The sequence below is a fragment of the Rhizobium esperanzae genome, from assembly GCF_014197615.1.
In the GTDB taxonomy this organism is placed as follows: domain Bacteria; phylum Pseudomonadota; class Alphaproteobacteria; order Rhizobiales; family Rhizobiaceae; genus Rhizobium; species Rhizobium esperanzae_A.
In genome coordinates this window covers 1-55,585 of sequence record NZ_JACIFY010000001.1, presented here as the reverse complement: position 1 = coordinate 55,585, position 55,585 = coordinate 1, and the positions used below count along the sequence as shown (strand labels likewise).

The 55,585-nt window shown below is 60.0% G+C and carries 56 protein-coding genes, 5 tRNA genes and 3 pseudogenes (1 of these 64 cut by a window edge); 33 read left to right on the top strand and 31 right to left on the bottom strand.

What is annotated here, in order from left to right:
- A protein-coding gene (locus tag GGD57_RS00315) for an HIT family protein (protein WP_010068625.1) crosses the window boundary here: on the top strand, positions 1–345 show its 3' portion. The gene continues 81 nt to the left of window position 1, outside the view; 345 of the gene's 426 nt are visible here — the last part of the coding sequence; its start codon lies off the left edge, out of view; its stop codon occupies positions 343–345.
- Positions 346–420: 75 nt separating this feature from the next.
- Here the strand turns inward: GGD57_RS00315 and clpA are convergent, their stop codons facing one another.
- From clpA to GGD57_RS00285, 6 genes are all read right to left on the bottom strand, one after another.
- A complete protein-coding gene (gene clpA, locus GGD57_RS00310) occupies positions 421–2,913 on the bottom strand; it encodes an ATP-dependent Clp protease ATP-binding subunit ClpA (RefSeq protein WP_184465801.1) in 2,493 nt (830 codons plus the stop codon).
- A gap of 10 nt (positions 2,914–2,923) precedes the next feature.
- Positions 2,924–3,274 (bottom strand): ATP-dependent Clp protease adapter ClpS, encoded by a 351-nt coding sequence (clpS, locus tag GGD57_RS00305; RefSeq protein WP_037094677.1) that lies wholly within the window; start codon positions 3,272–3,274, stop codon positions 2,924–2,926.
- A gap of 276 nt (positions 3,275–3,550) precedes the next feature.
- A complete protein-coding gene (locus GGD57_RS00300; protein ID WP_085737141.1) occupies positions 3,551–3,922 on the bottom strand; it encodes a phasin family protein in 372 nt (123 codons plus the stop codon).
- Between the two features lie 271 nt (positions 3,923–4,193).
- Complete coding sequence (locus tag GGD57_RS29350) at positions 4,194–4,397, bottom strand: DUF3126 family protein (protein ID WP_085737140.1); 204 nt, start codon at positions 4,395–4,397, stop codon at positions 4,194–4,196.
- A gap of 135 nt (positions 4,398–4,532) precedes the next feature.
- Entirely contained in the window at positions 4,533–5,366 is an 834-nt protein-coding gene (cysE, locus tag GGD57_RS00290; protein ID WP_184465799.1) for a serine O-acetyltransferase, read from the bottom strand.
- Between the two features lie 129 nt (positions 5,367–5,495).
- The gene (locus GGD57_RS00285; RefSeq protein WP_184465797.1) at positions 5,496–6,281 is read right to left on the bottom strand and encodes an alpha/beta fold hydrolase; all 786 of its coding nucleotides are present in this window, start codon (positions 6,279–6,281) and stop codon (positions 5,496–5,498) included.
- Between the two features lie 157 nt (positions 6,282–6,438).
- Here GGD57_RS00285 and GGD57_RS00280 point away from each other — a divergent pair, with 157 nt between their 5' ends.
- Both GGD57_RS00280 and GGD57_RS00275 read left to right on the top strand, forming a co-directional pair.
- Positions 6,439–6,684 carry a zinc-finger domain-containing protein gene (locus tag GGD57_RS00280; protein ID WP_085737137.1) on the top strand — a complete coding sequence of 82 codons (246 nt, stop codon included), beginning with the start codon at positions 6,439–6,441 and terminating at the stop codon, positions 6,682–6,684.
- Between the two features lie 27 nt (positions 6,685–6,711).
- Entirely contained in the window at positions 6,712–7,863 is a 1,152-nt protein-coding gene (locus GGD57_RS00275) for an FAD-dependent monooxygenase (protein ID WP_184465795.1), read from the top strand.
- Positions 7,864–7,893: 30 nt separating this feature from the next.
- On the opposite strand, the gene GGD57_RS00270 is transcribed toward GGD57_RS00275, so the two are convergent.
- Positions 7,894–9,084, bottom strand: coding sequence for a cystathionine beta-lyase (locus tag GGD57_RS00270; RefSeq protein ID WP_184465793.1), 1,191 nt, complete (start codon positions 9,082–9,084; stop codon positions 7,894–7,896).
- Between the two features lie 363 nt (positions 9,085–9,447).
- Here GGD57_RS00270 and GGD57_RS00265 point away from each other — a divergent pair, with 363 nt between their 5' ends.
- From GGD57_RS00265 to GGD57_RS00250, 4 genes are all read left to right on the top strand, one after another.
- Complete coding sequence (locus GGD57_RS00265; RefSeq protein ID WP_085737134.1) at positions 9,448–10,473, top strand: amino acid ABC transporter substrate-binding protein; 1,026 nt, start codon at positions 9,448–9,450, stop codon at positions 10,471–10,473.
- 95 nt (positions 10,474–10,568) lie between these two features.
- Entirely contained in the window at positions 10,569–11,771 is a 1,203-nt protein-coding gene (locus GGD57_RS00260) for an amino acid ABC transporter permease (RefSeq protein ID WP_184465791.1), read from the top strand.
- A gap of 1 nt (position 11,772) precedes the next feature.
- Positions 11,773–12,918 (top strand): amino acid ABC transporter permease, encoded by a 1,146-nt coding sequence (locus GGD57_RS00255; RefSeq protein ID WP_184465789.1) that lies wholly within the window; start codon positions 11,773–11,775, stop codon positions 12,916–12,918.
- Between the two features lie 15 nt (positions 12,919–12,933).
- A complete protein-coding gene (locus tag GGD57_RS00250) occupies positions 12,934–13,707 on the top strand; it encodes an amino acid ABC transporter ATP-binding protein (RefSeq protein ID WP_085737131.1) in 774 nt (257 codons plus the stop codon).
- A 59-nt stretch (positions 13,708–13,766) separates the two neighbouring features.
- Here the strand turns inward: GGD57_RS00250 and GGD57_RS00245 are convergent, their stop codons facing one another.
- On the bottom strand, positions 13,767–14,420 hold the full coding sequence (locus tag GGD57_RS00245) for a hypothetical protein (RefSeq protein ID WP_184465787.1): 654 nt from the start codon (positions 14,418–14,420) through the stop codon (positions 13,767–13,769).
- 498 nt (positions 14,421–14,918) lie between these two features.
- Here GGD57_RS00245 and GGD57_RS00240 point away from each other — a divergent pair, with 498 nt between their 5' ends.
- A complete protein-coding gene (locus tag GGD57_RS00240; RefSeq protein ID WP_184465784.1) occupies positions 14,919–15,353 on the top strand; it encodes a DUF3597 domain-containing protein in 435 nt (144 codons plus the stop codon).
- Between the two features lie 212 nt (positions 15,354–15,565).
- Positions 15,566–15,877 (top strand): hypothetical protein, encoded by a 312-nt coding sequence (locus tag GGD57_RS00235; protein WP_184465782.1) that lies wholly within the window; start codon positions 15,566–15,568, stop codon positions 15,875–15,877.
- Positions 15,878–16,191: 314 nt separating this feature from the next.
- Here the strand turns inward: GGD57_RS00235 and GGD57_RS00230 are convergent, their stop codons facing one another.
- The gene (locus tag GGD57_RS00230; RefSeq protein ID WP_184465780.1) at positions 16,192–16,830 is read right to left on the bottom strand and encodes a shikimate kinase; all 639 of its coding nucleotides are present in this window, start codon (positions 16,828–16,830) and stop codon (positions 16,192–16,194) included.
- A gap of 477 nt (positions 16,831–17,307) precedes the next feature.
- Here GGD57_RS00230 and GGD57_RS00225 point away from each other — a divergent pair, with 477 nt between their 5' ends.
- Positions 17,308–19,332 (top strand): calcium-binding protein, encoded by a 2,025-nt coding sequence (locus GGD57_RS00225; protein WP_184465778.1) that lies wholly within the window; start codon positions 17,308–17,310, stop codon positions 19,330–19,332.
- Positions 19,333–19,562: 230 nt separating this feature from the next.
- Here GGD57_RS00225 and GGD57_RS00220 read toward each other — a convergent pair whose 3' ends face one another.
- The 3 genes from GGD57_RS00220 to GGD57_RS00210 all read right to left on the bottom strand — a co-directional run bounded on the left by GGD57_RS00220 (position 19,563) and on the right by GGD57_RS00210 (position 20,736).
- Positions 19,563–20,138, bottom strand: coding sequence for an AAA family ATPase (locus GGD57_RS00220; RefSeq protein ID WP_184465776.1), 576 nt, complete (start codon positions 20,136–20,138; stop codon positions 19,563–19,565).
- Positions 20,139–20,296: 158 nt separating this feature from the next.
- Positions 20,297–20,373: transfer RNA gene (locus tag GGD57_RS00215), tRNA-Arg, on the bottom strand.
- A 57-nt stretch (positions 20,374–20,430) separates the two neighbouring features.
- Positions 20,431–20,736: an ETC complex I subunit gene (locus GGD57_RS00210; RefSeq protein ID WP_003573430.1), complete on the bottom strand. Its 306-nt coding sequence runs from the start codon at positions 20,734–20,736 to the stop codon at positions 20,431–20,433.
- 598 nt (positions 20,737–21,334) lie between these two features.
- On the opposite strand from GGD57_RS00210, the gene GGD57_RS00205 reads away from it, so the two are divergent.
- Positions 21,335–21,411: transfer RNA gene (locus GGD57_RS00205), tRNA-Pro, on the top strand.
- A gap of 69 nt (positions 21,412–21,480) precedes the next feature.
- Here the strand turns inward: GGD57_RS00205 and GGD57_RS00200 are convergent.
- Positions 21,481–21,972, bottom strand: a complete 492-nt coding sequence (locus GGD57_RS00200) for a DUF192 domain-containing protein (RefSeq protein ID WP_184465774.1) — start codon at positions 21,970–21,972, stop codon at positions 21,481–21,483.
- A gap of 1 nt (position 21,973) precedes the next feature.
- A complete protein-coding gene (locus GGD57_RS00195; protein WP_010067665.1) occupies positions 21,974–22,552 on the bottom strand; it encodes a cold-shock protein in 579 nt (192 codons plus the stop codon).
- Between the two features lie 195 nt (positions 22,553–22,747).
- Here GGD57_RS00195 and gloA point away from each other — a divergent pair, with 195 nt between their 5' ends.
- The 5 genes from gloA to GGD57_RS00170 all read left to right on the top strand — a co-directional run bounded on the left by gloA (position 22,748) and on the right by GGD57_RS00170 (position 25,603).
- The gene (gloA, locus tag GGD57_RS00190; RefSeq protein WP_184465772.1) at positions 22,748–23,188 is read left to right on the top strand and encodes a lactoylglutathione lyase; all 441 of its coding nucleotides are present in this window, start codon (positions 22,748–22,750) and stop codon (positions 23,186–23,188) included.
- Positions 23,189–23,362: 174 nt separating this feature from the next.
- Positions 23,363–24,421 carry a YcbK family protein gene (locus GGD57_RS00185; protein ID WP_432443245.1) on the top strand — a complete coding sequence of 353 codons (1,059 nt, stop codon included), beginning with the start codon at positions 23,363–23,365 and terminating at the stop codon, positions 24,419–24,421.
- Between the two features lie 198 nt (positions 24,422–24,619).
- Positions 24,620–24,694, top strand: a tRNA-Glu gene (locus GGD57_RS00180).
- An 82-nt stretch (positions 24,695–24,776) separates the two neighbouring features.
- Positions 24,777–24,851, top strand: a tRNA-Glu gene (locus tag GGD57_RS00175).
- 677 nt (positions 24,852–25,528) lie between these two features.
- Positions 25,529–25,603: transfer RNA gene (locus GGD57_RS00170), tRNA-Glu, on the top strand.
- 46 nt (positions 25,604–25,649) lie between these two features.
- Here GGD57_RS00170 and recJ read toward each other — a convergent pair.
- The 5 genes from recJ to GGD57_RS00145 all read right to left on the bottom strand — a co-directional run bounded on the left by recJ (position 25,650) and on the right by GGD57_RS00145 (position 31,177).
- Positions 25,650–27,452 carry a single-stranded-DNA-specific exonuclease RecJ gene (gene recJ, locus GGD57_RS00165; RefSeq protein ID WP_184465768.1) on the bottom strand — a complete coding sequence of 601 codons (1,803 nt, stop codon included), beginning with the start codon at positions 27,450–27,452 and terminating at the stop codon, positions 25,650–25,652.
- Between the two features lie 80 nt (positions 27,453–27,532).
- Complete coding sequence (locus tag GGD57_RS00160; protein ID WP_184465766.1) at positions 27,533–27,781, bottom strand: hypothetical protein; 249 nt, start codon at positions 27,779–27,781, stop codon at positions 27,533–27,535.
- Between the two features lie 157 nt (positions 27,782–27,938).
- The gene (locus GGD57_RS00155; protein WP_184465764.1) at positions 27,939–29,264 is read right to left on the bottom strand and encodes a homoserine dehydrogenase; all 1,326 of its coding nucleotides are present in this window, start codon (positions 29,262–29,264) and stop codon (positions 27,939–27,941) included.
- 60 nt (positions 29,265–29,324) lie between these two features.
- Entirely contained in the window at positions 29,325–30,542 is a 1,218-nt protein-coding gene (locus GGD57_RS00150) for an LL-diaminopimelate aminotransferase (protein ID WP_085738927.1), read from the bottom strand.
- A gap of 221 nt (positions 30,543–30,763) precedes the next feature.
- Entirely contained in the window at positions 30,764–31,177 is a 414-nt protein-coding gene (locus tag GGD57_RS00145; protein ID WP_126909630.1) for a hypothetical protein, read from the bottom strand.
- 147 nt (positions 31,178–31,324) lie between these two features.
- Between GGD57_RS00145 and phaC the strand changes: the two genes are divergently transcribed.
- Together phaC and GGD57_RS00135 are read left to right on the top strand one after the other, a co-directional pair.
- Entirely contained in the window at positions 31,325–33,181 is a 1,857-nt protein-coding gene (gene phaC / locus GGD57_RS00140) for a class I poly(R)-hydroxyalkanoic acid synthase (RefSeq protein WP_184465763.1), read from the top strand.
- A gap of 219 nt (positions 33,182–33,400) precedes the next feature.
- Positions 33,401–34,762 carry a DUF2778 domain-containing protein gene (locus GGD57_RS00135; RefSeq protein WP_184465761.1) on the top strand — a complete coding sequence of 454 codons (1,362 nt, stop codon included), beginning with the start codon at positions 33,401–33,403 and terminating at the stop codon, positions 34,760–34,762.
- Between the two features lie 38 nt (positions 34,763–34,800).
- On the opposite strand, the gene GGD57_RS00130 is transcribed toward GGD57_RS00135, so the two are convergent.
- Both GGD57_RS00130 and GGD57_RS00125 read right to left on the bottom strand, forming a co-directional pair.
- A complete protein-coding gene (locus GGD57_RS00130; protein WP_184465759.1) occupies positions 34,801–35,784 on the bottom strand; it encodes a phosphotransferase enzyme family protein in 984 nt (327 codons plus the stop codon).
- 240 nt (positions 35,785–36,024) lie between these two features.
- Positions 36,025–37,182 (bottom strand): pyridoxal phosphate-dependent aminotransferase, encoded by a 1,158-nt coding sequence (locus GGD57_RS00125; protein WP_184465757.1) that lies wholly within the window; start codon positions 37,180–37,182, stop codon positions 36,025–36,027.
- Between GGD57_RS00125 and GGD57_RS00120 the strand changes: the two genes are divergently transcribed.
- The 10 genes from GGD57_RS00120 (at position 37,141) to GGD57_RS00075 (ending at position 45,464) form a co-directional block, all read left to right on the top strand.
- A complete protein-coding gene (locus GGD57_RS00120) occupies positions 37,141–37,287 on the top strand; it encodes a hypothetical protein (protein WP_184466518.1) in 147 nt (48 codons plus the stop codon). The two genes, GGD57_RS00125 and GGD57_RS00120, sit on opposite strands and share 42 nt — an antisense overlap.
- A gap of 99 nt (positions 37,288–37,386) precedes the next feature.
- Complete coding sequence (locus GGD57_RS00115; RefSeq protein ID WP_184465755.1) at positions 37,387–38,145, top strand: DsbA family protein; 759 nt, start codon at positions 37,387–37,389, stop codon at positions 38,143–38,145.
- Positions 38,146–38,306: 161 nt separating this feature from the next.
- On the top strand, positions 38,307–38,744 hold the full coding sequence (gene aroQ / locus GGD57_RS00110; RefSeq protein ID WP_184465753.1) for a type II 3-dehydroquinate dehydratase: 438 nt from the start codon (positions 38,307–38,309) through the stop codon (positions 38,742–38,744).
- A 20-nt stretch (positions 38,745–38,764) separates the two neighbouring features.
- A complete protein-coding gene (gene accB / locus GGD57_RS00105) occupies positions 38,765–39,238 on the top strand; it encodes an acetyl-CoA carboxylase biotin carboxyl carrier protein (RefSeq protein ID WP_184465751.1) in 474 nt (157 codons plus the stop codon).
- Between the two features lie 4 nt (positions 39,239–39,242).
- Positions 39,243–40,598 (top strand): acetyl-CoA carboxylase biotin carboxylase subunit, encoded by a 1,356-nt coding sequence (accC, locus tag GGD57_RS00100; protein ID WP_179869747.1) that lies wholly within the window; start codon positions 39,243–39,245, stop codon positions 40,596–40,598.
- Positions 40,599–40,605: 7 nt separating this feature from the next.
- Complete coding sequence (gene aat / locus GGD57_RS00095) at positions 40,606–41,220, top strand: leucyl/phenylalanyl-tRNA--protein transferase (RefSeq protein ID WP_184465749.1); 615 nt, start codon at positions 40,606–40,608, stop codon at positions 41,218–41,220.
- Between the two features lie 76 nt (positions 41,221–41,296).
- Entirely contained in the window at positions 41,297–42,226 is a 930-nt protein-coding gene (locus GGD57_RS00090; RefSeq protein WP_184465748.1) for a DUF2167 domain-containing protein, read from the top strand.
- A 199-nt stretch (positions 42,227–42,425) separates the two neighbouring features.
- Positions 42,426–43,091, top strand: a complete 666-nt coding sequence (locus GGD57_RS00085) for a GNAT family N-acetyltransferase (protein ID WP_184466484.1) — start codon at positions 42,426–42,428, stop codon at positions 43,089–43,091.
- Between the two features lie 93 nt (positions 43,092–43,184).
- Positions 43,185–44,027 (top strand): isocitrate lyase/phosphoenolpyruvate mutase family protein, encoded by an 843-nt coding sequence (locus GGD57_RS00080; RefSeq protein WP_184465746.1) that lies wholly within the window; start codon positions 43,185–43,187, stop codon positions 44,025–44,027.
- A 306-nt stretch (positions 44,028–44,333) separates the two neighbouring features.
- Positions 44,334–45,464: an RNA ligase gene (locus tag GGD57_RS00075; RefSeq protein ID WP_184465744.1), complete on the top strand. Its 1,131-nt coding sequence runs from the start codon at positions 44,334–44,336 to the stop codon at positions 45,462–45,464.
- 287 nt (positions 45,465–45,751) lie between these two features.
- Here GGD57_RS00075 and GGD57_RS00070 read toward each other — a convergent pair.
- Positions 45,752–46,177, bottom strand: a pseudogene (locus tag GGD57_RS00070) (PLP-dependent aminotransferase family protein); the annotation flags it as partial.
- A 192-nt stretch (positions 46,178–46,369) separates the two neighbouring features.
- Here GGD57_RS00070 and istA point away from each other — a divergent pair.
- A complete protein-coding gene (istA, locus tag GGD57_RS00065) occupies positions 46,370–47,881 on the top strand; it encodes an IS21 family transposase (RefSeq protein WP_184466482.1) in 1,512 nt (503 codons plus the stop codon).
- 14 nt (positions 47,882–47,895) lie between these two features.
- Positions 47,896–48,651, top strand: coding sequence for an IS21-like element helper ATPase IstB (gene istB / locus GGD57_RS00060; protein WP_184465742.1), 756 nt, complete (start codon positions 47,896–47,898; stop codon positions 48,649–48,651).
- A 129-nt stretch (positions 48,652–48,780) separates the two neighbouring features.
- Here istB and GGD57_RS00055 read toward each other — a convergent pair.
- From GGD57_RS00055 to gatB, 6 genes and pseudogenes are all read right to left on the bottom strand, one after another.
- Positions 48,781–49,110 (bottom strand): annotated as a pseudogene (locus tag GGD57_RS00055) (GntR family transcriptional regulator); the annotation flags it as partial.
- Positions 49,111–49,257: 147 nt separating this feature from the next.
- Entirely contained in the window at positions 49,258–49,698 is a 441-nt protein-coding gene (locus GGD57_RS00050) for a DUF2155 domain-containing protein (protein ID WP_184465740.1), read from the bottom strand.
- Between the two features lie 115 nt (positions 49,699–49,813).
- Positions 49,814–50,212, bottom strand: a complete 399-nt coding sequence (locus GGD57_RS00045) for an NADH:ubiquinone oxidoreductase subunit NDUFA12 (protein WP_184465738.1) — start codon at positions 50,210–50,212, stop codon at positions 49,814–49,816.
- 103 nt (positions 50,213–50,315) lie between these two features.
- Positions 50,316–50,786 (bottom strand): GNAT family N-acetyltransferase, encoded by a 471-nt coding sequence (locus GGD57_RS00040; protein WP_184465735.1) that lies wholly within the window; start codon positions 50,784–50,786, stop codon positions 50,316–50,318.
- Between the two features lie 3 nt (positions 50,787–50,789).
- The gene (locus tag GGD57_RS00035) at positions 50,790–51,293 is read right to left on the bottom strand and encodes a GNAT family N-acetyltransferase (RefSeq protein WP_085737105.1); all 504 of its coding nucleotides are present in this window, start codon (positions 51,291–51,293) and stop codon (positions 50,790–50,792) included.
- Positions 51,294–51,296: 3 nt separating this feature from the next.
- Entirely contained in the window at positions 51,297–52,799 is a 1,503-nt protein-coding gene (gene gatB / locus GGD57_RS00030; protein WP_184465733.1) for an Asp-tRNA(Asn)/Glu-tRNA(Gln) amidotransferase subunit GatB, read from the bottom strand.
- Positions 52,800–52,946: 147 nt separating this feature from the next.
- On the opposite strand from gatB, the gene GGD57_RS00025 reads away from it, so the two are divergent.
- Entirely contained in the window at positions 52,947–53,258 is a 312-nt protein-coding gene (locus GGD57_RS00025; RefSeq protein ID WP_184465731.1) for a DUF1294 domain-containing protein, read from the top strand.
- A gap of 4 nt (positions 53,259–53,262) precedes the next feature.
- Here GGD57_RS00025 and GGD57_RS00020 read toward each other — a convergent pair whose 3' ends face one another.
- On the bottom strand, positions 53,263–53,772 hold the full coding sequence (locus GGD57_RS00020) for a GNAT family N-acetyltransferase (protein ID WP_184465729.1): 510 nt from the start codon (positions 53,770–53,772) through the stop codon (positions 53,263–53,265).
- Positions 53,773–54,079: 307 nt separating this feature from the next.
- Between GGD57_RS00020 and GGD57_RS00015 the strand changes: the two genes are divergently transcribed.
- The gene (locus GGD57_RS00015) at positions 54,080–54,337 is read left to right on the top strand and encodes a YjhX family toxin (protein ID WP_184465728.1); all 258 of its coding nucleotides are present in this window, start codon (positions 54,080–54,082) and stop codon (positions 54,335–54,337) included.
- Positions 54,338–54,386: 49 nt separating this feature from the next.
- Here the strand turns inward: GGD57_RS00015 and GGD57_RS00010 are convergent, their stop codons facing one another.
- Positions 54,387–54,662 carry a hypothetical protein gene (locus GGD57_RS00010; protein ID WP_184465726.1) on the bottom strand — a complete coding sequence of 92 codons (276 nt, stop codon included), beginning with the start codon at positions 54,660–54,662 and terminating at the stop codon, positions 54,387–54,389.
- 140 nt (positions 54,663–54,802) lie between these two features.
- On the opposite strand from GGD57_RS00010, the gene GGD57_RS00005 reads away from it, so the two are divergent.
- The gene (locus GGD57_RS00005) at positions 54,803–55,300 is read left to right on the top strand and encodes a sigma-70 family RNA polymerase sigma factor (RefSeq protein ID WP_184465724.1); all 498 of its coding nucleotides are present in this window, start codon (positions 54,803–54,805) and stop codon (positions 55,298–55,300) included.
- Positions 55,301–55,343: 43 nt separating this feature from the next.
- Here the strand turns inward: GGD57_RS00005 and GGD57_RS29005 are convergent.
- Positions 55,344–55,499, bottom strand: a pseudogene (locus GGD57_RS29005) (IS630 family transposase); the annotation flags it as partial.
- Positions 55,500–55,585: the final 86 nt, after the last annotated feature.

Below are 55,585 nucleotides of genomic sequence, written 5' to 3'. Positions count from 1 at the left end.
CAGCATACGGTCGCCTTCATGGATGTGATGCCGCAGGCGCCAGGCCATGTGCTCGTCGTTCCAAAGGCGGCGTCGCGCAATATCCTCGATGCCGATCCGGCCACCCTCACCCATGCGATCTCCGTCGTCCAGAAGGTCGCCAAGGCGGTCAAGGACGTCTTCGACGCCGATGGCGTGTTCATTGCCCAGTTCAACGAACCGGCGGCAGGACAGACGGTCTTTCATCTGCATTTCCACGTCATCCCGCGCCACGAGGGCGCAGCACTCAAGCCGCATTCCGGCAAGATGGAGGACGGCGCCGTGCTTGCCGCCAATGCCGAAAAGATCAGGGCGGCACTGGCGTAAGGTCGACCTGTCCGTTTCAGCCAAAAACCAAAAAGGCCGCGAATGACGCGGCCTTTTTCATTCTGTGACGAAAGCTCACTTCTTGCGCGGAACCTTCGGAACCGTGCTGCCCTTCTTGGGCGCGTCGCGGACTTCAGGCTCGGCCTGCGGCACCGTCTTGGCGCGGGTCTTGGGCGCTGCCTTGGTCTTCAGCTCGCCATCACCCTCTTCGTCGGCTTCGGGATGCACGACTTCGGCTTCCGGCTTCGGCTTGATCGGCGCCGTGTCCGGAATGGCCTTGAGCACGATGCCGGGCTTGCCGTCTTCCTTCGGGCCGACCGTGACGTTGACGACGCCGCCCTTCTTCAGCTTGCCGAAGAGGATTTCGTTGGCCAGCGGCTTCTTGATCGTGTCCTGGATGACGCGGGCAAGCGGGCGGGCGCCCATCTTCTCGTCGTAACCCTTTTCCGAAAGCCAGGCGATCGCATCCTCATGCAGGTCGAAGGTGACGTTCCTTTCGGAAAGCTGCGCCTCAAGCTGCATGATGAACTTCTGCACGACCTTGTGGATGACGGCCGTCGGCAGCGCCGCGAACGGGATGATCGCGTCGAGACGGTTGCGGAACTCCGGCGTGAACAGACGGGTCAGCGCCTCCTCGTCCTCGCCGGTACGCTTGGACGAGCCGAAGCCGATCGCGGCCTTGGCCATTTCGGAGGCGCCCGCATTGGTCGTCATGATCAGGATGACGTTGCGGAAGTCGATCTTCTTGCCGTTATGGTCGGTCAGCGTGCCGTGGTCCATGACCTGCAGCAGGATATTGTAGATATCCGGATGCGCCTTCTCGATTTCGTCGAGCAGGACGACGCAATGCGGGTGCTGGTCGACGCCATCCGTCAGAAGACCGCCCTGGTCGAAACCGACATAGCCGGGAGGCGCTCCGAGCAGACGCGACACCGTATGCCGCTCCATATATTCCGACATGTCGAAGCGCAGAAGCTCGACGCCGAGCGACGATGCCAGCTGCTTTGCCACCTCGGTTTTGCCCACACCGGTCGGGCCGGAGAAGACATAGGCGCCGATCGGCTTGTTCGGCTCGCGAAGGCCGGCGCGCGCCAGCTTGATCGAGGTCGAAAGGGCTTCGATCGCGATGTCCTGGCCGTAGACGACCGAACGCAGTTCCTGCTCGAGATTGGCAAGCACCGCTTCGTCGTCCTTGGAGACGGTCTTCGGCGGAATGCGCGCCATCGTGGCGACCGTTGCCTCGATCTCCTTTTCGGTGATCAGCTTGCGGCGCTTCGACGGCGGCAGCAGCATCTGGGCCGCACCGGTTTCGTCGATCACGTCGATCGCCTTATCGGGCAGCTTGCGGTCGGAGATATAGCGGGCCGAGAGTTCGACGGCCGACTTGATGGCATCGTTCGAATACCTGAGGTGGTGATACTCTTCGAAATAAGGCTTCAGGCCCTTCATGATCTCGATCGCATCATCGATCGACGGCTCGCTGACGTCGATCTTCTGGAAACGACGCACCAGCGCCCGGTCCTTCTCGAAGAACTGGCGGTATTCCTTGTAGGTGGTCGAACCGATGCAACGGATTGCGCCCGATGACAGGGCCGGCTTCAAGAGGTTCGATGCATCCATCGCGCCGCCGGAGGTAGCGCCGGCGCCGATCACGGTATGGATCTCGTCGATGAAGAGCACTGCGCCCGGATATTCTTCCAATTCCTTGACGACCTGCTTCAGACGCTCCTCGAAATCGCCGCGATAGCGCGTGCCGGCGAGAAGCGTGCCCATGTCGAGCGAGAAGATCGTCGCATCTGCCAGCGCTTCGGGAACCTTGCCTTCGACGATGCGCTTGGCAAGGCCTTCGGCGATCGCCGTCTTGCCGACGCCGGGATCGCCGACGTAGAGCGGATTGTTCTTCGAACGGCGGCACAGGATCTGGATGGTTCGGCTCACCTCGGCGTGACGGCCGATCAGCGGGTCGATCTTGCCGCCCTTGGCCTTCTCGTTGAGATTGACGCAATAGGCCTTCAGCGCATCCTGCTGCTTCTTGGGGCCGCCCTCTTCCTCGCCGCCGCGTGCGGTCGGCTTGCTGCTTTCGGCCTCGTCCTCGGCGCCGCGCGGAGGACGCGCTTCCGAAGCACCCGGACGCTTGCCGATGCCGTGGGAAATATAGTTGACGGCGTCGTAGCGGGTCATCTCCTGCTCCTGCAGGAAATAGGCGGCATGGCTTTCGCGCTCGGCGAAGATCGCAACGAGCACGTTGGCGCCGGTCACCTCTTCGCGGCCGGACGACTGCACATGGATGACAGCCCGCTGGATAACCCGCTGGAAGCCGGAAGTCGGCTTCGAATCCTCATCATAACCGGTGATCAGGTTGGACAATTCGTTATCGACATATTCGACGAGCGTCTTGCGCAGAGCGTCGAGATCGACATTGCAGGCCCCCATGACCGCGGCAGCATCGGCATCGTCGATCAGGGCGAGCAGCAGGTGCTCGAGCGTCGCATATTCGTGATGCCGCTCATTGGCAAAGGTCAGTGCCTGATGGAGCGCCTTCTCTAAGCTAGGCGAAAATGTTGGCACGTTCAGATCCTCACTTCTTTTCCATGACGCATTGCAGCGGATGCTGGTGCTGCCGGGCGAAGTCCATCACCTGGCTGACCTTCGTTTCCGCTACCTCGTATGTGAATATTCCGCATTCGCCGACGCCGTGGTTATGGACATGGAGCATGATGCGGGTGGCACTTTCACGATCCTTTTGAAAAAAACGCTCCAGAATATGGATGACGAATTCCATGGGCGTGTAGTCGTCATTCAAAAGCAGCACGCGGTAGAGATTGGGCTTCTTGGTCTTCGGCTTGGTGCGCGTGATGACCGAGGTTCGATTTCCGTTCTCCCCGTTCCTTTCACTATCGTTCTGCATCCGGATCGGCTTTGCGATCATTGTCATTCATTCCTCAAGCAATCCGGCGGAGCATGGGAGGGTGCTTTTCCCGCCGAATATCTGAAACACTAACTTAGTTCATAATAGGCCGATTTTAAGCCCCCTGTCAGTCACTGCAATCAAGAAATGGCCGGCATGCACGGGAAAGACTAAAAAAGTCCCCGGCCGATCCATGCAGACGCTGCGGCGAAAGTGGAAACAAAAAAGACCGGCTACAGATGCGTAGCCGGCCCCGGTATTTCAACATATAGCGCAGGTTGCGCTATTTAAATCAAATCATGCTGCGGCAGGCGTTGCCGGCGGTGCCTGGCGGGTCGCCTTGGTGACGGCAGCAGCGATCGGCGCCTCATAGGGCTTGTAAGCGGACTTGGCGAGATCGGCATACATTTCACCGAGCTTCGTCGTCTCGGAGACCAGGCCTTCGAAATAGGCCTTGACGTAATTGGTCTGCAATTCGAAAGCGGCCTCGAAGCTCTTGACGCCGGCCAGCGTTTCGAAATGCGTCACCGCATCCTGAAAGGATTTCTTCGAATAGTCAGCGGCTTCGGCGGCGATCGCCTGGAATCCCCTGGTCGTGTCGGAATAGGTTTTCAGCGCCGTATCGACGGCTTCCTTGCTCTTCCTGTTTGCATCGTCAAAGTTGAACATGACCGTCCTCCGTTGGGCTGTGGGATGGCGGCAGGGTAGCTGCAACGCACAAATAGTCAAGTAGTCTTGTGCGTCGCAAAACATCCAAAAGTTGTGCTACAACAATAAAACAGTGAATGCGCGCCGGGGCACGTACGTCTTTAACTGATTTTGCTAATATATATCACAAAGCCACAACCGGAAGCTTCAAAAGAAATTTTGTCCGGCGGCAAAAAAATAAAAAAACCGGGCGGAACGTGCCGCCCGGTCGTCTTGAAGCTTTCGAATGCGATCAAAGATCGACGTCGAGGATCGCCATCGAAAAGTTGTAGGAGCGGTCGCCGTCCTCGTCATCGACATAGACGACGCCCAGAAATTCTTCGCCGAGATAGACTTCCGCAGAATCATTCTTGCGCGGACGCGCCTTGACGACGATCTGCGGGTTCAACATGCGTTTGAAATAGGCGTCGAGCTTCTTGATTTCTTCTGGCTTCACTCTGTCATCTCCGTAAACGGTCTTGATTGGCCGCTTCTTGCACAGGAAAAGCAGCGGTGTAAAGGCGGGCCTGCCGCTCGGCAATTTCTATCCCCGCACCGGCCCGCCGACTTTCTATCCTTTTTCAACAGGCGCTCAGATATCGGCGCCGATCACCTGGTCCATGTTGCGCGACGGCTCGGAACAACCGGCTTCGCCGACGACCTTGGCCGGCACGCCGGCGACCGTCTTCTTGGGCGGCACCGCCTTCAAGACGACCGAACCGGCTGCGATGCGCGAGCAGAAGCCGATCTCGATGTTGCCGAGGATCTTGGCGCCGGCACCGATCATGACGCCGCTGCCGATCTTCGGATGGCGGTCAGCGCCCTCCTTGCCGGTGCCGCCGAGTGTGACGCCGTGCAGGATCGAGACGTTGTCGCCGATGACAGCCGTCTCGCCGACGACGAGGCCGGTGGCATGATCGAGGAAGATGCCCTTGCCGATCCGGGCGGCCGGATTGATGTCGGTCTGGAAGACGCTGGAGGAGCGGCTCTGCAGATAGAGCGCGAAATCACGCCGGCCGCGGTTGAGCAGCCAATGGGCCAAGCGATGCGTCTGCAACGCATGAAAGCCCTTGAAATAAAGTACCGCTTCCATGAAGCGCAGGCAGGCGGGATCGCGATCGTAGATCGCCTGGATGTCGACACGCAGGATAGAACTCCATTCCGGCCAATCGAGAAGCATTTCCTCGAAGGTCTGGCGAAGCAGGTTCGCCTGCATGTCGGGATGATCGAGACGTTCGCAGATGCGGTGGATGACGCATTCCTCGAGCGAATGATAGTTGATCACGGTCGAATAGAGAAAGGCGGCGAGAACCGGGTCCTGTTCGGCGGCAAGCCGGGCTTCCTCGCGCAGGCTATCCCAGATGGGATCCATCACCTTCAGCGGATGGCCTGTCTCAAAAGCACGGATGTCAGTCTTTGCGACCATCGCCGCTCTCCTCGTTGCCATCAGGAAGGCCGTTTTCGGAATGCCAATATATAGAGGAAAACGCCAGTAACATAAATGGGTGCCCTCGCTATCGTTTTTTAGGTGAGGTTTTACGACATCACGATGATGTCACTGCCCGGCGATGTTCCCGTAGAAGGCCAGAACCGCCTGCTTGAAAACCCTGTCGCCGACGGCGAGCATATGATCGCGGCCCGGAATATCGAGCGCTTCGGCATTGGGCATCAGCGCCGCCAGTTCCTGCGGCGAGCCGGCAATATCATCCTTGGTACCGACGCCGATCAGTGTCGGCATGTCGAGCCTTCCCATATCCGAGCGGGGCACGAGATCACGCGAGCCGCGGATGCATTGGGCAAGGGCGACGCGGTCGCTTTTCGTCTGCTCGGCAAAGGCGCGGAACATGCGGCCGCGGTCATGCGTCACCGCATCCAACGAGGGAGCCAGCAGCGCATCGGCGATCGGGTCCCAATCGCCGACGCCATCGGTCATGCCGATACCGAGGCCGCCGAGCACCAGCGAGCGGACGCGATGCGGATTGGCAAGGGCGGCAAAGACCGAAATGCGCGCGCCCATGGAATAGCCCATGACATTGGCTTCCGGAATGCCGAGATGATCCAGCAACGCGATCGCATCGCCCGCCATCACCCAGGGACGATAGGCTTCGGCATCATGCGGCTTGTCGCTGGCGCCGTGACCGCGGTTGTCGATGGCGATCACCCGGTAGCCGGCGTCACCCAGCGTCTTCAGCCAGCCCGGATGCACCCAGTTGACGTTTGCCGTCGAGGCAAAACCGTGGATCAACAAGACGGGCACGCCGGAAGGATCGCCTTCGTCGAAAAAGGCGAGTTTCAATCCGTCATGGGCGAAGCTTGAAAATGTGGGCGTATTCAGGTTCATCGGGTCTTCCTTTTGGCGCGACCATAATCGAGCCACCTTTCAGCGTGAAGCCAAAAACTGCGGCTGAAAACTGTGCTTGGCGCGGCGCTTTGGCTCTACACATTTACGGCGAAGGCTTATAAGGTCCGCGCAGATTTCAAAGCATTCGGAGAGCGACATGGCCGGCCACAACATTCCCCACTTCCAGAACGACGGCGGTCACCGCGTTATCGAGGTCGGCGTCAAGGAATTCATGTGCACCGGCGCTTCGGCCCCCTACGACCATCCGCATATCTTCATCGACATGGGCGACGACAACGAGAAGGTCTGCTCCTACTGCTCGACGCTCTATCGCTTCAATTCGGCGCTCAAGCCCAGCCAGACCAATCCGGCCGGCTGCGTTTTCCACGTGAAGGCAGCGTAATCAGCCCAGGTCGGGATCGGACGGACAATGCCGGTCGAACATGCCGCCATCATCGGCGCCGGGATATCAGGGCTGACTGCCGCCCTTTCGCTTTCGCGGCGCGGCATCAGCTCTGAGATTTTCGAGCAGGCGGGTGAACTCACCGCAATCGGCGCCGGATTGCAGGTTTCCCCCAACGCTTCCCGCATCCTTGCCGAACTCGGCATCCTTGAAGAACTCTCGAAGGTTTGGCTCGAGCCGGAGATGATCCGGCTGATATCGGGCAGCTCGCTGCGTCAGCTCGCGGCGGTGCCGGCGGGAAAATTCGCGCGGCAGCGCTGGGGCGCTCCCTACGGCGTCCTGCATCGCACCACATTGCAGAAAGTCCTGCTGGCTGCGGTCGAGGCCGATCCGCTCTGCCGGCTTCATCTCGGCGTGCGGATGGAATCGGCCCTGCCGTCTTTCGAGCGGGCCGCCGATGTCGTCATCGGGGCAGACGGCGTCTGGTCGAAGCTGCGGCCATCCGTCGCCGACAGTCCCTCGCCGCGTTTTTCCGGCAATATCGCCTACCGCTTCACCATTGCCGAAACGGAAGCGCCGGGTTTTCTCGACCGGTTGAGCGTTTCGGCGTTTCTCGGTGGATCGGCGCATCTCGTCTGCTATCCGCTGAAGGAAACCGGTAGTTTCAACATGGTGGCGATCACCGCCGGCAACAGTGCGCCGCAGGCCTGGCAAAGTGAGGCGACGGAAGAGCAGCGCGCCCAGCTCAGAACACGCTTTTCCGGCTGGAACACCGCGATCGTCTCGCTCTTCGAAAACCGGAAGCTGACGTTCTGGCCGCTGTTCGAAACCACCACAGGCGCATGGCAGGATGGCCGCGCGACGGTTCTGATCGGCGACGCCGCACATGCGATGATGCCTTTTGCCGCGCAGGGAGCGGCCATGGCGATCGAAGATGCCTATGAACTCGCTGCGTTTCTGTCGAACCATCCGGCGGCCGAGGCCCTGGCGCTCTTCGAAAAACATCGCGTGCCACGCATTGCGAAGCTTCGCCAGCGCGGCGCCTTCAACCGGTTCGCCTATCATGCCAAGGGGCCAATCCGGATCGGCCGCGATCTGGTGCTCGGGCTCAAGCCGCCACAAAGCCTGGCGGCCGACCTCGACTGGATCTACGGCTACCAGGCTGTGCGCCAGCCATAAGCGCGGCAGGCGCCACCAATCCCGCTGCGATCAAACGGCGCTTGCGGCCGCAAAACCCCGTTCGATATCGGCCTTCAGATCGGCCACGTCCTCGATGCCGATCTGCAGGCGGATAACCGCACCATCCGTCGGCGCCTTGGCGACCTTGCGATCGTTGAGGTAGGCGTGCAGGGCGAGGCTTTCAAAGCCGCCCCAGGAATAGCCGAGACCGAAAATCCTCAGCGCATCGAGGAAGGCATGCGCCTTGGCTCTGGACTTTTCGGGACCATCGGCGGCAAGCACGAAGGAAAAGATGCCGCTGGCGCCCTTGAAATCGCGCTTCCAGAGATGGTGAGAGGGGAAACTCGGCAGCGCCGGATGCAGCACGCGGGCGACGTCCTCCCTGCCCTCCAGCCATTCTGCGATATCGAGCGCGCTTTGATAATGCCGCTCGAGGCGCAGGCCCATGGTGCGCAAACCGCGCAGGATCTGATAGGCGTCATCGGGTGCGCCGCAGATGCCGAGCACCCCATTCGCCTCCTTCAGCCGTTCCCAATGCTCTGCATTGGCCGACACCGTTCCGAGCAGGATATCGGAATGGCCGGACGGGTATTTCGTCGCCGCGTGGATGGAAATGTCGACGCCGTGATCGAGCGGCCTGAAATAGAGCGGCGTCGCCCAGGTATTGTCCATCATGACGATGGCGCCATGGCGGTGCGCCACCGCCGAGATCGCCGGAATATCCTGCATCTCGAAGGTATTGGAGCCGGGAGCCTCGGTATGGACAAGCTTGGTGTTCGGCCGGAACAGCGTCTCGATGCCGGCGCCGATCGCCGGGTCGTAATATTCCACCTCGACGCCGAGGCGCTTCAGCATCGTATCGCAGAAATGGCGGGTCGGACCATAAACCGAATCGACCACCAGCGCATGATCGCCGGCGGCGACGAAACCCAGAAACGGAATGGTGACGGCCGCAAGGCCCGAGGGCACGAGGATCGTGCCGGCCGAGCCTTCCAGGGCATCGATCGCCTCGCAGAGCGCATCGGTCGTCGGGGTGCCGCGCGTTCCATAGGTGTATTTCTGCGAGCGCGTCTCCATCGTCCGCGCATTCGGAAACAACACCGTCGAGGCGTGCACGACCGGCGGATTGACGAAGCCGTGATAATCGAAAGGGTCGTTGCCGATATGGGTCAGGCGGGTATTGATCCCGGCATTCTGCAGCACGCTGTCTTTGTCTTTCATGTCGGAAATAGCCTTTTGGCGAAGGGACGCGAAGGCAGACTTTTGGACGCCCCGCCGTTTCCGGTCAACCCTTGAAGTTCGGTTGCGGATAACGTCCCGGGACGATGAAATTTTCGATTTTCGCGTTATTTTTCCGCGATCGGACGCCTATTTCCTAGCCAATCGCCTTCGAATTCAGCGCAATCTGCCAAAATTCTGAATTTTGCCGCAATTATTGATGGCGACACTTGACCATAGTGACATTTGCGACTGAGATAGGCCCACTCGCGCCGGGAGGTTGTCGAGACACATGGGGGCGGCAGGGTTTTTCCGCCGGCGATCCCCACAAGAAAATATAAGACAACAGAAAAGGTTGGGAAAAAAATGAAGAACAAGCTTCTGTCCGCCGTTCTCGGCGCAGCAGTTTTGGCACTTGGCGCCTCGGCTGCCTCGGCCACCACTCTCGGAGACGTAAAGGCAAAGGGTTTCATTCAGTGCGGCGTCAATACCGGTCTTGCCGGTTTTGCCGCGCCTGACGCTTCCGGCAATTGGGCCGGCTTCGATGTGGATTTCTGCAAGGCTGTCGCTTCGGCTGTCTTCGGCGACCCCACCAAGGTGAAGTTCACCCCCCTCAGCGCCGCCAATCGCTTCCCGGCCCTCCAGTCCGGTGAAATCGACGTGCTCGCCCGCAATACGACCTGGTCGATCAACCGCGACACCGCTCTCGGCCTGAACTTCCGCTTCGTCAACTACTACGACGGCCAGGGCTTCATGGTTCGCAAGAGCCTGAACGTGAAGTCGGCACTGGAACTCTCCGGCGCCTCCGTCTGCGTCCAGTCGGGCACCACCACCGAGCTCAACCTCGCCGACTACTTCAAGGCAAACAACCTTCAGTACAATCCGGTCGTCTTCGAAAAGCTGGATGAGGTCAATGCCGCCTATGATGCCGGCCGCTGCGACGTCTACACCACCGACCAGTCCGGCCTCTATTCGCTGCGCCTGACGCTGAAGAACCCGGACGAACATACGATCCTGCCGGAAATCATCTCCAAGGAACCGCTCGCCCCGGCCGTTCGCCAGGGTGACGACCAGTGGTTCGATATCGTCAGCTGGGTTGGCTATGCCATGATCAATGCTGAAGAATTCGGCATCACTCAGGCGAATGTCGACGACATGAAGAACTCGCCGAACCCTGACATCAAGCGCTTCCTCGGCGTCGAGGCCGATACCAAGATCGGCACCGATCTCGGCCTGACCAACGACTGGGCTTACAATATCGTCAAGAATGTCGGCAATTACGGCGAAGTGTTCGAGCGCAATATCGGCCAGGGCAGCCCGCTCAAGATTGCTCGCGGCCTCAACGCCCTGTGGAACAAGGGCGGCATCCAGTACGCTCCGCCGGTTCGCTGAGCGGCATCACGCATGAAGCCGGAAAGGCGGGCAACCGCCTTTCCCCCTCCAATAAAAAAGCTCCGAAAAGGAGCGTAATGGGGAATTGGCCAAGCATGACGCATCAGGCTGTGGATTCAACACGTGTATCCAAGAGCGGCTGGAGCTTCCAGTCCGCCCTCTACGACCCGACAATTCGGGGCATTTTCTTCCAAATTCTTACCATCGTATTGCTGGTTGCCTTCGTATGGTGGGTGGCACACAACACTGCCGTCAATCTGGCGCGCGCCAACATCGCGTCGGGTTTCGGCTTTCTGAACGGCCGCGCCGGCTTCGAGGTCGGTCAGTCGCTGATCGCCTATTCCAGCGATTCGACCTACGGCCGCGCGCTGCTTGTCGGCTTTCTGAATACGATCCTGATCGCCGTTACCGGCATCATCACCGCCACCATCATCGGCTTCATCATCGGCATTGGCCGCCTGTCGCGGAACTGGCTGATTGCCAAGCTGTGCACGGTTTATGTCGAAGTCTTCCGCAACATCCCGCCGCTGCTTGTGATCTTCTTCTGGTATTCGGGCGTTCTGGCGGTTCTGCCGAATGCGCGCGAGTCGCTGCATCTGCCGCTCGGATCCTATCTGAACAATCGCGGCCTTTCCTTCCCCAAGCCGATTTTCGGTGAGGGTTTCTGGCTCGTCGGCATCGCCCTCGTCATCGCCATCATCGCCGTCTTTGCGACGGCCCGATGGGCGCATCGCCGGCAGGCGGCGACAGGTAAGCCGTTTCACACGATCTGGGCATCGATCGGGCTGCTGATCGGCTTGCCGCTTGCAGCCTTCCTGCTCGCCGGCGCGCCGCTTTCCTTCGATTATCCGATCGCGGGCAAATTCAACCTCACCGGCGGCTCCGTCGTCGGCCCCGAGTTCATGTCGCTCTTTCTGGCGCTGTCCTTCTATACCGCCGCCTTCATCGCCGAGATCGTGCGTGCGGGCATTCGCGGCGTGCCGAAGGGACAGACGGAAGCGGCCGCCGCACTTGGGCTTCATCCCTCGTCGATCACTCGTCTGGTCGTCATTCCGCAGGCCTTCCGCATCATCATTCCACCGCTGAGCAGCCAGTATCTCAATCTGACCAAGAACTCGTCGCTGGCGATCGCCATCGGTTTTGCCGATCTCGTTGCTGTCGGCAGCACGACGCTGAACCAGACCGGTCAGTCCGTCGAGGTGATCCTCATCTGGATGGTCATCTACCTCAGCCTCAGTATCGTGACCTCGCTGTTCATGAACTGGTTCAATGCCAAGATGGCGCTGGTGGAGAGATAAGATGAGCAACAGTTTCGTCAGAACCGCCATACTGGCGCCCGAGCCGCCACCCTCAGGAGAAAAAGGCGCGGTCGCCTGGCTTCGCCGTAACCTGCTTGCGACGCCGAAGGATATGGTGCTTACCATCCTGGCGTTGGTCTTTCTCGCCTGGGCTCTGTTCCACGCGATCGACTGGCTCTTCGTGCAGGCGGTCTGGAGCGGTCCGGACCGCACGTTCTGCGCCACGACGGTTCAGGGCGGCATCCAGCCGGACGGCTGGAGCGGCGCCTGCTGGGCCTTCATCAACGCCAAGTTCGACCAGATCATCTTCGGGAGCTATCCGCTCGATGAGCGCTGGCGGCCGACGCTGGTCGGCATCCTCTTCGTCCTCCTGCTCGTGCCGATGCTCATCCCTTCCGCACCGCGCAAGGGCCTGAACGCCATCCTGCTTTTCATCGTGCTGCCGATCGTTTCCATCGTTCTGCTTCACGGTGGATTTGGCCTCGAAATCGTCGAGACTCCCCGTTGGGGCGGGCTGATGGTGACGCTGGTGCTTTCCTTCGTCGGCATTGCGGTTTCCTTCCCGCTCGGCATCATCCTGGCGCTCGGCAGGCGTTCGCACATGCCGGTTATCCGCACGATCTGCGTCATCTTCATCGAAGTCGTCCGCGGCGTACCGCTGATCACGGTGCTTTTCATGGCGAGCGTCATGCTGCCGCTGTTCCTGCCGGCCGGCTGGACGGTGGACAAGCTGCTGCGCGCAATCGTCGGTGTGTCGATCTTCGCCTCCGCCTATATGGCCGAGGTCATTCGCGGCGGTCTGCAGGCGATCCCGAAGGGGCAATTCGAGGGCGCCGATTCACTCGGCCTCGGCTACTGGCAGAAGATGCGGCTGATCATCCTGCCGCAGGCGATCAAGCTGGTGATCCCCGGTATCGTCAACACCTGCATCGGCATGTTCAAGGATACCTCACTGGTGTCGATCATCAGCATGTACGACCTGCTCGGCATCGTTCGTTTCCTGTTCACCGATCCGAACTGGGCAAGCGCAGTAACGCCGCTGACGGGATTGATTTTCGCCGGCTTCGCCTTCTGGCTTTTCTGCTTCGGCATGTCGCGCTATTCAGCATTCATCGAACGTCACCTCGACACCGGCTACAAAAGATAAAAAGGGGTCCCCCAAATGGCAGAAGCTCAAACAAAAAAGATGGCCGTGTCGGCGACCGAGGTCGCCATTGAGATCATCAACATGAACAAGTGGTACGGTGATTTCCACGTGCTGCGCGACATCAACCTGAAGGTCATGCGCGGCGAGCGCATCGTCATCGCCGGCCCGTCGGGATCCGGCAAGTCGACGATGATCCGCTGCATCAACCGCCTGGAAGAACATCAGAAGGGCAAGATCATCGTCGATGGCACCGAGCTCACCAACGATCTGAAGAAGATCGACGAAGTCAGGCGCGAAGTCGGCATGGTGTTCCAGCATTTCAACCTCTTCCCGCACCTGACGATCCTCGAAAACTGCACGCTGGCGCCGATCTGGGTGCGCAAGATGCCGAAGAAGCAGGCGGAAGAAATCGCCATGCACTTCCTGAAGCGCGTCAAAATCCCGGAACAGGCCAACAAATATCCCGGCCAGCTTTCCGGCGGCCAGCAGCAGCGCGTGGCGATCGCCCGCTCGCTCTGCATGAACCCGAAGATCATGCTGTTCGATGAGCCGACCTCGGCGCTCGATCCTGAAATGATCAAGGAAGTGCTGGACACCATGGTGGGTCTTGCCGAGGAAGGCATGACCATGCTCTGCGTCACGCATGAAATGGGCTTTGCCCGCCAGGTCGCCAACCGCGTCATCTTCATGGACCAGGGCCAGATCGTCGAGCAGAATTCGCCGGCCGAGTTCTTCGACAATCCGCAGCACGAACGCACCAAGCTGTTCCTCAGCCAGATCCTGCATTAAGGAACTGAAAGCGTCTTTAAAGACCCGCCGCGCCTTCCGGTTCGGCGGGTCTTTCACGTTCAGCGGGATGCTGAGGCCTGCAGTAGACTGCAGAGACCGGCAAGACCGGAATCCGAGCCGCCTGAAGCGGAGATATCCGCGCAGCGGACAAGCATCTTGCGCTGCTCATTGACGGGTCTCGCCCGGAAGTTCTCCAGGATACGGGCCTGCGATGCGCTGAGGGCGCCGTCACGTTCGGAGCTGTTGCCGCCGCCTGCCCGATCCGCTCCGCCGATGGCGAGATTGGCATCGGCACCGCTGCTGCGTCTGACCGAGGCCGTGGCGTCGGTATCGAGCCCATCGGAACCGCCGATGCGTGCATTGAGATCGGCATCGACGCCGCGCCTGCCACCGAGCCTGGCATTGGCGTTGGCATCGAGACCATTGTCGCCCCCGACGTCGGCATTGACATCGGCATCGACGCCCCGGCCGGCGTTGGCGCTCGCATCTGCGTTGACGCCGCTCGAACCGCCGACGGAAGCATTGGCATCGGCGCTGATGCCGCTGCCGCCGCCAAGGGATGCCCCGACATCGGCGCTGGCGGCGCTGGCGGCATTGCCGGCATTCACCGATACGCCGACATCGATAGCGCGCGCATCGCTTGCCGGCATGGCAAGCAGGGCGCCGGTGCATGCAAGCACCGTCAAGGATAGTCTTTTGTGATTACACCTCATGTTTTCCTCCGTTCCATTCGCCGGACGCGCTGCCCGGCAGTCGAAAATCGAGGAACGCGCGTGCCTTCGATCGTCTGGATCTCCTGCAACCTGCAGGGCGTCCACGGCAAGGCAACGTGAAGGCATGAGGAATGTTTCGCAATAGGGCACGGCAAGTCGGCTCAGTGGCGTGTAATGATCTTTCACGGTTATTGAAATACGAATAACCAGCCCGACTGCGCCGAAAGCGAACATATCCGGCAGCAACTGGAGCGATGTCCCGAGTATTTCTTCCCAATAACGGCAAAATTTCAGACCTGCCAAGCAAAGCTCAGCTCTCGATACGATTGCCGGCGGTTGATCCATTGAGAGTGCTGTCGCGCAGATCGCCTGTCTGCTTCGAACCGGATTTCCACCCTTAGTTGAGACCGCCAAAAATAGCCCCCTTCCGCCTGGATATATCCGGCAGGAATTCCATGTTTCAGCATGTTCTCATCTGACGGAATTGGAGGTTCAAGAATGGGCATTTTCGACAAGATCAAACATGCAATCTTCGGAGAAGCGAAAGCAGCCGAACCCGTTGCCGCAAGCACGCCAAAGACCGCGCCCGCCCAGGCTCCCGTCTCGCCATCGGCAACGCCCAGTCCCGCCCCTGCGGCCTCCCCCGCTCAGAGCAAGCCGGCGGCAACTGCGGCTTCAGTCGACATCGTACCTATCCTCGATGCGGCCGTGAAAAAGAGCGGCCAGAAACTCGATTGGCGCCACTCGATCGTCGACTTGATGAAAGCCGTCGGGATGGATGCGAGCCTTTCCGAGCGCAAGGAACTTGCCGCCGAGCTCGGCTATAACGGCGACAGCGGCGATTCCGCAAAAATGAATATGTGGCTGCACAAGGCGCTGATGAAGCGGCTTTCGGAAAATGGCGGCAAAGTACCGGCCGATCTGCTGGATTGATCCCTCGCTTCAACAACAACCGATAGCTGCCGCCACTTTGCGGCGGCAGCTACAACCGCCGGCGCTTCGCGATAGTGGCTCACTCACGGAAGCTCGGCAATCCAGGGGCATCCGCCGATCCGGATGCCACCAGTCCCCCTTGCCCACGGGCACTGGAACCAATAACGTCCACTCGATTACTTCGATAATCGATCAGGGGAGAATTAAATCCAATGAGATTGATGGCAGTCGTCGGCGTTGCACTTGGTTTGGGCTGTATTTCGGCCGCGGAATCCCCTTCAAACTATCGATCCTACAATGGCGTTCGGGTCGATACCGACCCGGTCCTTCAGGCTCGTTACGACAAAGCGATCCGCTGGTGCGGGCCGGAAGCAGGCTCCTGGCAACGCGGCTCGCAGGATTCACGCAGCCTGCACTACAATGCGGCGCTGAGAAGTTGCCTCTCCAGACACAACTTCATCGACAGAGGCGTCTACGCCTACCCTATCCCCGAAGTTTACTTCGAGCATTTTCTGGATCGCTGAGAAGGGCCGAACGGCGCCAATCCGCCGTAGACGGTCAAAGTCAAAAAACAGAACCCCCGCCCTATTGGCGGGGCGTATCGATTACGTCTTCGCACATTTACCGATGACGCTCCCCTTTTTCCAGTTCCAGACGAGATCAGCGGTCACGGGCTTTTCCATATCGATAATCTCGGCACATGGTTGCCGTCAGCCAATGCTTTGAACTCTCCCATCGTGACCGCCTTGGCTCCTGCCGGAAGGTCGACCGCATAGGCGTTGGCAGAGCAAGAATGCCGCCGCTCCGACGCTCGAAAGGATCGTTCTCCACGGGGGCGTCATTCAGGTCCCCGCAGCGGCGTCAGGATATCAGGTGCAGACAGGCTATGTGAGCTACGCCCTGATTGCCGGTAGACGGCAGCAGATCGAATGACAACATCTGCGACATCCGCGGGATGCTCCATGGATGCCACCAGCGCGTTTCCCTCCTTGAGATAGATAGGAAAGCGCTCCCTGAATTTTCGATCTTCCGTCGCCTGTTGAAAGCCAAATCCTCGTTTGAGTTGGCGTTCGACAACAACCGCGGTCGCGGCGTCGATATCCAAAGACGGCAGCAAGACGATGCCATAGCCCGTGGAAACCAATCTCCGAGCCTCGTCATAGTCATCGGTGCCTGATTGTGCCGCCAGGAACCCGGATGGCGTGACAAAAATATGCGGCGCCGGATTTGTCATCACCAGATGTTTCGCGAGCGTCAGGTTTTCCGCGCGATAGCGCTCATAGCCGTGGGAAGCAATGAAGGTTCCGATTGTCTCCAGGCGCTCGCAGAACTCCAGATCGAGGTCGACAAGCCCCCAACCGAGCTTTTCTGCGAGTTGACGGCCGAGAGTCGATTTTCCGACGCCGCCCGGTCCCAGAAGAAAAATGGTCTCGCCTGGTCGCCACGGCCGGCGAACCTCAATGTGGGTTTTTGCCATCGACCATGACCTCATTCGCAGCCGTTCCAGACAGCAGAATCACCTGTGAGAAACGACTCACCCTACCGTTTTCCATGTCGATCGGTCCCGATATTTAAGGCGATACCGCCCAAAATTGCTGAATTCAGAAAAAAAATGTCGATTCCGCTCTGGCGGGAGGAATCCAGCCACACCCGTCAGGTTTGTCTAATGTTTTCAATGGGCGCATGTCGCTATAGTTGCAGAAAGAATAATTCGCGGCGTACGAGACATATATATTGTCCTAATTTGGGCGACTCGAATTTCACCAAATATTTCAAAAAGTAACTAATGATCGACTTTGGTATTGTGGCAGCAACATGGCTATGTTTCTCAAGCACTTACTGATTTACTGCTGTTGCGCCATCCGGAATGTCGCCCTATAACCTGCCGCCGTAACCCATGATTAACTATAAATAGTAATCGACAAAGACAACGCTAAGGTTGAGGAACAAGACAATGACGACATACTACGTAGCGACGACTGGCAGCGGCGGTGGTAACGGCAGTGCCTCCTCTCCATTTCGCACGATCAGCGACGCGATGGCGTCGGACCTTAAGCCCGGCGACGAGGTTGTGGTGCGCGCCGGCGTCTATAATGAATCGGTGAACATGTACAAGGATGGTTCCGCCGCCGGCTACATTACCTTGCGGTCGGAGGTACCGGGTGGAGCTGTAATCCACTCAGCATCGGGCGGCGCAAATGGTATCAACATCACTGCCAACTATGTGGCGGTCGAGGGCTTCGAGGTCTACGGGAGCGATTCGCACGGCATTGTCGGTGATGGCGTCCACCATGTGAGGATCGCCGATAACGTTTCCCACGACAACGGTGCGTCCGGCATCGCCTTCGCCGGATCCGACTTCATCACGATCGAAGGGAACGAGACTTACAAAAATGCGAGTTCCGGCTGGTTTTCAGGCATCTCTCTCTACCAGAACCGGAATATCACCGGGGCGCCGGACGATGGCAGCTTCCGCAATATCATCCGGAACAACATCTCGCACGACAACGTCACGAAGACGGGTGCGCACACCGATGGCAACGGCATCATCATCGACGATTTCCAGAGCACGCAGACGAGCGGTCATCCGAACTACACGTTTAAGACCCTGGTCGACAACAACCTCGTCTATGAGAACGGCAGCAAAGGCATCCAGGTTACCTGGAGCGACTCCGTCACGGTGAAAAACAACACCGCCTACCACAACAATCAGGACCTGCTGAACGACGGCACCTGGCGCGGCGAACTCAGCAACGCGCAGTCGAGCAACAACACCTGGATCAACAACATCGCCGTAGCCGACCCGTCGGTGAACAAGAACAACACTGCGATCGATAACACATCGTACGGCGACTATACCAACGCCAACGTCGTCTGGGCCAACAACAACACCTACAACGGCACGGCCGGTCAGGCCTCGGTCAGGACCGACGGCGGCAACGCGATGCCGAGCACGGCGAACGGCAACAAGCTCGGCATCGACCCGAAATTCCTGGGCGCAGCGAGCGACAACTTCCACCTCGGCTCCGGCTCGGCAGCGATCGACGGCGGAACCGCCAAGTACGGCGTCGGTTCGGTAGACCTTGACGGCCACGCTCGCGTCGTTGGAACTGTCGATATGGGCGCCTACGAATCGGGCTCCAGCTCGACCCCGACCACGCCGACGCAACCGACAACGCCGACCACCCCGACGCAGCCGACAACGCCGACGCAACCGACAACGCCAACCGCGCCGACAAAAGAATTCATCGGCACCGACGGCAACGACACCATGCCGCACACCGGTCAGTCCAATGGCGGCAACGAAACCTTCAAGGGTCTCGGCGGTAATGATGTGTTGAAGGGCGGGGCCGGCGCGGACGTGCTAGACGGCGGTAGTGGCAACGATACGGCCAGCTATGCGGGCTCCGCCGCGGTCAACGTCAACCTGACGACTGGGGCCGCATCGGGCGGCCAGGCGGCCGGTGACAAGATCGCCAGCATCGAAAACTTGACTGGCTCAAGCTACAACGACGTACTGACCGGCAATAAAACCAGCAACGTTCTCACTGGCGGGGTTGGCGCGGACAAACTGGACGCCGGCGCCGGCAATGATTTCCTTATTGGTGGTGCCGGGAAGGACATTATGACCGGCGGCATCGGCGCGGACACGTTTATCTTGAAGGCACCGACGGAAACCGGGTCCGGCGTGAACCGCGACGTCATCACCGACTTCCAGCACGGCGTCGATAAGATCGACCTCTCTGCGATCGATGCGAATGGCTCTGCGGCGGGCAATGGAACCTTCCATTTCCAGGCACAGGAAAATGCCTTGTTCGACCACAAGGCTGGCGCGCTCGCCTGGCATTATGAAGACCACGCCGGAACCGCGAGCGATGTTACCGTTATCCAGGCCGACATGAACGGCGACGGCATTCATGACTTCGAGGTTCAGCTGAAGGGCCTCGTCCACCTGGGGGCAGGCGATTTTCTCCTGTAACTGTCCCCCGTTGTGGCGGTCGTCCGATCGCCACAACACGCGGGAAGCAAAAATCGGCTACTTCGGCGCGCGGATGAGGGAACCCCATCCGCGCGCTGCTATTTTTCGACGGGCGTCAGCCGGCCTTTCTGGCCGGCTTTGCGTAAACCGACAGGTTGTCAGAACGCCTCACCTCCCGCCAGCAGGCGTATCGACGATCGTAGCGCGAATAGAATCAGCTCCGACAAATTTCAGGCTGACAGGTTGCCAAGAACCTTCAGAATATGATCCCGGATCGCTGTGGCCGTTTTTTCCGGTGGCACGGAAGTGACGTCGAGGACCAATGTGTTTGGGTGACCTGGATCGAAAACCCCTGCCCTCCGGCTGCGATCCCTCGAGGCTGCCACGTCAGTGGATTTCAACCTTTCGCGCCGCCCGGGGCTCGAAACCCGGCGAGCCAGTTCCTCTTCATCACACAGCAACCGCACCGGCACCAGAACCGCGCCGCAGGCTTCGGCAGCGCCGGCGATCTGCTGAAAGGTACGAAGGCTCCGCTCGTCACCCTCGAGGCCGGCATGCGTGAAAATGAAATTGGCGGACGGCGCATAAGCGGTGATTGCATCAAGGACGGTTTGCCGAACCCGACCTGTGAACCCCCATATTCCCTTTGGAAGCGACGCCGTTCCATCCTCATCCAGCAAGCGTAGGATCGGGTTGTTGATCCAATGGTTGTCGACGATTTTTGCAGAAATCACCGCGCTCAACTCTTTCGCGACGGTCAACTTCCCAACGCCCGGGAAGCCTATGAGCACGATGCGGACACCCATCTCTAGCGACACCTATTCAGTTCTCGATGGTCATCTCGCCCGAAGAGTAAATGAGCGTTCCTGCCGGATGGACGGTTCACGGCCATAGCGTCCCTCTCACGGAAGCCGCTCCAGCCCAGTTGGCGAACGGCATGCCACATGGGTGGACACTTGAAAAATGGCGACCCCTGCAGGAATCGAACCTGCGACAACCTGCTTAGAAGGCAGGTGCTCTATCCAGCTGAGCTAAGGGGCCGTCCGGCGGTCGCGTTCAGGGAGCGCGACCGGATGCGGCAGTTCTGGACGAGAAATCTCAATGCGTCCAGGGCTGTGTACGGGTATAGCGGAAATTATCCGGGTAGGCGACAACCTGACGGACCGGATCCTTGGGCGCGATGACGCGATATTCGATGCCATTGCGCTGGGCATAGGCTTCGGCCAGTTCCTGCGTTTCGAAGGTGAGCTTCACCTGCTGGCGCGTATCGCCGGAAGAGGTGTAGCCCATCATCGGATCGATCTTGCGCGGCGACTCCTGATCGAATTCGAGCACCCAGAGATGGGTTTTGGCCTTGCCGGACTGCATGGCGGTCTTGGCTGGACGATAGATCTTGGCAGACATGACTGCGACGTCTCCGACTATGCGGGCAGCGCCCGCCTTTCAAGGTCTCAATCCCCGTTGCCGGGGCTTTGCTTCGTCGCTGAGATAGCACGAAGAGATGAATTTTGCTTATCCGCGAATCCTTGGCTTTTCAAGAAAAAAGGCGGCGCACGACGCACTGTCGATCGCATCGCGATGACGCGGTGATGCCGCCGAACATGGATACAGCCGGACAGGCGGTTGCGCGATTATTACCGCTTGTCTCATGTTGTGATAACAACCAGATTGCCGCGGCCAGCCCTCGGCACTAGTTTACGGCTCATCTAATTTCAGTGGATTTGCACTCATGATGAGACGTTCGGCGGAGTTCAATGCCATTGTGATAGGCGCTGTCATCACGGCATTCTTCTACGTTGCCATCAGCTACGCCCAATATATCGGCCTGCTCGAACACGGCTGAGGCAGCCTTCTCCTGAGGTCCAGTCGTCCTGCAGGGGCAGACCGGCGGCCCACCTCGATTTTTCGCTATGCGTCCAAATATCAGGCGGGAATCTTCCGCCTGAGCTGGATTTATGGGTTGCGACGGCGAAGTGAACCGTGTATCTCCCCGCCCACGGCACGGAGTGTAGCGCAGTCTGGTAGCGCATCTGGTTTGGGACCAGAGGGTCGGGAGTTCGAATCTCTCCACTCCGACCATTCAATATCCCGATATTCTTGAAGCTTCGGCAACCGCTCACGGCCCGCATTGTCCGGGCATGCGTGCGGTCACTTCGTCTTCTTCTTCGTCGTCGTGGCGCTGACGATCCTGTCGCCCGGTTTGATTCCAAGTTTGGCGACGATGCCGGCACTCAGTTCGACGACGTATTTCACCGGGCTCATCGAATCGATGATGTCGCGCGAATAGGGCGTTGCGTTTTCCTTGATGTGGCGGATCGTGCCGGTATCGTCGGCAAAAAGCATGTCGAGTGGCAGGATGGTGTTTTCCATCCACATGGTGACGCGCCGCGGCTCGTCGAAATCGAAGATCATGCCGGCATCATCGGCCATCACTTTGCGAAACATCAGTCCGTGGGCGCGCTGATCGGGAGTCGAGGCGATCTCGACGGTGAAATGCAGCACCTTGCCCGCGGCGGTCTGGACGAGCAGCGGCTCCTTGTCGAAGCGCATCTGCTCTTCGGCCAGAGCCGGCAGGGCGACCATGAAAAAAAGCGCCAGGATGGCGCTTCTGATCGCATGAAACAGGATTGGGCCGCGCATATCAGTGCGACCGGCTGGCCGGGCTCGGAACATCGGGATGGATCTCCGCGGCCATCAGGCCCTTCTCACCGTCGCCGAAGCGGACGAGCACGACCTGGCCGGGGCGCAGTTCCGTCAAGCCGAACCGGCGGAGCGTTTCCATGTGCACGAAGATGTCTTCGGTGCCCTCGCCGCGCGTCAGGAAGCCGAAGCCCTTGGTACGGTTGAACCACTTGACGAGCGCCCGCTCGAGCCCGCTCGTCGCGGTGACCTGCACATGGGTGCGCACCGGCGGCATCTGCGAGGGATGAACCGCCGTCGACTGGTCCATCGAGAGGATCTTGAAAGCCTGGTAGCCGCGTTCGCGGCGCTGAATGAGGGCGACGATGCGGGTTCCCTCCAGGATCGTCTGGTAACCGTCGCGGCGCAGGCAGGTCACATGCAGGAGAACATCCTGCATGCCATTGTCTGGCACGATGAAGCCGAAACCCTTGGCTACGTCGAACCACTTGACGACGCCGGTGATTTCCACAAGATCGACCGCCTCCGCCGATAGCTCGTCAAGATCGGAGTATTCGTTCGATGAAATCCTATCAGCCATTGTCGCCAGCCCCTCGAATACGCGTCACACTGTTACGGTTAACTGATTCTTGAAATCAAGATTAACATCTTGGTAACGGATAAGCGCAAGTCCTAGTTTTCGGTTATTCCCAGCTGCACATTTTATAAAGATGACTTGCCCGAAGCTGACCTCGCATCGCCGAAAAAAGCTAGCCCCAATAAAGGAGTAAATAGAATGCGTTATCTTCATACAATGGTTCGCGTCAAAGACCTGGACGTCTCGCTCGCCTTTTACACCACCCTGTTCGGGCTGGAGGAGATCCGCCGCCACGAAAACGAGAAGGGCCGATTCACCCTGGTTTTCCTGGCCGCCCGCGACGATCTCGACCGTGCGCGCAGCGAAAAGGCTCCCTGCCTCGAACTTACCTATAACTGGGACACGGAAGATTATAGCGGAGGACGCAATTTCGGCCACCTCGCCTATGAGGTCGACGATATCTACGCAACCTGCCAGCATCTGATGGATAACGGCATCACCATCAACCGGCCGCCGCGCGACGGGAACATGGCCTTCGTGCGCTCGCCCGACGGCATTTCGATCGAAATCCTGCAGAAGGGCAGCCCGCTTCCGGCCGCCGAGCCCTGGGCCTCGATGGGCAATACCGGCGCCTGGTAAGGCTTTTTTCCGCAAGGCTTTTGCGAGGCTTGCGGCTTTTTCGATTTCGGGTCCGGCCGGCGCCTTGGCGCTTGCCGCGATCCGGCCCCGCAGGCAATCTCCCGGTGACTCGAAGCGGAGGATGGCGTTTTTCGCCCCTGTTCCGCATCCACCGGAGACTGTCGCTTGCCCAACATGCAGATGCGGATGCCCGTGACGGGCGCTTTGCTGATCGCCACCTCGGTGCTGGCGCTGTCCGGCTGCGCGTCGGACAAGAAGGCGCTCGATTCCGCTGCCGCCGTTCCGGCGGCCCAAGCCGCTGCCCCTGAGCTTGCCGCGGCTGCACCGGCAAGCCCTGCCCCGCGTTCGGTCTATACGGATCCGCGGCTCGTCAATGTCTCCGGCGCTCAAGCAGCACCTCAGGCCGTGGCGGCGGATCCGAATGCCGCTGTCCCGCCCGCCAATCCGGCAGCATCGGCGCCTGCCAATATCGGCGGGCTCGTCATGCAGTCGACCCGGATCAATGCGCAGGCGATGAGCATCTTTTCCGATCACCAGCCGGGGCCGCAGAACAACAGCACATCCACCGTCATCCAACCGCAGGCCTATGCGCCGGTGGAAGGTGTGGCGCCCGCAAGAAGCAGCGTCTACAGCCAACAGCCCACATCGGCACAGCCGGCGGAGCCTGTGCTGCCGCAGCAATCCTCGCAAAATGGCAGCACACAGCTTGCGCCGGTTCAGACGGCGTCGCTTGCGACCAACAGTATTCCGACTTCGACTGTCAACGCACTCTACAGCGCCCCGAAGCAGAACCTGCTCGGCAGCCTCTCCGGCCTGCTGCAGAAGGCATCCCTGCCCGGCATGACGCGTATTGCGCCGAACGGGCTGCATCTTCAGAACGACAAGGTCGAGGTCGGCTGCTTCAAGCCGGACCTGCTGAACGTGATCAAGACGGTCGAAAACCATTTCGGCCGGCCTGTTATCGTCACGTCAGGCTACCGCGACGAAGAGCATAACCGCCAGGTCGGCGGAGCCGACGAATCGATGCACAAGAGCTGCGAGGCGGCCGACATCCAGATCGACGGCGTCACAAAATGGGATATCGCCGCCTATATCCGCTCGCTGCCGAACCGCGGCGGCGTCGGCACCTATTGCCACACGGATTCGGTCCATCTCGATACCGGCAAAAGCCGTGACTGGAACTGGGGTTGCGGCGGCAAACGTGCGCCGATAACGACCGCAAGAGCCATCTGATCTCGCAAGCACGGATCGGCATAACGTTACGTCAGCTCTACCCCACTGGTTTGCGATAATTCTCGCAAACCGTTGATTCGGCTAACCTAATCCTCCCAAATACACCAGCCGAAATATCTGTCATTTTTTTGCAAAAAATCGAATTTGCCGCTTGCGGCTTTCGAAGGTGCTGACTATAAGGGCGCCACCACGAAGGAAGCGCCCTTCGTCTATCGGTTAGGACACCAGATTTTCATTCTGGGAAGAGGGGTTCGACTCCCCTAGGGCGTGCCACTTCTTCTCTCTCAACTGTCAAAGCAGTTCGTGATCTGCTTGCAGATGTCACAGCGCTTTCCTATTTTAACGAAGTTGGCCTGCGCCCTTCGTCTATCGGTTAGGACGACAGATTCTCATTCTGTAAAGAGGGGTTCGACTCCCCTAGGGCGTACCAAAATATCCCAAAATCATACTCTTAGAGAAAAGCCTCGCTGAAATCATGGATTGCGGTTCAGCGGCGCGGTGGACAAGACACAAACGCATCGGCCGCTCGTCCAAATCGAACGGGACAGAGATCCGGAAGAAGCTGCTTCGAGGGATTCGCTCGAAGCTTGAGCCCTAAGCGGTTTAACGACTGGTGCTGACCCTCAATACGAGACTGTGCCCGGAACCTTACCGATCGCATCTCGTTATATCAGTAGGAAAGCACGGGTGTTCCTCCTGTGCGATCCGTCTTTGTCAAGACTTGCCCCGCCTAGGCGGGGCTTTTTTCCGGCAACGTACGGGAACCGCAGGAGCACAGCAAGGTTAGTCCATTGGATCGCAGGAGAGAGGGCGTATTTCGGATCGCGTATGCCTTTCCACCTGGCGGTCCACCCTATTGCAGAGTTGGGTCGTGCGGGGGAAAGTATTCGGTCTGCTCCCAAGCGACGCTCCGCGCGGCCCGACACCTTCGCCTAGTATGTGATCAGGTCGAAGCCATCCCCAACGCCGCTCCTTCTCCGACTTCCCCTTGCCGCGGCGGCACTGTTTTCCACAGCCGAAAAAAATCGGCGAAAACGATGATTTTTTCGCGTCTTGGCGCTTGCGGCTTTCGAAGGTGCTGACTATAAGGGCGCCACCACGAAGGAAGCGCCCTTCGTCTATCGGTTAGGACACCAGATTTTCATTCTGGGAAGAGGGGTTCGACTCCCCTAGGGCGTGCCACTTCTCTCTCTCAGTTCCATGTATTTCGAGCGCCTGTGCGACCGTGCTATTTTGCCGGCGCTGCATCGCAGACGCGCAGCTGGATGCGGCGCGCACCTTGGTAATGCTCGGCGCCGAGCGAACCTGCGACATGCAGGCTCGCGCCGCGCGAATTGAGCAGCAGGTTGCCGAGCGCCGTATCGGCGGCGCGGAAGGCGATGCCGTCGAGCCGCGATCCATCCATTGCCTCCATCGTCACCTTCACATGCTTCTCGCCGACGAGGCGCGCGTCGCGCACACGATGGGCCGGCACGGCAAAGAGCGGTTGCGAATGGCCGGAGCCATAAGGGCCAGCCGCCTCCAGGCGATCGATGAGTTCGAGCGTAGCGCCGCTGGCGCCGATCGCCCCGTCGATCTTCAAGGTCTCGTTGGCGACGAGGTTCGCCACAGTCTTCGCCGACTTTTCCGTGAAGAAGGTCCTCAGCCTGCCGAGATCGGCGCGCTCGACGGTCAGCCCAGCGGCCATGGCGTGGCCGCCGCCCTTGACGAGCAGCCCCTCGTCGACGGCGGCGCGCACCATCCTGCCCATGTCGAAGCCGTTGATCGAGCGGCCCGAGCCGGTGCCGCGGCCGGAGGCATCGAAGGCGATCGCGAAGGCCGGCCGTTTGAACTTCTCCTTCAGCCGCGCCGCGATCAGCCCGACGATGCCGGGATGCCATTTCTCATGGGCGGTCACGATGACGGAGGCGCCCTCGCCGTCGCCATATTCGGCGAGCGCCTCGGCTTCCGCCTCCTGCAGCATGACGGCCTCCATTGCCTGGCGTTCGCGGTTGAGTTCGTCGAGGCGCTGGGCGATCACCTCAGCCTCGCCGGCATCGTCGAGCGTCAGCAGCCGGCTTCCGAGAGCCGCGTCGCCGATCCGCCCGCCGGCATTGATGCGCGGGCCGATCAGGAAGCCGAAATGATAGGGTGTCACCGGGCCTGAAAGCCCAGCCTTGCGGAAGAGTGCCGCAAGCCCGGCATTGCTCTGGTGGCGGGCAGCGACCAGGCCCTTCACCACATAGGCGCGGTTGAGGCCCTTCAACGGCACGACATCGCAGACTGTCGCCAATGCGACGATGTCGAGCCATTGCAACAGGTCGATCGCCAGGATGCGCTTGTTGCCGGCCGCGCGCAGCAGGCGCAGCGTCGCCACCAACACCATGAAGACGACGCCGGCGGCGCAAAGATGCCCCTGCCCCGACAGATCGTCCTCACGGTTCGGATTAACCAGCGCATGACAGCGCGGCAGCTCGTGTGTCACCTGGTGGTGATCGATGACGACAACATCGATATCGCGCGCGGCAGCCGCCGCCAACGCCTCGTGACTGGTGGAGCCGCAATCGACGGTAACGATCAGTTGCGCGCCGTTGTCGATCAACTGGTTGATCGCCGCCGGATTGGGGCCGTAACCTTCGAAGACGCGGTCGGGGATATAAATGGTCGCCTTGACGCCGAAATGGCTGAGGAAGCGGAACATCAGCGCCGAGGAGGCCGCACCGTCGACATCGTAGTCGCCGAAGATCGCGACGCTCTCGCCGCGCTCGATCGCCCGCACCAGACGGATCGCCGCCTTTTCGCAATCGGTCAGGCTATGGGGATCGGGCATCAGGCTGCGGATGGTCGGATCGAGAAATTCGATCGCATCGTCCACCGGCACGCCGCGCCCGGCCAGCACGCGGGCGATCAGATCCGGCAGTCCGTGGATCTGCGACATGGCGAGCGCCCGGTTCTGCCCGGCCTGGTCGAGCCGCGCCACCCAACGATTGTCGAGCGCGGATTTCTCCACGCCGAGAAAGGCGCGCTGTACCGGATCGACGGGATCTGCCATGCCACACTCCGCTGACTTCATCTGCTCTTTCTATAGGAGCAGCGGAGATAACATAGCGGGGAATTTGCAGACACGGATTTTTACCAGAATACTGTCCAGATCAGCATGGCAACACCGGCAAGCTGCACCAGCAGAAACGAAAACAGCGTCAGCAGAATGGCCCAGTTGCGGCCTTCCGGGTTGTCTTCATCGCCGTCAGCCTCGTCATGGATCTCATGACTGATGTCACGGTGCATTGGCTTGAGGATTTGCTCAAGCATATCAGGAGGGTTGGGCGGCTCGTCGCTCGGGCGGCCATACCCCTTCCCGGCATGGCTGTCCTTGCTCATGAAATTCTCCACGCCGGCGACTCACCATCTATGGTTTTATTTATATCAATATTTCGGTATTTGTTAATATAGACTTCCGTACGGGGAGCCCGCACGATCAACAAAAAAACCGCCCTGCCAGAGACAGGGCGGTTCATTGTCCCCAAGCGGGAAAAACTTAAACTTCTTCTTTCGGCCGCTCGATGCGAATCACCTGCGGTTCGCCGAAGAGATAACCTTCCGACTTGATCGAGGCGACCGCCTTGCGGACCGACTCTTCCATCGTTGCGTGCGTGACGAGAATGATCGTCTGGTGGTGCGACGGCGCCAGATGCTGTTTGGAGCGCTGGACGATCGATTCCAGCGAGATATTGTTTTCGGCCATGCGGGTTGCGACGCTGGCAAAGACGCCGGTGCGGTCGAGCACGGTCAGGCGGATGAAATAGCCGCCCTCGTGGCTCTGCATCTGCGCCTTGCGGTAGGGCTCCAGCGCCGTTGCGGGATGCCCGAGAACCGGCACGCGCTGGGCGCCCGGCTGGCTTTTGGCGATATCGGCGATATCGCCGAGCACGGACGAGGCCGTCGCGTTGCCGCCGGCGCCGGGGCCGACCATCAACAGTTCGCCGAGCACGTCGGATTCGATCGCCACCGCATTGGTGACGCCGTCGACCTGGGCGATGACCGAATCGACCGGCACCATGGTCGGGTGCACACGCTGCTCGATGCCGGTATCGGTGCGCTGGGCAACGCCGAGCAGCTTGATGCGGTAACCGAGTTCGGCGGCGGCGTGGATATCCTCGATCGAGATGTTGGTGATGCCTTCGAGATAGATGTCGTCGGCCGCGATCTTATTGCCGAAGGCGAGCGTCGTCAGGATGGCGAGCTTGTGGGCCGTGTCGTTGCCCTCGATATCGAAGGCCGGATCGGCTTCGGCATAACCCAGCCGCTGCGCTTCTTTGAGGCATTCGGCAAAGGAAAGCCCCTCCTTCTCCATCTTGGTCAGGATGTAATTGCAGGTGCCGTTCATGATGCCGTAGATGCGCGAGACGGCATTGCCGGTCAGCGATTCGCGCAGCGCCTTGATGACGGGGATGCCGCCGGCGACCGCCGCCTCGAAATTCAGCAGCGCGCCCTTCTCCTCGGCAATCGTCGCCAGCTCGACGCCGTGATAGGCAAGCAGCGCCTTGTTGGCCGTCACCACATGGAGACCGCGCTGAAGTGCGGCGCGCACCGAGGTGTTGGCCGCGCCTTCGGCGCCCCCCATCAACTCGACGAAGACGTCGATATCACCCTTTTCGGCAAGCTCTTCCGGCCGGTCGAACCAGGTGACGGCGGAAAGATCGACGCCACGGTCCCGCGTCCTGTCACGCGCGGAGACCGCGGTGATGGTGATCGGGCGCCCGCAGGTGACGGCAAGCTCGTTGCTCTTCTGCTGGATGATGCGGACTAGCGAGGCGCCAACGGTGCCCAAGCCCGCAATGCCGATTTTGAGGGCATCTGCCATGGATCGATCCTGAATGTCTGTGTGGCGGCAGCCGCTCAACGCGGCTGCCCAAGGGTTGAATTAACGGTGTGCGTTCAGCGAAATGACGTTATGCATCGTTTCGTCTGCCGTCGACATGAACTTCTTGATGTTGCGCGCAGCCTGGCGGATGCGGTGTTCGTTCTCGACAAGGGCGAGACGGACATAGTCGTCGCCCATTTCGCCGAAGCCGATGCCCGGGGCAACGGCAACGTCGGCCTTCTCGACCAGCAGCTTGGAAAATTCAAGCGAACCGAGATGGCGGAACTTTTCCGGGATCTTCGCCCAGGCGAACATGGTGGCGGCCGGCGGCGGCACGTCGAAGCCGGCCTTGCCGAAGCTTTCGACCATGACGTCACGACGACGTTTATAGACGTTGCGGACTTCCGCAATGTCGGAGCCGTCGCCGTTCAGCGCATGTGTCGCCGCAACCTGGATCGGCGTGAAGGCGCCGTAATCGAGATAGGACTTCACACGTGTCAGCGCAGCGATCAGCCGCTCGTTCCCGACGGCAAAGCCCATGCGCCAGCCGGGCATGGAGAAGGTCTTCGACATCGAGGTGAACTCGACCGTCACATCCATGGCGCCCGGCACTTCGAGAACCGACGGCGGCGGCGCCTCGTCGAAATAGATCTCCGAATAGGCAAGGTCGGATAGCACGATGATGTCGTGCTTCTTGGCGAAGGCAATGACGTCCTTGTAGAAATCGAGCGTCGCGACAAAGGCCGTCGGGTTCGAGGGATAGTTGAGGATCAGCGCCAAGGGCTTCGGGATCGAATGGCGGACCGCCCGCTCAAGCGGCGGGAAGAAGGTCTCGTCAGGCTCCACAGACATCGAGCGGATCACGCCGCCCGCCATCAGAAAGCCGAAGGCGTGGATCGGGTAGGTCGGGTTCGGGCAGAGGATGACGTCGCCGGGCGCGGTGATCGCCTGCGCCATATTGGCGAAGCCTTCCTTGGAGCCGAGGGTGGCGACCACCTGCGTATCCGGGTTGAGCTTGACGCCGAAACGGCGGGCATAATAGGCGGCCTGGGCGCGGCGCAGCCCCGGAATGCCCTTGGAGGAGGAATAACGGTGGGTGCGCGGATCCTGCACAACTTCGCACAGCTTGTCGACGATCGCCTGGGGAGTGGGAAGGTCAGGGTTTCCCATGCCGAGATCGATGATATCGGCGCCGCCCGCTCGCGCGCTTGCTTTCAAACGGTTGACCTGTTCGAAAACATAAGGCGGCAAACGCCGGACTTTGTGAAACTCTTCCATTTCATTCCCCATGGAAAGGCGGCATTTCGGGCCGCAGTCGAAGTTCGTTCCGTCTCCCGGCGGCTGCGACACGAACTTCAGAATCGCAACGCCGTATTCATCAGACCTAAGCCACGCGGCAAATCTTTGACGGAAAGGCCGCGCAACGCGCATTATCGGGAAAATCGTATCTTCCGATCCATCCGGAAGGCTTTGCGTCCAAATTGCCTGAAAGGCAAGGTCTATTTGGAGATTTCGGAGAGCGTATCCGTGCCGTGTTCGGCGGCGAGGCGGCGCATTTCGGCGACCTTGGCCTGATATTCGGCCTCCGAGAGCGTGCCGGCCTTGCGCCGGGCGGCAAGTGCCGTCAGCTGATGCTGCAGGTCGGCCGCCTGCTCGTCGCTCATCTGGACATTGGCGGCCGTCAGCGGCGCGCCGAAATTCGGATAGCCGTCCGGCGACTTTGCCAGGCCGCCTTCGACCGCATCACCCTTGGTGGCCGGCATGACGACGGCGGTCGGCGCCGCTCGCTTGGCGGCGGCCGCGGCTTTTTCTTCCGCCGTCAGATTGCATCCGGCAAGGGCCATCGCCGCCGCGGCGCAGATCAATGCGGTGCGGTTGAAGGTTGCGATGCGCCGAATGCCGTTCTTCGTCATGCCTCAAAATCCAGTTCTGATTGCGTCGACTGTTAAATTTGTCGCAGCCACAAAGCAATAGCATGAGCCGGCGCGGGTGGAACTTGTTTTCTCGTTCGATCACGATGTACAACGAATGGATAAAAACAGTGCTGCCGCCGGGAGGAAATGGTGACCGACAGCAAGCAGGAAAATGGCGGCCAGAAGAATGGCGGCAAGGCCGGTTTCGACGCAACCGATCTCGATCCCTATGTATTGAAGGATCCCGAGGCCATGGCGACGAATTTCGCCCGGGCGCTCGAAAATCTCGGGCAGGCAGCCTCGGCCTGGCTTGCGCCGCGCGAACGCGGCGAGATCACCCAAACCGCCGTCGATCCGATGACCGACATGGTCAAGACGCTGTCCAAGGTCAGCGAATACTGGATTGCCGATCCCCGCCGCACCTTCGAGGCGCAGACGCAGCTGATGTCGTCGTTCTTCGGCATCTGGATGCGCTCGATGCAGCGCATGCAGGGCACGCGCGAGCAGGCGCCTCCCGAACCCGACACCCGCAAGGACAAACGCTTCTCCGACGAGGACTGGCAGAAGAACCCGTTCTTCGATTTTCTCCGCCAGGTCTATTTCGTCACATCAGACTGGGTGGAGAAGCTGGTCTCGGAGACCGATGGTCTCGACGAGCACACCAAGCATAAGGCCGGCTTCTACGTGAAGCAGATCACGGCCGCCCTTTCGCCGAGCAATTTTGTCGCCACCAATCCGCAACTCTACCGCGAAACGATCGCAACCAGCGGCGAAAACCTGGTGCGCGGCATGAAGATGCTGGCCGAAGACATCGCTGCCGGAAACGGCGATCTTCGCCTCCGCCAGACCGACATGACGAAATTCGCCGTCGGCCGCGACATGGCGCTGACGCCGGGCAAGGTGATCGCCCAGAACGATATCTGCCAGATCATCCAGTACGAGGCTTCGACCGAAACGGTGCTGAAGCGGCCGCTGCTGATCTGCCCGCCCTGGATCAACAAATTCTACATTCTCGACCTCAACCCGCAGAAATCCTTCATCAAATGGTGCGTCGACCAGGGGCAGACCGTCTTCGTCATTTCCTGGGTCAACCCGGATGCGCGCCACGCCGAAAAAGACTGGGCGGCTTATGCCCACGAGGGCATCGATTTCGCGCTCGAGACGATCGAGAAGGCGACCGGCGAGAAGGAGGTCAACGCCGTCGGCTATTGCGTCGGCGGCACGCTGCTGGCGGCAACACTGGCGCTGCATGCCAGGGAAAAAAACAAGCGCATCAAGACCGCGACACTCTTCACCACCCAGGTCGACTTCACCCATGCCGGCGACCTCAAGGTCTTCGTCGACGAGGAACAGCTTACAGCACTCGAAGAGCATATGCAGGCGGCCGGCTATCTCGACGGCTCGAAGATGTCGATGGCTTTCAACATGCTGCGCGCGTCCGAGCTGATCTGGCCTTATTTCGTCAACAGCTACCTCAAGGGCCAGGAACCCCTGCCCTTCGACCTTCTGTTCTGGAACGCCGATTCGACCCGCATGGCGGCGGCAAACCATGCCTTCTACCTGCGCAATTGCTATCTGAAGAATGCGCTGACGAAAAACGAGATGATCCTCGACGGCAAACCCGTGTCGCTGAAGGACGTGAAGATCCCGATCTATAATCTCGCCACGCGCGAGGATCACATCGCGCCTGCCAAGTCCGTCTTCGTCGGCAGCCGGTTCTTCGGCGGCAAGGTGGAATTCGTTGTCACCGGCTCGGGACATATTGCCGGCGTCGTCAACCCGCCCGACAAGAAGAAGTATCAATACTGGACGGGCGGCCCCACCAAGGGGGACTACGAGACCTGGATAGAGAAGGCGACCGAGACGCCGGGATCCTGGTGGCCGCACTGGCAGGCCTGGATCGAGACGCATGACGACAGGCGTGTGCCGGCGCGCAAACCCGGCGGCGACGCGCTGAACGCGATCGAGGAAGCGCCGGGAAGTTACGTGATGGAACGCGCCTGAGACGGCTCCTGAAAAGGCCCCGGGCATCTCCTTTTGAGACGCCGCGAGAAAGAACGGCGCGGCGTAAACAAATTAGAAACCATAATTCGTCATCCTTGCGAAACAGTCGGAAGTCGCGAGTGGTCTAAATTCGGCCCACTTGCGCCTTTACCGGCCCCGGCGAAGTTTAGTCAGTCAGTGCCGCCGGCCTGCGTAGCGAGTTTGAAAGACGAGTGTAGTATGGCGTTTGCGGTTGGGACGTTCAATAACGTCACCCCTCTTGGCGGATCTGCTTTTCGTTTGCGCAGATCTCGCGGTTTCCTTTACGGTGTCGTCGGCGCCGGATTTCTGACCTCCACATGGTTGATCGCGACCTTCGCGACGATGCATTCCGTCGGCGCTCCGGCTTCTCAGCCCGAGAGCTTCACGCAAGTTGCATCGATGCCGAAGCTGAAGCCGGCAACGCAGCACGAACGGCTGATCCATGTCGGCAAGGCCGACCGGCTGGCCGCCTTCGATGCCAAGCCGGTCGTCGCCCTGACGGCGCACCTCATCCAGTCGCATGCGCAAAAGACCAACGCCGCCGCAACGGCATCGCTGGCGCTTGCAAAGAACAATCGTCTCGCCGCGCCTGCCGAACCGCCGGTCGCCGTCGCCGCCGCAACCCCGTCCGACACCGCGAAATTCGCCAAGGACGACGCCGTTACGCCGCCGGTCGAGCTTGCGCAGACGGAGACCGAAGCAGAGAGTGACGACCGCATCATCATTCCTTCCAAGGAGACCGTCGCGGCCGTCGAACTCCCTGCCCTGCTCGCACTTGCCGATGCAGGACCGCAGCAGATTGCGCCGGCCCCGGTGGAACCGGCCCGAGTCGAGCCGGCGGCACCCGCCCTCAAGACGGCGTCGCTGCCGCAGGAAAAACCTGCGCCCGTGGAAGTCGCCGAGGCCGAAGAGCAGCAGCCCTTCGATCTGGTGCTGGCGCCTGACGAAGGCTCCGTGCCGCTGCCGATGGCGCGTCCCGATGGCCTCATCGGCAAACCGGCGCCCACGACCAGGGGTTCGCAGCGCCCTGCCGAGCCGGCACTTGCCTATGCGCAGCCGAACTCGCCGATCCAGGATGAGCAGGACGATGCCGTGCCGCGCTACGACAAGCCGGTCTTCTCGCCGAAGCTGCGCGCCGGTGTGGCGATCTACGACATCGAGAACAGCACGGTCTATCTACCGAACGGCGAGAGGCTGGAAGCCCATTCCGGCCTCGGCAAAATGCGCGACAACCCGCGTTACGTAGACAAGAAGATGCGCGGCCCGACGCCGCCGCACACCTACGCCCTCACCATGCGCGAGGCGCTTTTCCACGGCGTCGAGGCGCTGCGGCTGACACCACTCCAAGGCTCGGACGCCATCTATGACCGCGTCGGCCTGCTGGCCCACACCTACATGCTCGGCAAAAACGGCGATTCCAACGGCTGCGTCTCGTTCAAGGACTACCGCCGCTTCCTCGCCGCCTACAAACGCGGCGAAATCAAGCAGCTCGTGGTGGTGCCGCGGCTGAACAACAAACCGTCTTCAACGCTCGCCTCGCTGTTTTCGTCGCGAAGCTGACGGATGATGCATATCGCCGGCGGCGCTGGCGATATGCATTAGAATAGACGATCGACAAACCGCTCGGTCTCCCACGTTCTCAGAAAATGCGCCTCCCGCGCGATCCATCCAACGGCGTTGCTTCCCCACTCTTGTGTTCGGCTTGCGTACTCGCCCATGAGCCAAAAGTGGCGGACGATCACAAACCGAAGAGCTGCTTCGATGTCGTATGGCGTTATTGGCCGGACTGCCCGATAGCCATCGATGAAGGCATCCCACATATCGGTCAATTTCCTGCCGAAGGATATTTTCGCCCATAGAAAGACCGCCAGATCATAGGCAAGATATCCTGGGCCGCCGTCGTCAAAATCAAAGAATACCGCTTCACCAATCTCGTTGATGCGTGAATTGAAACCATGGCAGTCTCCGTGACAATAGGTCCACGTCAGATGACCGAACGCTTCAATTGCCTTTTCCGTCCGCGCGGCGATATGCTCGAGATCGCCGATGACCTCCGCATCCTCCACAATTCCGCTGTCGCGTATGCGCGCAAGGGGCCGGTGCAGCAGGTGTTCGAGGTCAAGCCGATACAGCGATCCGCTGGAAGAAAACGTCTCGGCAGCATTGTGCAACAGGGCAAGGGTCTTCCCGTTGGCCCGTGCATCGCCAGGGTCCGCCGCATGTGGTTCACGGCCATCGATCGCCCGGAAGAGCACTCCCGAACGTAACCCCTCCGGCGCACGCCCCTCCACGAAGAAGTCGCCATTGCGTGTTGCGATGGGTTCGGCGACCGGAACTCCCGATTGTGAAAGATGCGTCAGAAATGCCGTTTCGGTTTTGACGTCCGCTGGGCCACGCGCACGGCGGTGCGACAATCGAAACGCGTAACGCTCGCTGTTTCTCCCAACGGCAAGATAAATATCGTTCAAGCCGCGTTGAAGCAGTCGACAAGACACTGGCCCTGCGAGCGCATAATGCGTGTTTATGAACCGTTCGACGGCTTCGATCTGCGGGGTTGAATATAGCGCGTCAAAGTCCAGCATGGTCGGTGTCCCCTGGGCGCCGGCGAGGCTATATCGTCCTATTGCAACCGAGTTTTGCGACTTTGCAAATAGGATCGGCTGGCCACCGCACCCTCTGGAAACAGACATAAGTAGTAAAAATATACTATGCAACCACTTTGCATCGACTGTAACGTCGCTCGGCATTGCCGTCGCGGTCGAGATCGAAACAGGCAGGCGTCGCATTCCGGGATACAGCAAGCAGCAGCAGCCTGCCCCGCCTTACTTCAACCAAGCTGCGATTCGCTCCACCGCCTCGGCGATCTCGGCCTCTGAGCCCGCATAGGACAGGCGCAGGGTTCGATGTCCCTCGAGCGGATCGAAGTCGAGGCCGGGTGTGGCGGCGACGTCGATTTCGGCGAGCATGCGTTTGGCAAAACCCATGCTGTCATTGGTGAAGCGGGTGACGTCGAGATAGGCGTAGAAGGCGCCGTCCATCGGCGAGGCGATCGAAAGGCCGATCTGCGGCAGGCGCCGCATCAGCAGCTCGCGGTTGGCGGCATAACTCGCCTTGTAACGATCGAGTTCGGCGCCGGCGCCAAGGGCGGCGGTGGCGGCGATCTGCGAGAGTTCGGGCGGAGAGATATAGAGGCTCTGCGCCACCCGCTCGATCGGCCGCACCAGGCGCTCCGGCAGCACCATCCAGCCGATCCGCCAGCCGGTCATGCAATAATATTTCGAGAAGGAGTTGATGACGATCGCCTCGTCGGTCAGCTCTAGCGCGCTCGCCTCCTCGCCGGCGAAGGTCAGCCCGTGATAGATCTCATCGGAGATGAAGGCGATGGAATGGGCCGCGCAGTAATCCGCAAGCGCCTTCAGCCCATTGCGGCCGGTCACCGTGCCGGTCGGGTTGGCCGGGCTTGCGAGCAGCACGCCTTTCAGCGTCAGGCCGCTTTCCTTCTGCGCCGCCTCCAGGCTCTCAGGTGTGAGCGTGAAGTGGGTTTCGGCCGTTACCGGCACCTCGACCACCTTCAAGCCGAGCGCGCCCAGAATATTGCGATAGGCGGGATAACCGGGTCTTGCGATCGCCACCGCATCGCCGGCATCGAAGAGCGTGAGGAAGGCGAGATTGAAGCCGGCCGAGGAACCGGTGGTGATGGCGATCCGCGCGGGATCGATCTCCAGGCCGTGGCGATCCTTATAGTGCCCGGCAAGCGCCGATTTCAGCCGCGCTGTCCCCAGCGCATCGGTATAGCCGATGCGGCCTTCGGCAAGAGCTTCGCGCGCCACTTCGAGGGCCGCCTGAGGGGCGGGATGCGAGGGCTGGCCGACGGCCATCGAGATGACCGGATTGCCGGCCGCACGCCGCTTCGTCGCCTCTGCCAGGACGTCCATGGCATGAAAGGGCTCGACTTCGCTGCGTTTCGATATGGAAAACAAGATCGCTTCTCGCTCGGCTTCTTCGATGATGGCCAGACAATTGCCGCATTAATCGGCTCATCACAATCCCGCGAGGGCGGCGCAAGGGTGAAAATTCCTGTTTGAACAGCACTCGACGCACCGTACCTTGACGCGACGCGTTCAAGTCCATAACCCGGCGACGGTCTTCCCGACCAAGACCACATTGCCGATGACGAGGATATCATGGCCTTCTTCTCGAAAAGCTTCACCGCACTGGCGCTTGCCGCATCGATCGCTCTTCCGTTTCCGGCGGCAGCGCTCGATGACCAGCAGAAGAAGGAGTTCGGCGAATTCATCAAGCAATACCTGATCGAAAATCCCGAGATCATGCTCGATGTCCAGGATGCGCTGCAGAAGAAGCAGGAAGCCCAGCGGCTGGTGAAGGCCAATATGGCAATCGATGAGAACACCGCCGACATCTTCGATTCGAAGAACGACGTCACGCTCGGCAACCCCAAGGGCGATGTCACCGTCGTCGAATTCTTCGATTATAATTGCAGCTACTGCCGGCACGCGCTTCCCGACATGCAGGCGATGCTGAAGAAGGACAAGAACGTCCGCTTCGTGCTCAAGGAATTTCCGATCCTCGGGCCGGATTCGGTCGCCGCCCACAAGGTGGCCGACGCCTTCCGCAAGCTGGCGCCGGAGAAATATGCCGATTTCCACGTCGCCCTTCTCGGCAGCGAGGGCCGCGCCTCCGACGAAACGGCGATCGCCGTCGCCGCCTCGCTTGGCGTCAGCGAGGACAAGATCCGCGCCGAGATGGCCAAGAGCCCGAATGACAGCATCGTCCAGGCGACCTACCAGCTCGCCTCCAGCCTCGGCATCAGCGGCACGCCCTCCTATGTGATCGGTAAAGAACTGGTGCCGGGTGCCGTCGGGCTCGACGATCTCGAAGCCAAGGTCAAGAACATGCGCAGCTGCGGCAAGACCGCCTGCTGAGCAAAGCAACTACCGATCGGCCGCCCATCAAATCGCCAAAATCGAAGCGTTTCAACCATGTGGACAAATGTGGCGCGATTGCCGCTGCCCAATCCGTAAGGGCTTTCAATCGGCCTTCGCGGAGTCTATAGGTTGCCGTCGTACATTTTTCGGAACATTCGATGACGCAAACGATTTTTGTCCTGAACGGCCCCAACCTGAATATGCTGGGTAAAAGAGAGCCCGGCATTTATGGCGGCAAGACGCTGAAGGACATCGAGGCGGACTGCAAGGCCGCCGGCCGCGAACTCGGCTTCGATATCGATTTCCGCCAGAGCAACCACGAAGGCGCACTCGTCGACTGGTTCCATGAGGCGGACGAAAAGGCAGCCGGCGTTGCCATCAATGCTGGCGCCTATACGCATACATCGGTCGCGCTGCATGATGCGATCCGCGCTATTTCAATTCCCGTCATCGAGCTTCACATATCCAACGTGCATGCACGGGAAGAATTCCGCCACGAGTCGATGATCGCACCCGCATGCAAGGGCGTGATCTGCGGCTTCGGGCCTTACAGCTACATCCTGGCGCTCCACGCGCTGAAGAACATCACGGCATAAGAATAAGACAGGGCAACACCATGGCTGAAAAGAAATCGGGTATCGATCAGGCACTGATCCGCGATCTCGCCAACATTCTCAACGAGACGGATCTGACAGAGATCGAGGTCGAGCAGGACGACCTGCGCATTCGCGTTTCGCGCGCCGGCACCCAGCAATATGTCCAGGCGCCGATCGCAGCACCTGCCTACTCTGCGCCGGCCGCCGCCGCACCGGCAGCAGCAGGCGCCGCACCGGCCGCGGCTCCTTCGCGCAATCCGGCGAACGTCGTCAATGCACCGATGGTCGGCACCGTCTATATGGCGCCGGCTCCGGGCGCGCGTCCCTTCATCGAAATCGGCGCGACCGTCAAGGAAGGCCAGACGCTGATCATCATCGAAGCGATGAAGACGATGAACCAGATCCCCTCGCCGAAGTCGGGCAAGGTGACCGAAATCCTCGTCGATGACGGACATCCCGTCGAATACGGCCAAGCCCTCGTCGTCATCGAATAGGCCCATGCCCATGATTTCGAAAATCCTCATCGCCAATCGCGGGGAAATCGCCCTTCGCGTGCTCCGGGCCTGCAAGGAACTCGGTATTGCCTGCGTCGTGGTGCATTCCACCGCCGATGCCGATGCCATGCATGTGCGCCTTGCCGACGAAAGTGTCTGCATCGGCCCGCCGTCTTCGCGCGAGAGCTATCTCAATATCCACCAGATCGTCGCCGCCTGCGAGATCACCGGCGCCGATGCCGTGCATCCGGGTTACGGCTTTCTGTCTGAGAATGCCAAGTTCGCCGATATCCTCGAAGCCCACGGCATCACCTTCATCGGGCCGACGGCGGACCATATCCGCATCATGGGCGACAAGATCACCGCCAAGACGACGGCGCTGGAACTCGGCATTCCCGTCGTTCCTGGTTCGGACGGCGAAGTGAAGACCGAAGAGGATGCGCTGAAGACAGCCGCCGAAATCGGTTATCCCGTGCTGATCAAGGCAACCGCCGGTGGCGGCGGACGCGGCATGAAGGTCGCCAAGAGCGAGGCCGACCTGATCGAGGCCTGGTCGACGGCGCGCACGGAAGCGGCAGCCGCCTTCGGAAACGATGCCGTCTACATGGAAAAATATCTCGGCAAGCCGCGCCATATCGAAATCCAGGTGTTCGGCGACGGCGAAGGCAATGCCATCCATCTCGGCGAACGCGACTGCTCGCTGCAGCGCCGCCACCAGAAGGTCTGGGAAGAAGCAAATTCGCCGGCGCTCAACGTCGAGCAGCGCATGAAGATCGGCCAAATCTGCGCCGATGCCATGAAGAAGCTGAAATATCGCGGCGCCGGCACGATCGAGTTCCTCTACGAGAACGGCGAGTTCTATTTCATCGAAATGAACACCCGCCTGCAGGTGGAGCATCCGATCACCGAAGCGATCACCGGCATCGACCTCGTGCACGAACAGATCCGCGTCGCCTCCGGCGGCGGTCTGTCGGTGACGCAGGACGAGGTGCATTTTTCCGGCCACGCCATCGAATGCCGCATCAATGCCGAGCACCCGCGCACCTTCGTGCCCTCGCCCGGCACGATCACGCATTTCCATGCACCGGGCGGCCTCGGCGTGCGCATCGATTCGGGTGCCTATCAGGGCTACAAGATCCCGCCCTATTACGACAGCCTGATCGGCAAGCTGATCGTTCACGGCCGTACCCGCGTCGAATGCATGATGCGTCTGCGTCGCGCACTCGACGAATTCGTCGTCGACGGCATCAATACGACGCTGCCGCTGTTCCAGGATCTCGTCTCCAACCAGGACATCGCCAACGGCGACTACGATATCCATTGGCTTGAACACTACCTCGCCAACACACCGGCGGCATAGGACAGGAATGGCAGGATCGCGCAGGAAGTCACCAGGCATCACCCCTGACATTCTCCTGCGCGCCTATTCCATCGGCCTCTTCCCCATGGCCGAATCCGCCGACGACCCGGAGATTTTCTGGGTCGAACCGGAACTGCGCGGCCTGCTGCCGCTCGACCATTTCCACGTGTCGAAGAGCCTTGCCAAGACGGTGCGCAGGAAACCCTTCGAGATCCGTTTCGATCACGCCTTCGACGAGGTGATCGCCGCTTGTGCGGAGGAGACATCCGGTCGCCCGAGCACATGGATCAACAGGACGATCCGGTCGCTTTACGCGACACTCTTCGACATGGGGCATGCCCACACCGTCGAGGCCTGGGACGGCGACGAACTGGTCGGCGGCCTCTACGGCGTCTCGCTCGGATCGGCCTTCTTCGGCGAAAGCATGTTTTCGCGCCGGACGGATGCCTCGAAAATCTGCCTCGTGCATCTGGTCGAGCGACTCAGGGAAAAGGGCTTCACCCTGCTCGACACCCAGTTCACCACCGAGCACCTGAAGACGTTCGGAGCGATCGACGTTCCGAAGGCCGATTATGCCCTGATTCTTGCAGCCGCGATGGAATCGCCACACCTCAAGTTTTAAGTACGATCCTTTCATCCTAGCGTTGATTTTCGAGCCGATTTGAATAGGTTCGGCGCATGCAACGGGGGATAGAATTTTGAAACGATATTTTGCAGCCGCGATCCTTTTCGCCTTGTTCACAGGCGAGGCCGGCGCCCGCCCTTACCAGGAGATGTTCCCGGACAGGAGCGACTTTTCCGACGCGGAAAAGCCGTTGCTGGAAAAGCTCGATTTTCAACAGGGAGCGATCAAGTTGCCTGCGGCGAAGGCGACGCTGAACGTGCCGCAAGGCTTCTATTATCTCAATCCCACCGACACGAAGACGGTGCTCGTCGACATCTGGGGAAATCCCCCGCAGGCGGCGGAGGGAACGATGGGGATGATCTTCCCGGCGAAATACGCGCCGACCGATATCGAGGCCTGGGGTTCCGTCGTGCAATACAGCGCCGACGGTTATGTCTCCGACGCCGATGCCGCGACGACCAATTACGACGAACTGCTGCAGAACATCAAAGATTCCATCCGGGAAAACAACGTCGAGCGCGAGAAGCAGGGTTTTCAAAAGATCGTGCTTATCGGCTGGGCCTCGACGCCGCATTACGACAAATCCGCGCATGCGATGCACTGGGCGCGCGATCTGTTGTTCGGCGATGACATGCAAGCGCCGCACACCCTGAACTATTCCGTGCGCACGCTCGGCCGCCAGGGCGTATTCGAGTTCGACTTCGTTGCCGGTCTGAACCAGTTGAAGGAGATCGAGGCGGTCATTCCGACCGTCACGACGCTCGTGCAGTTCGACACGGGAATGGCCTATACCGATTACGTCGAAGGCGACAAGATCGCTGCCTACGGAATGGCGGGAATGATCGCCGCCGGCGCAGGCGCCAAGATCGCCGCAAAGGTGGGGCTGCTGGCGCTTGCCGCCGTCTTCCTCAAAAAAGCCGGCATCCTCATCGTGGTCGTGGCTGGCGGCGCGCTTCGCTTTGCCAAGGGTCTTTTCACGAGGAACAAGACGCCCACAGCATAAGGCTTGCCCGCTTCAAGATGGACCGCCAAGAGCGGTTCCGAACCGCTCCATAGCGCGTCGCGATGGTAGCGCATGCACGTGCCGAAATTGGTCTGGTCAGATGGTGAAAAATGGACGGGTCAGCCACGCCAAAGTTATGGCATTGAAAGACTCGATTTTACACGATGATCGCAATGGTCTGCTTGTTCGGGAGAATGTGTTGGTGAATCTTAACAATTGGAAGGGTGCTCCAGCGCCGGAGCGCAAAACATTGAATGGGTCGTATGTGCGGCTGGAACCGCTCGACCCCTACCAGCACTCGGCCGCGCTTTACGAGGCGGCATCGGCGCCAGGCGCCGACGACCGGTTTCGATATCTTTTCGAAACGGCCCCATCCGATTTGGCTGAACTTGAACAATGGGCACAGAAGGCATCGGCGAGCACCGATCCGCTGTTCTTCGCAGTCATCGACCAGAAGACCGGCCGGGCCGAGGGGCGGCAGGCGCTCATGCGTATCGACAGGACGCATGGTGTCATTGAGATCGGCAGCATCATGTGGGGACCGGCGATTGCCCGGTCACGTGTGGCGACAGAAGCGCTGTTCCTGTTTGCCGACTACGCCTTCGGCCTGGGTTACCGGCGGTTCGAATGGAAATGCCACGACCTCAATCTGCCTTCGAAGAAGGCGGCCGAACGGTTCGGGTTTCGGTTCGAAGGCCTCTTCCGGCAGCATATGGTGGTCAAGGGCCTCAATCGCGACACGGCGTGGTTCTCGATCCTCGACAGCGAATGGCCGCAATTGCGCGCCGGCTATGAGCGCTGGTTGAGAACCGACAATTTCGATGCAACTGGAAGCCAGTTGAGCAAGCTGGTTTTCAATCTTTGAGCGTCGGCACGATCTCCGATTGGTCTAGCCGATCCCTCTGAAGGCAGAGCCGCGCTTCAATACGCGTTTGCGCATGAACTCGAGGAAAGACCGGTGCCAGATCAACAAAGCAAGTTCGAGCAGTTCAAGGCGCTCCACCAGCGTAAGACAGCTTTCGTCATCCCCAATCCCTGGGACGCAGGGTCGGCCAGACTGCTGACGAGTCTCGGTTTCGAGGCGCTCGCGACCACAAGCGCTGGCTACGCTTTCTCCAAAGGAAAGCGGGACTCGCTTGCGGCTCTCGGCCGGGACGAGATGCTGGGCAACGCCGCCGAGATCGTCGCGGCAACCGATGTTCCGGTATCGGCTGATCTGGGCGACGGCTTTGGCGCATCACCTGACATCTGCGCCGAAACGATCCGGCTTGCATCCGCTATCGGCCTCGTCGGCGGTTCGATCGAGGATGCAACAGGGGATCCCGCTGCGCCGATCTGCGAGTTTTCGCTCGCTGTCGAGCGAGTTCGCGCCGCAGCCGAGGCGGCGCGCAGCCTTCCCTTCATGCTGACGGCAAGAGCCGAGAACCATCTCTGCGGGCGCGACGATCTCGACGACACGATCAGGCGCCTTCAGGCTTTTGAAGAGGCCGGTGCGGACGTTCTTTACGCGCCCGGCCTTCCCGACCTCAACGCGATCCGGAGCGTATGCGCCTCGGTCTCGAAGCCGGTCAATGTGGTAATGGGATTGAGCGGACCGGTCTATTCCATTCGGGAACTGGAGGATGCGGGTGTGCGGCGCGTCAGTGTCGGCGGCTCCATGGCGCGTGCTGCCCTGGGCGCGCTGATGCGCGCCGCGCGCGAGGTGAAGGAATCCGGCACCTTCACCTATGCCGCCGAGGCTCTTTCGGGCGCCGATATCGCGGCACTGATGACGGATCAAACGCTGAAGGTACGGACGTAAGGTAAGCGGTGCCCCAATCACACCTTGTGGCAGCCCAGATAATGCCGCGAGAATAAATTCTCTGAGCATGATTGATCGAACCGTTATCTCGAATCGGTTTCACGCTTCGACGCGGGGATCGCGAACGCCAGTAGCGAAATCATTGGCAAAGGCTGTGCTGGGTCCGAACCCAATAGGCGTTGCATCCATCAGAGCGGACAATCAAATCTATTAGTAAATCGCGTTTGACGGCGTGGAACGGCTGAACAATTGATAAATTCAGCCAAAATTAATTCTGAAGGCGATAGAAGAGGGTGCTGTTAAAAGATGAACGACCCGATACACCCTGCACGCCAAATCCCGTTTCCCGACCTTATCGCTGGCTTGAAGCGAGCCCAAGGGCTTGGCCATGTCCATCGCCGTCCGAACGCAACCGATACTTTGCAGCTCTACATCTATACGCCCCGGTGCGTATATGAAGATGGTTGGGATCAGTTTTCGCTGATCGCTCGCGGTCTCATTGTAAACGAGGGCGCTGGTCGGGTCGTTGCCACGCCGTTTCCGAAGTTTTTCAATGTCGGCGAGCGGCATGGCGAAGTACCCGAACTGCCGTTTGAGACGTTCGAAAAGCTCGATGGTAGTCTGATAATCGTGTTCAATGATGCTGGCCGTTGGCACGCAGCCACCAAAGGCGCGTTCGACTCCGAACAGGCCCTTTGGGCTCAAGCACGCTTGGATGCCCACGATCTCTCCGGTCTGTCGCCGGATACGACATATCTGTTCGAGGCGGTATATCCGGAAAACAGAATTGTCGTGCGATATGCGGAGCCTGCCATGGTGCTGTTGGCGGCCTACGACGCTTCAGGTCTTGAAGTAACCTACGACGAGGTTCGAACGACCAGCCAAGCGTTGGGATGGCGTGCGGCCGAACGCCATGAGTTCGGGAATATGGCGGAGATGATGCTCCATACTGCAACGCTCCCACGCGACAACGAGGGATTTGTCGTTAGATTCACAAATGGCTTGCGCCTCAAACTCAAAGGCTCCGAGTATCGTCGTATCCATGCGTTGATCTCACGCTGCACGCCATTGGCAATGTGGGAAGCAATGGCCGCTGGGGACGACATGGCCGTGATTCGTCGTGATTTGCCGGAAGAGTTTTGGAGCGATTTTGACAACATCGTACTCCTCCTGACGAAGGAATACGCGGCGATGGAAAGCAAAGTCGCTGAACTGGCAGCATCTGTCGCCCATCTTTCCGATAAGGAGTTGGGATTGTCGCTCAATTCACTGCCTGCTGACGTGGGTCCTTACGTTTTTGGCTTGCGAAAAGCAGGTGCAATCGTAGGCAAGTCCCGAGACGCGTTGATGCGTTCCATCAGACCCACTGGCAATGTGTTGCCAGGTTACCAGCCGTCATATGCCATGGGGCGTGTGATTGATGAGGCAACATCGTAGATTTGCAGCGTACAGTAGCTTTGGCGTGAATGCGGGATTGCAGAAGGCGTCGGCTGAGGGGTTCCTTCAGCCGTTGCGTCGCACCTACGACGTAAGTCCAATACAGAGAAAAGAGTGGCCAAGGCTCCTTAGCGGGCAAGCCTAGAGCATGTCGCGCAAAAGTGTGCAGCGGTTTTGCGATAACAACATGCGTAAAAACAAAGACCTAAAGCACGAGAAGCGAATCTGAAAGATTGCGACGCGCTTTAGGGCCGCACCGAGGACCCTCTCCATCCAGAATCTTGCTCTCAACTGCGACCTGTCTCTCGAACGGCGGATCGCAGCGTCCTGGCCAGTTTTCTGACGGCAACCTCAATCTCGCTTGGAGTATAGGCAGCAAAGCCCATAAGAAATCCGGGCTTGGCCTCCCCGGTCGAATAGAGCGCGGACAGGCCTAGCAGTTCGATACCGGCCCGGCGAGCCGCGTCGATTGCGACGCGTTCGGAGAGGCCGCAGGTCAAGGCACACGGCATTTGCAAGCCACCGATCGGCACACTGGCTTCGACGAACGATGACAAGTGCTCCTCGACCAGGCTTGCCAACGCATCAAGACGCTGAGCGTAGATCGCCCGCATAGCACGGACATGTGCCCCGAAGTGTCCACCCTCCATAAATCGGGCCAGCGTCAGTTGGGCAATCTGGGCCGTGTGTCCGTCAAGCGCGGTACGCGCCACTGCGGATTCCGCTCTGAAGCCGGCCGCCATTCCGATCATTAACCGGCCACCGTTCCGATTTGAAGCCGGCCACCATTCCAATCAATAACCGGCCAGTTTCCGGCACTCAAGTTCCCCTGGGTCAGCAACCTTGGCATGTGTCCCCTCGATATCCACGAGGGGAATTTAATGCCTGCAAAGAGAAAGCTGACCATGCGACACATACGACAAATGCTGCGGCTTGCGGGTAGCGGAACGAGTAGCCGCGAGATCGCTGTAATGCTTGGCATTGCTCGCAGCACCGTGCAGGACAACTTGAAGCGGGCTGCGATGGCAGGGCTAAGTTGGCCCCTCGCCAGCGACCTGACAGACGATGTTCTCGAGGCCAAGCTCTTCGTCCACCCCGGCGTCAAGCAGGGCCAGCGACTGCGCCAAGAGCCCGACTGGGGACCGCTTTCGATCGAGCTGAAGAAGCCAGGCGTGACGCTGCTGATTCTTTGGGAGGAATACCGCAGCGCCCATCCGGATGGGTATGGATATAGCCGTTTTTGCGAGCTGTTCCGTGGCTTTGAGAAGCGCCTGTCACCGACGATGCGCCAAGAACACGTTGCCGGCGACAAAGTCTTCGTGGATTATTCCGGCAAGAAGGTGCCGATCGTCGATCGCAAGACCGGTGAGATCCGCGAGGCGGAACTGTTCCTCGGCGTGCTCGGCGCGTCGAGCTACACCTACGCGGAAGCCACATGGACCCAGACCCTGCAGGACTGGATTGGGTCGCACGTCCGCATGTTCACCTTCTTCGACGGTGTGCCCCGGCTGATCGTCCCGGACAATCTAAAGTCTGGCGTCAACCGCGCCAGCTTCTACGATCCGGAGATCAACCGTAGCTACGGGGTCATGGCTGCTCATTATGGTGTTGGCGTCCTGCCAGCCCGTCCGCGACGCCCGAAGGACAAGGCCAAGGTCGAGAATGGCGTAAAGTTCGCCCAGAGCTGCATTCTCGGCCGTCTTCGCAAACAGACATTCTTCTCGCTTGCGGAGGCCAACACCGCGATCGCCCAGATGCTGGAGCGCATCAACAATCACGTCATGCGCCGGTTGGGCGTCAGTCGTCGGAACCTCTTTGAGGCGGTCGAACGGGCAGCACTCGCTGGTCTGCCCACCGAGCACTACGAGTTCGCAGAATGGCGCTTGGCACGGGTGTCGACGGATTATCACGTCGAATTCCAGAACTTTTTCTATTCCGTCCCGCACAGCCTCATCCGGAACCAAGTCGATATCCGGGCCACCGCACGAATGATCGAGATCTTCCATCGAGGCAAACGCGTTGCGGTGCATCAGCGCCGCTACGGTGGCCCGCGTTACGGAACAGACCCGGCGCATATGCCGAGTTCGCACCGCCGATATGCTGAATGGACGCCTGAACGCTTCCGGAGATGGGGTGCATCCATCGGGCCGCAGACCGAAGGGCTTATCATCGCCATTCTCGCCAGCCGTCCGCATCCGGAACAGGGCTTTAGAACGTGCCTGGGGATTCTGCGCCTCTATCGCGATATCGGTCATGACCGCGCCGAGGCCGTTTCAGCACGCGCTGTCGAGATCGGCGGTTTGAACAGCAAGACCATCGCCTCGCTCATCGCCACCTACAAAGGCAAAAAGCCTTCCACCGAACCTGCCGCCGTTATGGAGCACGCCAACTTGCGCGGCCCCGGTTACTTTCATTGAGGAGACATTCCATCATGCTGACCAATCCCACCATCGACATGCTGCGCGATCTCGGCCTTTCCGGCATGGCAAGCGCCTATCAAGAACTCGACACGCAGCCGGAAGTCAGGCACCTCGAGCACGGCGAATGGCTCGCGCTTCTTCTTGAGCGAGAGACCACCGCACGCCGCCAGAAGCGCTTCGAGGCCAGGGCTCGGGCCGCAAACCTCCGCCATGACGCCCAGCTTGAGAACATTGACTTCCGAGCCACCCGTGGCCTCGACCGTAATCTTTTCCTGAAGCTCGCCGGATGTGACTGGATCCGGCAGCGCCACAGCATACTGATGATCGGACCTGCCGGTGTCGGCAAGAGCTGGCTTTCTTGCGCTCTCGGACACAAGGCATGCCGGGAGGACTTCTCCGTCGCCTATCATCGCCTGCCCAGACTGTTCGCCACTCTGGCCTTGGCGCGTGGGGACGGCCGATATCCGAAGGTACTAAAGGCTTTGGCGAGAACCGACCTGCTCATTCTCGATGATTGGGGGCCGGAGAAGCTCAATGACGAGCAAAGACGTGACCTCTTGGAGATCGTCGAGGACAGATATGAGAAGCGTTCTACCATCGTCACCAGCCAGGTGCCCGTCGAACACTGGTACGACATGATCGGCAATCCGACCATCGCCGACGCCGTTCTGGATCGGCTCGTACACAATGCATACCGCTTCGAGTTGTCCGGCGAGAGCATGCGAAAGCAACGTTCCGTCACCGCCGCGGAAACAACCCAGGCTTGACGGATCGATAATCACGATCCATTCATTGCGAAGACCCAGAGTTCAGCTTGAGATGGCCGGCTTCACGCCGGAATCGTGGCCGGAATGAATTCGGAACGGGTGGCCGGCTTCATGTCGGAATGGGTGGCCGGCATCATCGGAATACGCAGCATCACGTCTCGATCGGCGTTGCCCTGGCTTGAACTCGGTGATCTCGGCCACGAAGCTGCCGCTGCCGACACGCCGCTCGATGAAACCCTCTGCATGAAGCTGAGAGTAGGCAGACTCTATCGTGTCGCGTGATACGCCAAGCGACTTGGCGAGCGCACGCGCGGCCGGCAGCGGCTTGCCTGGCCCAAGGGCGCCATCGAGGATCAACTGCCGAACCGCCCGCTGTATGCGAGCATGAAGCGGCATCGCCGCATGCGCCGGATCGGCGATCCAGGCCTCTACCGATTCGAGTTGGGGATGTTTGAACAATTGGTCTGGTCCACCCGCGTTCACTGGCATGGACAGTCCGTCCATTGATCGGCCGGATGTCAAGGGATGTTTCGTCGCCAGGTTCACGCCATTCGACAAGGGAATGGCCCATACCGATCCTAAATCGCTGTTGCTCAGCGAGACAGGTTAGTGGCCTGTCGCCTTGGCGCTATCGGGCGCCGGGACGTCCGAGTTGGTCTTGCAGTCCTTCAGCCAGACGTCGTAGATCGGGTGCTCGACGGCGTTGAGGCCGGGGCTGGCGGCAAACATCCAGCCGGTGAAGATGCGGCGGATCTTGCGGTCGAGGGTGATCTCGTCGACCTCGACGAAACCATCGATCTTCTGCGCTTCTGCCTGGTCGCGCGAATAACAGGCCTTCGGCGTCACCTGCAGCGCGCCGAACTGCACCGTCTCGTTGACATAGACGTCGAAGGTCGTGATGCGGCCGGTGATCTTGTCGAGACCGGAGAAGACGGCGACCGGATTTTCGATGCGTGCGGCATTGGCCGCAACTGGTGGAAGCAGGGCCGAGAGCGCCAGCAGCGATCCGGCGGCACGCAGGACCATGTTCCGCGTGAAGAGCTTCATATGTACCCGTCTCCAGACATTTTCAGTTCACGACCGCGGTCAAGCGCAGCCAACCTGCGGGTAAAGGTCAATTGTGGCCAAAAGCCGGGCCTGAGGGTCGCCCGGTCGAGCCGTCTCAGTTGCCCGGCGTCCAGGCATCGTAATCGCCGGTGACCCGCGGCCGTTCGCCCGGAGCAGAGATGGAGCCCGGCGGACGGTAAGCCTGCGGAGAACCGGTAAAGTTCGGGCGATGCGCCTTCTGCCATTCCTTGGCGACGTAATTTTCCTTGGACGGGGGAACATCGGTGCGATGATGCATCCAGCCGTGCCAGCCCGGAGGAATGGCGGAGGCATCGGCATAACCCTTGTAGATCACCCAACGCTTCGGCAGGCCGTAGGACGACATGCCGCCTTCGTAATAGACGTTGCCGAATTCATCCTCGCCGACGCGCTTGCCGAAACGCCAGGTCGCAAAACGCGTGCCCATCGTCTGACCGTTCCACCAGGTAAAGGTTTGAACCAGAAGATTCCACATGTCTTTTCCTTGTGCCCGCCAGATGCGAGCCAAACCAGAACTCATTTCCTCGCTTATGCCGTCGCCAAGCCGAATTGTCCAGCGATTCCACGAGAGCCACGGGTCATTTCAAGGCCATCTTGAAGCCCAGATGCGAGGGCTTGAAGCCCAGCCTTTCATAGAAACGATGGGCATCCTTGCGAATTGCATTCGAGGTCAACGCTGCCCGCCCGATCCCGCGGCCTTTTGCCTCGGCAATGGCGAATTCGATCATCCGTGCGCCGATCCCCTGCCCGCGCCTGTCGGCACGCGTCTGCACCGCCTCGATGATCATCGCCGAGGAACCGCGGCCGGTCAGGGTGGTCGTCACCAGCGTCTGGAACGTGCCGACAACCTCGCCGCCGCACTCCGCGACATAAAGCGTCTGGTCGGGCGAAGCCTCGATGGCTGCGAAGGCCCTGGCATAATCGGCAAGAGCCTCGGGATCGGTGGTGTCACCATGGCCGCCGACGGCGTCGGCGGCAAAGATTGCCACCAGGGCCGAAAGATCCTCACGGCGCGCCTGGCGAATGAGAATGTCGGTTTCGACCGTCACGCCTCAATGCCCTTCGAGCGGCTTTTCGAGGATGAGCGAGGGAATGCCGGATTGCCCGGGTGCGTTATTCTCGTTGCGGCCGACTTCGGAGAAGCCGTGCACCTGATAGAAAGCGATCGCCGCCGCATTCTGCGGTTCGACTTCGAGACGCATGATTTCCGCATCGGGGAAGCAGGTTTCGAGTTCGGCGAAGAGATCCCGGCCGATGCCCTGCCGCTGTAGCGCCGGGCTGACATAGAGGAGATGCAGCATGACCGTCTTCGTCAACGCCTGCGACATTGCAGCATAACCCATGCCGCCGATGGTGCGGCCATCGTCGGCCACGAGGAATTCGGCATCCCTGCGCACCAGCCGCGCCTTCAGCGCCGCCGGCGTAAAGAGATGGGCGATCAGCTCGTCCACCTTGGCTTTGCCATGCAGGCCGTCATAGGTGGCGTGAAAGCTCTCCACCAGCAGGGCGCGGACCTTCTCCAGGTCTCGCTCGCCGGCGGTGCGGACGAAATACACCGCTTATTCCTCGATGCCGAGCTTCGCCTTGACGAGCGCCTGCACCGCCTGCGGATTGGCCTTGCCGCCGGTCGCCTTCATCACCTGGCCGACGAACCATGCGGCCAAGGTCGGCTTCGCCTTAACCTTTTCCACCTGATCAGGATTGGCGGCGATGATTTCGTCGACGGCCTTTTCGATCGCGCCGGTATCGGTCACCTGCTTCATGCCACGCGCTTCGACGATTGCGGCGGGATCGCCGCCTTCGTTGAGCACGATCTCGAAGAGATCCTTGGCGATCTTGCCGGAGATGGTGCCGGCCTTGATGAGATCGATGATGGCGCCGAGCTGGGCCGGCGAAACCGGCGTCTGCTCGATGTCCTTGCCGGTGCGGTTCAGCGCGCCGAGCAGGTCGTTGATCACCCAGTTCGCCGCCATCTTGCCGTCGCGGCCCGCGGCCACAGCCTCGAAATAATCGGCGATCGCCTTTTCGGAGACGAGCACGGAGGCATCATAGATCGACAGGCCGAGTTCGCGCACGAAGCGCTCCTTCTTGTCGTCGGGCAGTTCCGGCAGATCGGCTGCGAGCGCGTTCACGAAGGCATCGTCGAATTCGAGCGGCAGCAGGTCCGGATCGGGGAAGTAACGATAGTCGTGCGCGTCTTCCTTGGAGCGCATGGAGCGCGTCTCGCCCTTGTTCGGGTCGAAGAGGCGCGTCTCCTGCTCGATCGCACCGCCATCCTCCAGAATGCCGATCTGGCGGCGGGCTTCGTATTCGATCGCCTGGCCGATGAAGCGGATGGAGTTGACGTTCTTGATTTCGCAGCGCGTGCCGAAAGCCTCGCCCGGGCGGCGGACGGAGACGTTGACGTCGGCGCGCATCGAGCCTTCGTCCATGTTGCCGTCGCAGGTGCCGAGATAGCGCACGATCGACCGCAGCTTGGTCATATAGGCCTTGGCCTCGTCGGACGAGCGCATGTCGGGCTTGGAGACGATCTCCATCAGCGCCACACCCGAACGGTTGAGGTCGACATAGGACATGGTGGCGTGCTGGTCATGCAGCGACTTGCCGGCATCCTGCTCCAGATGCAGGCGCTCGATGCCGATCTCGATATCCTCGAACTGGCCCTGGCGGTCCGGCCCGAGCGAAATGACGATCTTGCCCTCGCCGACGATCGGATCCTTGAACTGCGAGATCTGATAGCCCTGCGGCAGGTCGGGATAGAAATAGTTCTTGCGGTCGAAAAGCGAGCGCTTGTTGATCTCAGCCTTGAGGCCGAGACCGGTGCGCACGGCCTGCCTGACGCATTCCTCGTTGATCACGGGCAGCATGCCGGGCATGGCGGCATCGACCAGCGATACGTTCGAATTCTGCGGCTTGCCGAATTCCGTCGAAGCGCCGGAAAAGAGCTTCGAATTGGACAGCACCTGGGCATGAACTTCCATGCCGACGATGACTTCCCAGTCGCCGGTGGCGCCGGGGATGAAGCGTTTCGGATCGGGCGTGCGGACGTCGACAAGGGTCATCTGATACTCTTTGCAGGCTGTTCTTTTCCATTGGTGAGGTAAAGGAAATGGCGTGCCGGTGCAAGGCTTTCGCCATGGCGTGCAGCACGGTTCGACGGCGGGCGGCGCATTTGCCGTGGGTTAACCCACGCATGATAGTGTCGCCGCATGACGATGATCGATATCACCCAAATGGCCGCACTGTTTCTGGTGCTGAACCTCATCGTCTTTTCGGTCTACTATCTCGACAAGCGGGCGGCGCGCCAGGGCGGGTGGCGCATCAGCGAGCGGACGCTTCTGACCCTTGCGCTGATCGGCGGCAGCCTCGGGGCGGTGGCGGCCCAGCAAATCCTGCGGCACAAGACGAGAAAGGAACCGTTCCGCTCGATCCTGGCGGCGATCCTGATCCTCCACGGCATATTGGCCGCAGCGCTGACCTCGGCGCCGCTATGGGTCCCTCGCCTTCTTCCGAATTTTTGAAAACTCAGAATTCCTGCCCGTATCCGCCTTCGCCATCCGAGACGAGCATTTTCGTCAGTCCGACCGAAGGCACGTCGCGGTCGAGCTTCGGATTATAGGCGACCGAGAGCCAATGGATGCTGTAGCCGTGTTTCCGGAAGAAGCCGATCGCCTCGCCATTGCCGGAATGGGTCTGCATCGCCGCCTTTTCGAAACCCTGATCGGCGATATTCTTCTCGATGCGCTCGAGAAGCGCAGAACCGAGCCCCTGGCGGGTGAAGACGGGATCGATCCAGAAATCCGAGATGGTTTCATCCAATCCTTCGCGTGCCGCCCAGCCCGCGATCTGGCTGTTCTGCTCGACGACAGTGATGGTCAGCCAGCGGTTTTCCACGAAGTTGCGAAAGGCATTGCGGGCTGCATCCATCATCGCGTCCGATTCACCGATCGACGCCATCGCCTTTTGCCAGGCCCTCAGCCCGATCTCGCTCAATAGCTCCGCTTCGCCGTCGCGGGCATTGCGAATGTGGATCAACGACACCTCCGCGTTACCTCGCAACTAGACCATTGAGTCGCAGAATTTACCAGTACCGGCAGCGGGATGATGGGTGAAAACTGCGGTTTTCGACCGGTTTGATCGGCAAGCACGGACTTGACCGGCTTTTCCGCGCTGCATAAAAAAAGGCGTATCGAGGTGTTTATGTTGAGCCTGTCACAGACCCGGTAAAGGCCCTGCCCGCAAGTCCGCTTGCGCGCATGGGCCCGAAAAACGAAGCCCTGACGTTCGAAAGAGCGCCAGATCGTTTTTGCGCGCGCCTCTGGGCGCGATACCGGATCTCAACATGGATATTTCCCGCACGGAGCAGCGCATCCTGCATCTCATGGCCCAAGGCGGCCGCATCGAAATTTCTCGCGACGACGACAGGAAGATCGAGTCCGTCAGTTGCTTCACCCGCGACGGCTGGCTCTATCCCGGCGTCGACCTCGATCTCTTCCGCAGGCTGAAACGGCTGAAAGCGATCAAGTCCTCGAGCGGTCAGCCCTACCGCATCACCGAAAGAGGGCTGAGTCTGGTGAGGTCGCAGCTCAACAACAGGTAATTCAGACAAACCCTGACCGCGTTCGAACCCGGCGCGGTCAGGGTGCTGCTCAAGCCTTTGCAGCGAGTTCCGCGCGCATCGCCGACCACTCGTCGGCCATCGTGCCCGTGCCGCGCTTCCTGCCGGCGCGGCGATACCAGTAGTCGGCATTCCAGTCGTCGCCCTCGATGCGATGGCAAAGCGCATGGCCCCAGTCGAACGGCTGCTCGCCTTCGCGGCGCTGGCAGATCTCGTGTACCGCCTGCCAATCCGCACCCATGGCGAAGCCGCCGGTTGCAAGGCGATCGATTGCCTCGATCAACTGTCCAAGATCCTGTTTCGACATGAGACCTCCCTGCCGACAAGGCATTTGACAGCAATATCATCATCACCGCTCTCGCCGTCGGCAGATTTATACAAGAATTGGCGGCCGGAGTGGAACGTAAAAGGCGAGGCGAAGTTGACCCTCATTATAGGAGGTCGCCAATGAACAGCGATGATCGGTCCGGCTTCACGGACGCGGAACTGCTCGATAATATGGCCGCTCTGCGATGTTTCGCCAGACGCTTCCACAGCTCAGCGAGCGATATCGACGACCTTGTGCAGGAAACGCTTGCCAAAGCGATTGCGCACTCCGGGAATTTCCAGCGCGGCACTCAGCTTCGCTCCTGGCTTTTTACGATCATGCGCAACACGTTCTGCACCAAATTCAAAATGTCCAAGCGAGAACATGTCGGCGGGATCGATGATTCTGCCGATTGGGCTTCATTGCCGCCATCGCAGATCTGGGAGGTGCGCGGGCGCGAGCTGGAGATCGCGATCTCAACCTTGCCCGACAATTATCGGACGGCCGTGGACCTGGTGTTCGTTCAAGGCGTCAGCTACGAGGCCGCTGCAGACCAGTGCGGCGTTCCGGTCGGGACCATCAAGAGCCGGGTGAACCGGGCTCGCCATCATCTGACGAAAGCTCTCGACAGCGAATGATTTGACAGCTGTCGTTCGATGATGCGCTTAAAGCGTGTCGCACTTATTCTGCCTCATATCCGGCTGCTCTGAAGAAATTCAGGCATTCGTCGACTGAGAAGAGGGCGACGATCTCACCGAGGGCTCTTGTTATTGCATCGAAGCTTCGTGCGGCGCGTTTTCGCAGTAAGGTTTTGAGCTTGGAGAATGCCATTTCAATCGCTTTGTCATGATGACTCTCCAGTGCAGGTTCCTGTTGAGGCGTGCGATAGGCTGACAAGCCAGATACGTTGCGTTCCTACTTCG

Excerpts from the sequence above, each read along its gene's own strand:
- clpS (WP_037094677.1), bottom strand. The coding sequence starts at position 3,274 with ATGATCGCAAAGCCGATCCGGATGCAGAACGATAGTGAAAGGAACGGG.
- GGD57_RS00300 (WP_085737141.1), bottom strand. The coding sequence starts at position 3,922 with ATGTTCAACTTTGACGATGCAAACAGGAAGAGCAAGGAAGCCGTCGAT.
- cysE (WP_184465799.1), bottom strand. The coding sequence starts at position 5,366 with ATGGTCGCAAAGACTGACATCCGTGCTTTTGAGACAGGCCATCCGCTG.
- GGD57_RS00285 (WP_184465797.1), bottom strand. The coding sequence starts at position 6,281 with ATGAACCTGAATACGCCCACATTTTCAAGCTTCGCCCATGACGGATTG.
- GGD57_RS00280 (WP_085737137.1), top strand. The coding sequence starts at position 6,439 with ATGGCCGGCCACAACATTCCCCACTTCCAGAACGACGGCGGTCACCGC.
- GGD57_RS00275 (WP_184465795.1), top strand. The coding sequence starts at position 6,712 with ATGCCGGTCGAACATGCCGCCATCATCGGCGCCGGGATATCAGGGCTG.
- GGD57_RS00270 (WP_184465793.1), bottom strand. The coding sequence starts at position 9,084 with ATGAAAGACAAAGACAGCGTGCTGCAGAATGCCGGGATCAATACCCGC.
- GGD57_RS00265 (WP_085737134.1), top strand. The coding sequence starts at position 9,448 with ATGAAGAACAAGCTTCTGTCCGCCGTTCTCGGCGCAGCAGTTTTGGCA.
- GGD57_RS00260 (WP_184465791.1), top strand. The coding sequence starts at position 10,569 with ATGACGCATCAGGCTGTGGATTCAACACGTGTATCCAAGAGCGGCTGG.
- GGD57_RS00255 (WP_184465789.1), top strand. The coding sequence starts at position 11,773 with ATGAGCAACAGTTTCGTCAGAACCGCCATACTGGCGCCCGAGCCGCCA.
- GGD57_RS00250 (WP_085737131.1), top strand. The coding sequence starts at position 12,934 with ATGGCAGAAGCTCAAACAAAAAAGATGGCCGTGTCGGCGACCGAGGTC.
- GGD57_RS00245 (WP_184465787.1), bottom strand. The coding sequence starts at position 14,420 with ATGAGGTGTAATCACAAAAGACTATCCTTGACGGTGCTTGCATGCACC.
- GGD57_RS00240 (WP_184465784.1), top strand. The coding sequence starts at position 14,919 with ATGGGCATTTTCGACAAGATCAAACATGCAATCTTCGGAGAAGCGAAA.
- GGD57_RS00235 (WP_184465782.1), top strand. The coding sequence starts at position 15,566 with ATGAGATTGATGGCAGTCGTCGGCGTTGCACTTGGTTTGGGCTGTATT.
- GGD57_RS00230 (WP_184465780.1), bottom strand. The coding sequence starts at position 16,830 with ATGGCAAAAACCCACATTGAGGTTCGCCGGCCGTGGCGACCAGGCGAG.
- GGD57_RS00225 (WP_184465778.1), top strand. The coding sequence starts at position 17,308 with ATGACGACATACTACGTAGCGACGACTGGCAGCGGCGGTGGTAACGGC.
- GGD57_RS00220 (WP_184465776.1), bottom strand. The coding sequence starts at position 20,138 with ATGGGTGTCCGCATCGTGCTCATAGGCTTCCCGGGCGTTGGGAAGTTG.
- GGD57_RS00210 (WP_003573430.1), bottom strand. The coding sequence starts at position 20,736 with ATGTCTGCCAAGATCTATCGTCCAGCCAAGACCGCCATGCAGTCCGGC.
- GGD57_RS00200 (WP_184465774.1), bottom strand. The coding sequence starts at position 21,972 with ATGCGCGGCCCAATCCTGTTTCATGCGATCAGAAGCGCCATCCTGGCG.
- GGD57_RS00195 (WP_010067665.1), bottom strand. The coding sequence starts at position 22,552 with ATGGCTGATAGGATTTCATCGAACGAATACTCCGATCTTGACGAGCTA.
- gloA (WP_184465772.1), top strand. The coding sequence starts at position 22,748 with ATGCGTTATCTTCATACAATGGTTCGCGTCAAAGACCTGGACGTCTCG.
- GGD57_RS00185 (WP_432443245.1), top strand. The coding sequence starts at position 23,363 with ATGCAGATGCGGATGCCCGTGACGGGCGCTTTGCTGATCGCCACCTCG.
- recJ (WP_184465768.1), bottom strand. The coding sequence starts at position 27,452 with ATGGCAGATCCCGTCGATCCGGTACAGCGCGCCTTTCTCGGCGTGGAG.
- GGD57_RS00160 (WP_184465766.1), bottom strand. The coding sequence starts at position 27,781 with ATGAGCAAGGACAGCCATGCCGGGAAGGGGTATGGCCGCCCGAGCGAC.
- GGD57_RS00155 (WP_184465764.1), bottom strand. The coding sequence starts at position 29,264 with ATGGCAGATGCCCTCAAAATCGGCATTGCGGGCTTGGGCACCGTTGGC.
- GGD57_RS00150 (WP_085738927.1), bottom strand. The coding sequence starts at position 30,542 with ATGGAAGAGTTTCACAAAGTCCGGCGTTTGCCGCCTTATGTTTTCGAA.
- GGD57_RS00145 (WP_126909630.1), bottom strand. The coding sequence starts at position 31,177 with ATGACGAAGAACGGCATTCGGCGCATCGCAACCTTCAACCGCACCGCA.
- phaC (WP_184465763.1), top strand. The coding sequence starts at position 31,325 with ATGGTGACCGACAGCAAGCAGGAAAATGGCGGCCAGAAGAATGGCGGC.
- GGD57_RS00135 (WP_184465761.1), top strand. The coding sequence starts at position 33,401 with ATGGCGTTTGCGGTTGGGACGTTCAATAACGTCACCCCTCTTGGCGGA.
- GGD57_RS00130 (WP_184465759.1), bottom strand. The coding sequence starts at position 35,784 with ATGCTGGACTTTGACGCGCTATATTCAACCCCGCAGATCGAAGCCGTC.
- GGD57_RS00120 (WP_184466518.1), top strand. The coding sequence starts at position 37,141 with ATGAAAGGGCTCGACTTCGCTGCGTTTCGATATGGAAAACAAGATCGC.
- GGD57_RS00115 (WP_184465755.1), top strand. The coding sequence starts at position 37,387 with ATGGCCTTCTTCTCGAAAAGCTTCACCGCACTGGCGCTTGCCGCATCG.
- aroQ (WP_184465753.1), top strand. The coding sequence starts at position 38,307 with ATGACGCAAACGATTTTTGTCCTGAACGGCCCCAACCTGAATATGCTG.
- accB (WP_184465751.1), top strand. The coding sequence starts at position 38,765 with ATGGCTGAAAAGAAATCGGGTATCGATCAGGCACTGATCCGCGATCTC.
- accC (WP_179869747.1), top strand. The coding sequence starts at position 39,243 with ATGCCCATGATTTCGAAAATCCTCATCGCCAATCGCGGGGAAATCGCC.
- aat (WP_184465749.1), top strand. The coding sequence starts at position 40,606 with ATGGCAGGATCGCGCAGGAAGTCACCAGGCATCACCCCTGACATTCTC.
- GGD57_RS00075 (WP_184465744.1), top strand. The coding sequence starts at position 44,334 with ATGAACGACCCGATACACCCTGCACGCCAAATCCCGTTTCCCGACCTT.
- istA (WP_184466482.1), top strand. The coding sequence starts at position 46,370 with ATGCGACACATACGACAAATGCTGCGGCTTGCGGGTAGCGGAACGAGT.
- istB (WP_184465742.1), top strand. The coding sequence starts at position 47,896 with ATGCTGACCAATCCCACCATCGACATGCTGCGCGATCTCGGCCTTTCC.
- GGD57_RS00050 (WP_184465740.1), bottom strand. The coding sequence starts at position 49,698 with ATGAAGCTCTTCACGCGGAACATGGTCCTGCGTGCCGCCGGATCGCTG.
- GGD57_RS00045 (WP_184465738.1), bottom strand. The coding sequence starts at position 50,212 with ATGTGGAATCTTCTGGTTCAAACCTTTACCTGGTGGAACGGTCAGACG.
- gatB (WP_184465733.1), bottom strand. The coding sequence starts at position 52,799 with ATGACCCTTGTCGACGTCCGCACGCCCGATCCGAAACGCTTCATCCCC.
- GGD57_RS00025 (WP_184465731.1), top strand. The coding sequence starts at position 52,947 with ATGACGATGATCGATATCACCCAAATGGCCGCACTGTTTCTGGTGCTG.
- GGD57_RS00015 (WP_184465728.1), top strand. The coding sequence starts at position 54,080 with ATGGATATTTCCCGCACGGAGCAGCGCATCCTGCATCTCATGGCCCAA.
- GGD57_RS00010 (WP_184465726.1), bottom strand. The coding sequence starts at position 54,662 with ATGTCGAAACAGGATCTTGGACAGTTGATCGAGGCAATCGATCGCCTT.
- GGD57_RS00005 (WP_184465724.1), top strand. The coding sequence starts at position 54,803 with ATGAACAGCGATGATCGGTCCGGCTTCACGGACGCGGAACTGCTCGAT.